The 48045-nt window shown below is 42.3% G+C and carries 46 protein-coding genes and 2 pseudogenes; 31 read left to right on the top strand and 17 right to left on the bottom strand.

Going from position 1 to position 48045, the window contains the following annotated elements; genetic code table 11:
- Positions 1 to 134: 134 nt before the first annotated feature.
- Positions 135 to 413, top strand: a pseudogene (locus B9G53_RS15180) (element excision factor XisI family protein); the annotation flags it as partial.
- A gap of 28 nt (positions 414 to 441) precedes the next feature.
- Here the strand turns inward: B9G53_RS15180 and B9G53_RS29090 are convergent.
- Positions 442 to 516: pseudogene (locus B9G53_RS29090) on the bottom strand (DUF4351 domain-containing protein); the annotation flags it as partial.
- 175 nt (positions 517 to 691) lie between these two features.
- Here B9G53_RS29090 and B9G53_RS15185 point away from each other — a divergent pair.
- The 5 genes from B9G53_RS15185 (at position 692) to B9G53_RS15205 (ending at position 5934) form a co-directional block, all read left to right on the top strand.
- Entirely contained in the window at positions 692 to 1588 is an 897-nt protein-coding gene (locus B9G53_RS15185) for a class II fructose-bisphosphate aldolase (protein WP_094533749.1), read from the top strand.
- A gap of 7 nt (positions 1589 to 1595) precedes the next feature.
- Entirely contained in the window at positions 1596 to 2243 is a 648-nt protein-coding gene (locus B9G53_RS15190) for a hypothetical protein (protein WP_094533751.1), read from the top strand.
- Positions 2244 to 2438: 195 nt separating this feature from the next.
- On the top strand, positions 2439 to 3923 hold the full coding sequence (gene gatB / locus B9G53_RS15195) for an Asp-tRNA(Asn)/Glu-tRNA(Gln) amidotransferase subunit GatB (protein ID WP_094533753.1): 1485 nt from the start codon (positions 2439 to 2441) through the stop codon (positions 3921 to 3923).
- A gap of 278 nt (positions 3924 to 4201) precedes the next feature.
- Complete coding sequence (psbP, locus tag B9G53_RS15200; protein ID WP_094533755.1) at positions 4202 to 4750, top strand: photosystem II reaction center PsbP; 549 nt, start codon at positions 4202 to 4204, stop codon at positions 4748 to 4750.
- A 29-nt stretch (positions 4751 to 4779) separates the two neighbouring features.
- Positions 4780 to 5934 (top strand): PP2C family protein-serine/threonine phosphatase, encoded by a 1155-nt coding sequence (locus B9G53_RS15205; protein WP_094533757.1) that lies wholly within the window; start codon positions 4780 to 4782, stop codon positions 5932 to 5934.
- A gap of 249 nt (positions 5935 to 6183) precedes the next feature.
- Here the strand turns inward: B9G53_RS15205 and B9G53_RS15210 are convergent, their stop codons facing one another.
- Positions 6184 to 6507: an STAS domain-containing protein gene (locus B9G53_RS15210; RefSeq protein WP_094533759.1), complete on the bottom strand. Its 324-nt coding sequence runs from the start codon at positions 6505 to 6507 to the stop codon at positions 6184 to 6186.
- Between the two features lie 378 nt (positions 6508 to 6885).
- Between B9G53_RS15210 and B9G53_RS15215 the strand changes: the two genes are divergently transcribed.
- Positions 6886 to 7965 (top strand): Mrp/NBP35 family ATP-binding protein, encoded by a 1080-nt coding sequence (locus B9G53_RS15215; RefSeq protein WP_094533761.1) that lies wholly within the window; start codon positions 6886 to 6888, stop codon positions 7963 to 7965.
- A 68-nt stretch (positions 7966 to 8033) separates the two neighbouring features.
- Here the strand turns inward: B9G53_RS15215 and purH are convergent, their stop codons facing one another.
- Both purH and B9G53_RS15225 read right to left on the bottom strand, forming a co-directional pair.
- On the bottom strand, positions 8034 to 9593 hold the full coding sequence (purH, locus tag B9G53_RS15220; RefSeq protein ID WP_094533763.1) for a bifunctional phosphoribosylaminoimidazolecarboxamide formyltransferase/IMP cyclohydrolase: 1560 nt from the start codon (positions 9591 to 9593) through the stop codon (positions 8034 to 8036).
- 198 nt (positions 9594 to 9791) lie between these two features.
- Complete coding sequence (locus B9G53_RS15225; RefSeq protein WP_094533765.1) at positions 9792 to 10466, bottom strand: glutathione S-transferase; 675 nt, start codon at positions 10464 to 10466, stop codon at positions 9792 to 9794.
- 341 nt (positions 10467 to 10807) lie between these two features.
- Here B9G53_RS15225 and B9G53_RS15230 point away from each other — a divergent pair, with 341 nt between their 5' ends.
- From B9G53_RS15230 to B9G53_RS15245, 4 genes are all read left to right on the top strand, one after another.
- Positions 10808 to 12082: a BMP family protein gene (locus tag B9G53_RS15230; RefSeq protein WP_094533767.1), complete on the top strand. Its 1275-nt coding sequence runs from the start codon at positions 10808 to 10810 to the stop codon at positions 12080 to 12082.
- A 141-nt stretch (positions 12083 to 12223) separates the two neighbouring features.
- A complete protein-coding gene (locus B9G53_RS15235) occupies positions 12224 to 13759 on the top strand; it encodes an ABC transporter ATP-binding protein (RefSeq protein WP_094533769.1) in 1536 nt (511 codons plus the stop codon).
- Positions 13752 to 14807: an ABC transporter permease gene (locus B9G53_RS15240; RefSeq protein WP_254923670.1), complete on the top strand. Its 1056-nt coding sequence runs from the start codon at positions 13752 to 13754 to the stop codon at positions 14805 to 14807. Before B9G53_RS15235 ends, B9G53_RS15240 begins: the two co-directional genes overlap by 8 nt.
- A gap of 48 nt (positions 14808 to 14855) precedes the next feature.
- Positions 14856 to 15821: an ABC transporter permease gene (locus B9G53_RS15245; RefSeq protein ID WP_094533771.1), complete on the top strand. Its 966-nt coding sequence runs from the start codon at positions 14856 to 14858 to the stop codon at positions 15819 to 15821.
- Here B9G53_RS15245 and B9G53_RS15250 read toward each other — a convergent pair.
- The 3 genes from B9G53_RS15250 to B9G53_RS15260 all read right to left on the bottom strand — a co-directional run bounded on the left by B9G53_RS15250 (position 15818) and on the right by B9G53_RS15260 (position 23125).
- Positions 15818 to 20701: a GAF domain-containing protein gene (locus B9G53_RS15250; RefSeq protein ID WP_094533773.1), complete on the bottom strand. Its 4884-nt coding sequence runs from the start codon at positions 20699 to 20701 to the stop codon at positions 15818 to 15820. The genes B9G53_RS15245 and B9G53_RS15250 overlap by 4 nt on opposite strands.
- 70 nt (positions 20702 to 20771) lie before the next feature.
- Positions 20772 to 21281: a hypothetical protein gene (locus tag B9G53_RS15255; protein WP_254923671.1), complete on the bottom strand. Its 510-nt coding sequence runs from the start codon at positions 21279 to 21281 to the stop codon at positions 20772 to 20774.
- Positions 21282 to 21490: 209 nt separating this feature from the next.
- Entirely contained in the window at positions 21491 to 23125 is a 1635-nt protein-coding gene (locus B9G53_RS15260; RefSeq protein WP_094533777.1) for an Hsp70 family protein, read from the bottom strand.
- Between the two features lie 70 nt (positions 23126 to 23195).
- On the opposite strand from B9G53_RS15260, the gene B9G53_RS15265 reads away from it, so the two are divergent.
- Positions 23196 to 23603, top strand: a complete 408-nt coding sequence (locus tag B9G53_RS15265) for a hypothetical protein (protein WP_094533779.1) — start codon at positions 23196 to 23198, stop codon at positions 23601 to 23603.
- A 69-nt stretch (positions 23604 to 23672) separates the two neighbouring features.
- Here B9G53_RS15265 and B9G53_RS15270 read toward each other — a convergent pair whose 3' ends face one another.
- Both B9G53_RS15270 and B9G53_RS15275 read right to left on the bottom strand, forming a co-directional pair.
- On the bottom strand, positions 23673 to 24431 hold the full coding sequence (locus B9G53_RS15270; RefSeq protein WP_094533781.1) for a peptidylprolyl isomerase: 759 nt from the start codon (positions 24429 to 24431) through the stop codon (positions 23673 to 23675).
- Positions 24432 to 24568: 137 nt separating this feature from the next.
- The gene (locus B9G53_RS15275; protein WP_094533783.1) at positions 24569 to 25126 is read right to left on the bottom strand and encodes a photosystem I assembly protein Ycf4; all 558 of its coding nucleotides are present in this window, start codon (positions 25124 to 25126) and stop codon (positions 24569 to 24571) included.
- Positions 25127 to 25255: 129 nt separating this feature from the next.
- Between B9G53_RS15275 and B9G53_RS26850 the strand changes: the two genes are divergently transcribed.
- Both B9G53_RS26850 and B9G53_RS15285 read left to right on the top strand, forming a co-directional pair.
- Positions 25256 to 25903: a hypothetical protein gene (locus tag B9G53_RS26850; RefSeq protein WP_141211793.1), complete on the top strand. Its 648-nt coding sequence runs from the start codon at positions 25256 to 25258 to the stop codon at positions 25901 to 25903.
- A 60-nt stretch (positions 25904 to 25963) separates the two neighbouring features.
- A complete protein-coding gene (locus tag B9G53_RS15285) occupies positions 25964 to 26767 on the top strand; it encodes a RibD family protein (protein WP_094533785.1) in 804 nt (267 codons plus the stop codon).
- 46 nt (positions 26768 to 26813) lie between these two features.
- On the opposite strand, the gene B9G53_RS15290 is transcribed toward B9G53_RS15285, so the two are convergent.
- The 3 genes from B9G53_RS15290 to B9G53_RS15300 form a co-directional block, all read right to left on the bottom strand.
- Complete coding sequence (locus B9G53_RS15290) at positions 26814 to 27329, bottom strand: molybdenum cofactor biosynthesis protein B (RefSeq protein ID WP_094533787.1); 516 nt, start codon at positions 27327 to 27329, stop codon at positions 26814 to 26816.
- Positions 27330 to 27473: 144 nt separating this feature from the next.
- Complete coding sequence (locus tag B9G53_RS15295) at positions 27474 to 27749, bottom strand: TIGR03643 family protein (protein ID WP_094533789.1); 276 nt, start codon at positions 27747 to 27749, stop codon at positions 27474 to 27476.
- A gap of 54 nt (positions 27750 to 27803) precedes the next feature.
- Complete coding sequence (locus tag B9G53_RS15300; protein WP_094533791.1) at positions 27804 to 28835, bottom strand: DUF2325 domain-containing protein; 1032 nt, start codon at positions 28833 to 28835, stop codon at positions 27804 to 27806.
- 143 nt (positions 28836 to 28978) lie between these two features.
- Here B9G53_RS15300 and deoC point away from each other — a divergent pair, with 143 nt between their 5' ends.
- Entirely contained in the window at positions 28979 to 29635 is a 657-nt protein-coding gene (gene deoC / locus B9G53_RS15305) for a deoxyribose-phosphate aldolase (protein ID WP_094533793.1), read from the top strand.
- Positions 29636 to 30028: 393 nt separating this feature from the next.
- Positions 30029 to 30538 carry a hypothetical protein gene (locus B9G53_RS15310; RefSeq protein WP_094533795.1) on the top strand — a complete coding sequence of 170 codons (510 nt, stop codon included), beginning with the start codon at positions 30029 to 30031 and terminating at the stop codon, positions 30536 to 30538.
- A 33-nt stretch (positions 30539 to 30571) separates the two neighbouring features.
- Here B9G53_RS15310 and B9G53_RS15315 read toward each other — a convergent pair whose 3' ends face one another.
- Complete coding sequence (locus B9G53_RS15315) at positions 30572 to 31678, bottom strand: hypothetical protein (protein WP_094533797.1); 1107 nt, start codon at positions 31676 to 31678, stop codon at positions 30572 to 30574.
- Between the two features lie 721 nt (positions 31679 to 32399).
- On the opposite strand from B9G53_RS15315, the gene gnd reads away from it, so the two are divergent.
- From gnd to B9G53_RS15360, 9 genes are all read left to right on the top strand, one after another.
- On the top strand, positions 32400 to 33824 hold the full coding sequence (gnd, locus tag B9G53_RS15320; protein WP_094533834.1) for a decarboxylating NADP(+)-dependent phosphogluconate dehydrogenase: 1425 nt from the start codon (positions 32400 to 32402) through the stop codon (positions 33822 to 33824).
- A gap of 190 nt (positions 33825 to 34014) precedes the next feature.
- Positions 34015 to 34626: an HNH endonuclease gene (locus B9G53_RS15325; RefSeq protein ID WP_094533799.1), complete on the top strand. Its 612-nt coding sequence runs from the start codon at positions 34015 to 34017 to the stop codon at positions 34624 to 34626.
- 117 nt (positions 34627 to 34743) lie between these two features.
- Positions 34744 to 34959, top strand: a complete 216-nt coding sequence (locus B9G53_RS15330) for a hypothetical protein (protein ID WP_094533801.1) — start codon at positions 34744 to 34746, stop codon at positions 34957 to 34959.
- A gap of 2 nt (positions 34960 to 34961) precedes the next feature.
- A complete protein-coding gene (locus B9G53_RS15335) occupies positions 34962 to 35225 on the top strand; it encodes a type II toxin-antitoxin system RelE/ParE family toxin (RefSeq protein ID WP_094533803.1) in 264 nt (87 codons plus the stop codon).
- 113 nt (positions 35226 to 35338) lie between these two features.
- Positions 35339 to 35716, top strand: coding sequence for a hypothetical protein (locus tag B9G53_RS15340; protein ID WP_094533805.1), 378 nt, complete (start codon positions 35339 to 35341; stop codon positions 35714 to 35716).
- A gap of 12 nt (positions 35717 to 35728) precedes the next feature.
- Positions 35729 to 36370, top strand: a complete 642-nt coding sequence (locus B9G53_RS15345; RefSeq protein ID WP_094533807.1) for a type I restriction enzyme HsdR N-terminal domain-containing protein — start codon at positions 35729 to 35731, stop codon at positions 36368 to 36370.
- 16 nt (positions 36371 to 36386) lie between these two features.
- Positions 36387 to 37523: an anhydro-N-acetylmuramic acid kinase gene (locus tag B9G53_RS15350; RefSeq protein WP_176453230.1), complete on the top strand. Its 1137-nt coding sequence runs from the start codon at positions 36387 to 36389 to the stop codon at positions 37521 to 37523.
- A 36-nt stretch (positions 37524 to 37559) separates the two neighbouring features.
- A complete protein-coding gene (locus B9G53_RS15355) occupies positions 37560 to 37817 on the top strand; it encodes a hypothetical protein (RefSeq protein WP_094533811.1) in 258 nt (85 codons plus the stop codon).
- A complete protein-coding gene (locus B9G53_RS15360; RefSeq protein WP_094533814.1) occupies positions 37804 to 38073 on the top strand; it encodes a type II toxin-antitoxin system mRNA interferase toxin, RelE/StbE family in 270 nt (89 codons plus the stop codon). Before B9G53_RS15355 ends, B9G53_RS15360 begins: the two co-directional genes overlap by 14 nt.
- Before the next feature lie 52 nt (positions 38074 to 38125).
- Here the strand turns inward: B9G53_RS15360 and rpsB are convergent, their stop codons facing one another.
- The 3 genes from rpsB to pcrA all read right to left on the bottom strand — a co-directional run bounded on the left by rpsB (position 38126) and on the right by pcrA (position 42604).
- Positions 38126 to 38905, bottom strand: a complete 780-nt coding sequence (rpsB, locus tag B9G53_RS15365) for a 30S ribosomal protein S2 (protein ID WP_094533816.1) — start codon at positions 38903 to 38905, stop codon at positions 38126 to 38128.
- 223 nt (positions 38906 to 39128) lie between these two features.
- Complete coding sequence (locus B9G53_RS15370) at positions 39129 to 39965, bottom strand: Rpn family recombination-promoting nuclease/putative transposase (protein ID WP_094533818.1); 837 nt, start codon at positions 39963 to 39965, stop codon at positions 39129 to 39131.
- Between the two features lie 263 nt (positions 39966 to 40228).
- The gene (gene pcrA, locus B9G53_RS15375) at positions 40229 to 42604 is read right to left on the bottom strand and encodes a DNA helicase PcrA (protein WP_094533820.1); all 2376 of its coding nucleotides are present in this window, start codon (positions 42602 to 42604) and stop codon (positions 40229 to 40231) included.
- A 137-nt stretch (positions 42605 to 42741) separates the two neighbouring features.
- Between pcrA and B9G53_RS15380 the strand changes: the two genes are divergently transcribed.
- The 6 genes from B9G53_RS15380 to B9G53_RS28080 all read left to right on the top strand — a co-directional run bounded on the left by B9G53_RS15380 (position 42742) and on the right by B9G53_RS28080 (position 47637).
- A complete protein-coding gene (locus B9G53_RS15380; RefSeq protein ID WP_094533822.1) occupies positions 42742 to 44193 on the top strand; it encodes a serine/threonine-protein kinase in 1452 nt (483 codons plus the stop codon).
- 100 nt (positions 44194 to 44293) lie between these two features.
- Complete coding sequence (locus B9G53_RS15385; protein ID WP_094533825.1) at positions 44294 to 44752, top strand: hypothetical protein; 459 nt, start codon at positions 44294 to 44296, stop codon at positions 44750 to 44752.
- A 71-nt stretch (positions 44753 to 44823) separates the two neighbouring features.
- Positions 44824 to 45285, top strand: coding sequence for a Uma2 family endonuclease (locus B9G53_RS15390; protein WP_254923672.1), 462 nt, complete (start codon positions 44824 to 44826; stop codon positions 45283 to 45285).
- A 121-nt stretch (positions 45286 to 45406) separates the two neighbouring features.
- Complete coding sequence (locus tag B9G53_RS15395) at positions 45407 to 45802, top strand: hypothetical protein (protein WP_094533828.1); 396 nt, start codon at positions 45407 to 45409, stop codon at positions 45800 to 45802.
- A gap of 3 nt (positions 45803 to 45805) precedes the next feature.
- Complete coding sequence (locus B9G53_RS15400) at positions 45806 to 46066, top strand: hypothetical protein (protein WP_094533830.1); 261 nt, start codon at positions 45806 to 45808, stop codon at positions 46064 to 46066.
- 32 nt (positions 46067 to 46098) lie between these two features.
- Positions 46099 to 47637, top strand: coding sequence for a GUN4 domain-containing protein (locus B9G53_RS28080; RefSeq protein ID WP_217901596.1), 1539 nt, complete (start codon positions 46099 to 46101; stop codon positions 47635 to 47637).
- A gap of 205 nt (positions 47638 to 47842) precedes the next feature.
- Here B9G53_RS28080 and B9G53_RS28085 read toward each other — a convergent pair.
- The coding region (locus B9G53_RS28085; RefSeq protein WP_217901597.1) for a hypothetical protein at positions 47843 to 48045 on the bottom strand (203 nt) is incomplete at its 5' end.

Consider the following 48045-nt stretch of genomic DNA (forward strand, 5'->3'; position numbering starts at 1 on the left):
AAAAGTATTTGTATCTCTATGTAGCCATGTTTGAGTGGTCATACAATCTACGTTGGATTGATTTTGACTTCCTGCGTCGTCTTCTTTTTCCTCCTTCCACCTATTTCCCTAGATGAGCGGAAACCGTTACTGCTGAATTAGTATTTGATGAAAAACGCGATCGCTATTTGTTAGTTCATGTTGGTTGGCAAGGCGCTCGGCGAATTTACGGCTGTCCTATGCAGATTGACATTATTGATAACAAAGTTTGGCTACAACATAACTGTACTGAAGTATTTGTCGATCAAGAACTCATTGCTAGAGGCATACCCGAAGACGACATGGTGCTAGGAATACAATCACCTCGTATCCGTGAATTAGTAGCTGTCAAAAAACAAAATGCAATAGTTGAGTCAATTCCTTTTAGAAATTAGATCAATTGGATAAGGAATCAATAAGCAACTACTTCTTCTTGCTAAACCAAAGCTCCAAATCAGCAATACTCTCAAAATCCAAAATCGCCTCCGCCAGACTCTCTAAACGCTAACTCTTGAGGTTGTACTTGAATGGAATTGACTTGCCAAATAGTTGCTGCAATTCTAAAAGTGAATTTTTTAAGTTGCATAGATATGCCCAATCGTAAACAAGCCTAAAAAGGATTATGATCAGCAAGCCTCGACTTACTGATCAAACGTTTTAAACCCAAGCCACCATGCTAAGTTCGACTAAAGAACTTCTAGAAACCGCCCGCCGCAACTCCTATGCGATCGGAGCCTTTAACATTTACAACTTAGAAGGCGTAAAAGCCGTAGTCAACGCCGCCGAAATTAGTCGCAGTCCCGCCATGCTGCAACTACACCCTAGCGCCCTCATCTATGGCAAACTTCCCCTAGTCAAATTGTGCATCGAAGCCGCCAAATTTGCCAAAGTACCAATCTCCATTCACCTCGATCACAGCACTTCCGCTGGCGATATTCGCTTGGCGCTAGATGCAGGCGTGCGGTCAATTATGGCGGATGGCTCACCTATGTCCTACAAAGAGAATTTAAAATTTACGAGAGACATGACCGCTCTTTCCCACAAATTCCATGCTGTTGTCGAAGCCGAAATTGGCAGAATTAGTGGAACTGAAGATGGACTGACGATCGCCGAAAAAGAAGCCAAAATGACCGATCCCATCCAAGCCTTGGAATTTGTGCAGCAAACCAAAGTTGATGCGATCGCCGTCACCATCGGAAACGTACATGGCGAATATAAAAGCCCACCCCGTCTTGATTTTGATCGTCTCGAAAAAATCCGTAACCTAGTTGACATTCCCTTAGTTCTGCATGGTGCATCGGGGTTACCTGCGGAAATGATCCAGAGATCGATTCAATTGGGAGTCTGCAAATTTAACGTGAATACAGAAGTCCGCCAAGCCTATATGCAAGCCCTGAAATTAGAAATCTGTGGCGATAGTCCCAAGGACTTGTTAGAGATCGCAGGTGAAGCGATCGCTGCCATGCAAGAAGTGATCACCGAAAAGCTCAGCCTCTTTGGTTCCGTAGGTAAAGCCCATTTACATGACACACCCTACGCCGCAATGTTATCTAGCCAAGCCTATCAATAAAAAAGTCATGAACAGTCAACCAGAAAACCAATTACAATTAGACAAATTTAAAAATATATTGCTCGAATCTCTTCAGATTCCAGTCAAAATTGCTTCTCAATCTATTAACAGTATTATCGTTTTACTGGTTATCAATCTTATTTCTGCGGCTTGGTTAGCTTTCTTTGTTTGGCATAAATTTAATGTAGGTATTGTTTGGACTCTAATCATTACTCTGATTATTTGTTTCCCTTCTTATACCCTCAAAAATCTATACTCAACCTTGAAAGAAGTGATCGGATTACCTGAAAAAATCGTCACTTTCTTTCAAACAGGTAAAGGTAAATTCGCAGAATTCTATGACGCTCATGACAGAGTACTAGCAAATTCTCAGGAGAAGCTAGGACAGGCGGCTGGCAAATCTTCCTTTGGTAAAAGTATCGGCTTCATATTTGCGATCGGTAAAAAATTGCGAGATTGGTTTCTGCTAGCCAAGCAATTAAGAGAGCTAAAGTCTCTGATGAGTGAATCTCAAGAACTTTTAGCTTTGACAGCCCAAGCGATGCTTTTAACCAATCCATTATTCCTATTTGGGGTGACGATCGCGACAGTGCTAGCTTTTGTATGGGCTTTTGTGGCTTTCGTGACTCTCATTATTTATTGTTTTGCAAGGTGATGTCGCCCAAGGCATTCATCCCATAGTGCTAGGATTTATACTAGATCTGCTACCTACAGCAATTGCAATACAAACTAACCATAAAGAAATTTTTGAAAGCGTTGTGAAACAACGCTTTCAAAAATTTCCTTGGTTTGGGTTTAAACGCAAAGCCCTGTAATATCTTCTCCAATACTTCGCCTAAACGCATACGTTATGACTGCAAACGCCCCGACTAAAACCAAGACACAATACGAAGCCGTCATTGGTTTAGAAACCCACTGCCAGTTGACCACAAACTCCAAAATCTTTTGTAACTGCTCAACCCAGTTTGGCTCCACCCCCAATACCAATGTTTGTCCTGTCTGTCTGGGAATGCCGGGGGTACTGCCCGTTCTTAACGAAAAAGTGTTGGAATATGCCGTCAAAGCTGGACTAGCCCTAAATTGCCAAATTGCGCCCCACAGTAAATTCGATCGCAAACAATATTTTTATCCCGATCTTCCCAAAAACTATCAAGTTTCCCAATACGACTTACCGATCGCTGAGCATGGCTGGCTCGAAATTCAATTAGAAGATGGCAGTACTAAGCGCATCGGCATTACCCGTCTGCATATGGAAGAGGATGCAGGTAAATTGGTGCATGGTGGTAGCGATCGCCTCTCAGGTTCTAGCCACTCCTTAGTAGACTATAACCGTACAGGTGTCCCCCTGTGCGAAATTGTATCCGAACCAGATATGCGATCGGGTGCAGAAGCCGCCGCCTATGCTCAAGAACTACGGCGGATTATGCGCTATCTGGGTGTTTGCGATGGCAACATGCAAGAAGGCTCGCTTCGTTGTGATGTAAATATCTCTGTGCGCCCAGTCGGTCAAGAGAAATTTGGCACAAAGGTAGAAATCAAAAACATGAACTCCTTTAATGCCATTCAAAGAGCGATCGATTTTGAAATTAATCGTCAAATAGAAGCTCTTGAAACTGGTAATGAAACCATTAAACAAGAAACTCGCCTTTGGGAAGAAAATTCTCAACGCACAATCAGTATGCGTTCTAAGGAAGGAGCCAGCGATTATCGCTATTTTCCTGAGCCTGATCTCATGGCGATCGAGGTTCCCACGACTACGTTAGCGCGATATCGTTCCGAGCTTCCCACCCTACCAGCGTCTCATCGTCAACGCTATCGAGAAGAGTTTGGACTAACTCCCTATGATGCAGCGCTAATTGCCGACGATCGCAGTATTGCCGAGTTCTTTGATGCGACGATCCTCACAGGTGCAGAACCCAAGCAAGTCTTTAACTGGGTGATGGGCGACATTACCGCCTATCTCAATGAGAACAAGCTCAAGATCGCCGATATTGCCCTTAAGCCTACGATATTAGGCGAAATGATCGGTCTAATTTCCGACGGTACAATCAGCAGCAAAATTGCGAAGGATATCTTACCTGAACTGATTGTCAAAGGTGGCTCAGTCAAAGATCTTGTGGCAGCTAAAGGCTTAACTGTCCTCGCTGGTGCAGAATTGGAGAAAATCATTGATGAGATTATTGCTGCTAATCCCAAGGAAGTAGAACAATACAAAGCTGGAAAAACTAAGCTATTAGGCTTCTTTGTCGGACAAACAATGAAGAAAACCCAAGGACGTGCCGAACCCCAATCAACCAATAAATTGATTGCTGATAAGTTAAGTGCCTCGGCGTAATTACAGCGCAAAGTGATGTCATTTAAACCAAGAGACTTTTTAAAATTGTGGTGAACCACAATTTTAAAAAGTCTCAGAAAATGTTGGGTGAGATGTGGCACACAGCGCCACATCTCATCTTTTTAGGTAATGATTCACTAGAAGGCAAGGTACTGTATTCTGGTATAGGTAAGTCTTGCAAAGTAGCCGTGATTAGGCTGCTCTGACTATTCTTGATAAGATATTCCAATATTTTTTGTTGAATTTTTTGCTATTTATTTTATTTAATCCCTTTAATCATGCTTAAACGCGCTGTTTCTATCTTACTTGTGGTCTTTTCTCTGTTTCTTACCAGTTGTGCTAGTACACCCACCAGTGGACTTGTGCCATTTGCAGATAGTAAAGATGGCTATAGATTTTTATATCCCAATGGCTGGACAGAAACTAAAGGTAATTCGGCGATCGATATTTTGTTTCACGACATTATTGAGCCTTCAGAAAATGTATCGGTTGCGATTAGTAAGCTCGAAACAGTGAAAACCCTTGAAGAGATTGGTGAGCCTGAGGCGATCGGTTTGCGGGTGCAGCAACGTGTCGTTGCGCCAGAAGGTTCTGGTCGTCAGGCAAAGTTGCTTAGTGCGACTCAGAAAGAATCGGGTGATCGCAACTATTACATTTTTGAGTATGCAGTTCAGCGCTTACAAGGCGAACCTCGCCATGATCTTGTAACTGTATCTACAAATCGTGGCAATCTTTATACCCTTAGTATTTCTAGTTCCGAAAGACGTTGGGACAAAGTCAAAGATTTGTTCGCTAGAGTTGCCAAATCTTTCACCATTGACGAATAGCAACACATATCTTTGTAAGCTTGGACAATATGCTTCAAATTCTCGTCATTGATGATGATCCTACGATCAGGATGACTCTTCAGAGGTTTCTCAAGAGTCAAGGCTATGATGTGATTGTTGCTAAGGATGGGCAAGAGGGTTTAGCTAAGGCGAGGGAAATGCATCCATCTTTAATCATTTGCGATTGGATGATGCCGATCATTGATGGTCTAGAGGTATGTCGTCAGGTAAAGAGCAACCCTGACTTAGCTAACATCTATCTAATTTTGCTAACAGCCCGTGACCAAGAAGGTGACTTGGTGCGCGGTTTAGACATGGGTGCAGATGACTTTTTAGGCAAGCCGCCCCGCATTAACGAGTTACGCGCAAGGGTAAGAGCAGGGCTAAGACTTTATCAAGCCACCGAAGAAATCCAAAGGCAAAAGAGATTAATCGAACAAGAGTTAGCTCAAGCTTCGCAATATGTGCGATCGCTTTTGCCTGCACCACTCGAAGGTGATGTGTCGATTCAGTCTAGTTTTTTGCCATCGACACAGCTTGGCGGTGATAGCTTCGACTATTTTTGGCTAGATAGTGACCATCTAGCCCTTTATTTACTAGATGTCTCAGGGCATGGAGTTGGCTCGGCCCTTTTATCAGTATCAGTTTTAAATCTGATGCGTACTCGTAGCTTAAGACGGAGTAGAACATCGCAAGACACAACTAATTTTTATAATCCTAGTGAAGTATTAAGTGATCTCAATAATACTTTTCAGATGGCTGTACATAATGAAATGTACTTTACGATCTGGTATGGCGTATATGATAAGCGCACCCACACATTAGTTTATGCTAGTGGTGGACATCCTCCTGCGGTACTAATTTCTAATCAAGAAATCCCTAAAATCAAGTTACTAAAAACTGCTGGATTACCCATTGGCATGATGCCTGATATTGACTATCAAGAGCAAGTTTGTGAGATTGATACTAGTAGCAGGTTATATCTATTTAGCGATGGGGTTTACGAGATTCCTCAAGAGAATGACAGTATTTGGGGATTTAATGCTTTGATTGATACATTTATCAGGATTCCCAGCGATCGCCATTCGCGCATTGAGCATATATTAACCTGCGTTAAAGCCGCAGCTAATAATCGTCCTTTTGAAGATGATTTATCGCTATTAGAAGTCGAGTTTCACATTTAAGAAAGTAGGTGGGCGCAAAGCGCCCACCTACTTTCTAACCCAATAGGAGAAAGGCGGTGCGAAGCGCCGCCTTTCTCCTATTGGGTTTTGATTACGTCCTAACACAATTGTCGGCTGCTATAGCTATAGCCATTCTTGTTAGGACATAAAACCCAAATAGTGTGAGGCGGCGCTTTGCGCCGCCTCACACTATTTGGGTTTTGATTTGTCCTGATACAGGTGGCTATAGCTATATTGCTATAAATATATTTAATTTAAGGTTGCATTAAATTCGTCAACGGTTGGATAGATTTTAAAAATCTTGGTCATGCTAGTAAGTTCAAATAGCATTTGAACTTGATCGTTAGCACCACAAATCACCATATCCCCATCACTGTTACGGATTGCCTTGAGAGCTGAGACTAATGCACCTAATCCAGAACTATCCATAAAAGTAATCTCTTGTAGATCAACTAATAAATATTTTGGAGGAGTTGGGACTGAGGCAATATCATTAACTTGGCGACGAAAATCAGCCGCAGTTGTGACATCCAACCTTCCTGAAGGCTGTATAACTTTTACTTGATTACTCATTGATTTTTTCTTGGCTTTAAAGATTTAGTTTGAGAATTGCAGAAATAATGATTAGCGATCAAGTCTTATACCAAAACACAGAATGCTACGCGGTTTTGTGTTTTTAAAACCCTTACTGGATTTGATTTTTAATTCACAAAATTGTTGTCAGGGTTCTGCAATTTAATAAACAACCCGATTTGTGATATCGCGGCGAAACTTCGCCATCATAAATCGGTTCCTTATTTTACGGCGAAGCCCTTACACTTTTGTGAATTGGTATTAAAGGGAAGTTTCTTCATAAGCATAAATCTTTATCGATTATTTTTGCTCTTATTTGGGCTTTAATGAAATCTTGGCAGTATTAAGCAATTTTTTAATTTTGAACTCTATAAATCTATGGCTGATTTACCCGATTTGCAAGCGATCCAAAACGTATTAAATCCTATTGTCGATCCTGATCGCCAAAAAAGCATTATCGAACTAAATATGGTGCGCGATATCGCCATTAAGTCCAATGGGGTGGTCAGTTTCACTTTGTTGCTGAACGATCCCAATAGTCCTAAACGCGATCCTTTAATCCAAGAATGTAAAGACGCGATTAAGGCGATCGCCTCTGTCACCGATGTTTGGGTCAAGGTAATTGCCGATAGCCCCGTTGTGGCAACACCTGTACCACCGACAAACGCTTTGCAAGGTATTGAGGGCGTAAAGTATGTCCTTGCGATTTCCAGTGGCAAAGGCGGTGTGGGTAAAACCTCAGTAGCAGTAAATGTTGCTGTGGCTCTGGCGGACATGGGCGCAAAGGTCGGCATTCTCGACGCAGATATCTACGGACCGAATGTACCTGTAATGCTGGGTATGGAGGCTGCTCAAGTCAAAGTAGTAAAAGCGGAAAATGGCGCAGATGTGGTGGAGCCAGCCTTTAACTATGGGGTGAAAATGATCTCAATGGCATTTTTGATTGCCAAGGATCAGCCTGTGGTTTGGCGTGGTCCCATGCTCAATGGTGTGATTCGTCAGTTTCTCTATCAGGCAAACTGGGGCGAACTTGATTATTTAATTGTGGATATGCCCCCTGGGACTGGAGACGCGCAGTTGACGCTCACGCAGTCAGTACCTCTCGCAGGAGCCGTAATCGTAACAACCCCACAGACTGTTTCACTCTTAGACTCGCGCAAAGGTTTAAAAATGTTTCAAAACATGGGTATTCCTGTCTTGGGCATTGTCGAGAATATGAGTTATTTCATCCCGCCCGATCTGCCCGATCGCCAATACGACATTTTTGGCTCTGGGGGCGGCAAAAAAACCTCCGATGAGCTAGGCGTGGATTTACTCGGTTGTGTACCGCTAGAAATTGGTCTGCGCGAAGGTGGCGATCGCGGTGTCCCAATTGTGTTAGGTCATCCTGAGTCTGCCTCGGCTAAAGCTTTAAGGGAGATTGCAAAAGCGATCGCAGCTAAAGTTCAAGCTAATTAAGATAAGTGGCGGCGCTTCGCGCCGCCACTTATCTTAATTAAAATTTGCGACCCCGTGGGGCGCAAGTTTTAATGTAAGAAATGGCGAAGCCCTGTAAATACCATAACTAAGCCAAGCTCATCAGCCGCCTTGATCGAATCGGCATCGCGCATACTTCCTCCTGGTTGGACGATCGCTACAATTCCTGCGGATGCAGCAGTGCGAACAGAGTCATCAAAGGGGAAGAAGCCGTCACTCGCGAGGAATGCTCCCTGCGCTTTGTCTCCTGCTTGCTCTAGTGCAATTTTGGCTGAGCCGATGCGGTTAGTTTGACCAGAACCAATGCCGATGGTAGTGCAGTCTTTGGTAATCGCGATCGCATTGGATTTGACATGACGACTAACTTTCCAAGCAAAAATTAGTTCCTGCAACTGCTCAGGAGTTGGTTGCTTTTGGGTAACCATTTTCCATGAATCAGGATTGACCGCTTCATCGTCGGATCTCTGGACTAACATTCCCCCAGCGATCGTCTTCACGGTTTCATGGGAACCATGCTTCAGATCAGATAGAACCAAAACTCGCAAATTTTGTTTTTTACCCAGAATCGCTGCGACACTGGGAACACAGGCAGGAGCAACCACACATTCTAAAAATGTCTTGTTCAAAAGATTAGCAGTTTCTTCATCAATCGGACGATTGAGGGCGACGATACCACCAAATGCAGAAGTAGCATCTGCTTCAAAGGCTTTTTGATAAGCTTCCGCAATGGTGGAGGCGATCGCTACTCCACAGGGGTTGTTATGCTTAATGATCACCGCACAGGGCAAATCGTCGCTAAATTCAGCGATGATACTGCGGGCTGCTTCGAGATCGAGTAAGTTATTGAAACTGAGTTCTTTGCCTTGCAGTTGTTGGGCGGCTGACCAGCCTTTGGGTGTTGCACCTACTTGATACCATGTCGCAGGTTGATGGGGGTTTTCGCCATAACGTAGGGGCTTAGGATTGTTGCATAGCAAAGTATAGGAAGAAGCGAGCTTATTGATTGGCTCCTGTTCTGCTTTCTGCTCATTTTCTAAATACTCAGCGATCGCTTTGTCGTAGGACTGTGTATGTTGAAAAGCAGCGATCGCCAGTTTCTTGCGAAACTCTAGGGTAGTTTCACCATTGTTGGCTTTTAACTCTGCTAGAAACTCTGCATATTGGCTAGGACTAGACAATACAGCAACGTGATTATAATTCTTTGCCGAGGCGCGAATCAGCGTTGGACCACCAATATCAATATTCTCGATCGCGTCTTCAAGGGTGACATTAGGCTTAGCGATCGTTTCCGTAAATGGATAGAGGTTAACCACCACAATCCGAATCGGTTGAATCTCGTTATCAGCTAAGTCTTGCTGATGTTCTGGTAGATCAAGTCTGGCTAGAATGCCCCCATGAATCCGTGGATGCAAGGTTTTCACTCGTCCACCTAAAATCTCAGGTGCGCCTGTATAGTCAGAAACCTTAGTAACTTCAAGCTCAGCCGCCTTGAGTGCCTTGGCAGTTCCACCACTACTGATTAGTTGGAAATTATAGGTGGTCGATAGTTCGCGGGCAAGGTCGAGTAGTCCTGTTTTGTCAGAAACACTCAAAAGGGCAAGGGGTTTCATACTATTTAGCTCCATATTCATTATGGGAGTTTGGCAAAGCTTTGCCTTGTCAACTTCCTAAGATATTTTATCGCATATTACAGCGCTTTGCGCCCAAATCCAAACCAAGGGAACTTTTGAAAGCGTTGCAAAGCAACGCTTTCAAAAGTTCCCTTATGGCTCGTTTGAATATCAAAGAGACGCGAAGCGTCTCTTTGATTAAGTAATCACGATCGCTGCTTGTTCTGGTGTCCATACTGGAAACTTCTGCATCACCAATTCAAATAGCTCACTAGTTTCATGCCATTTCAGCCATTGCTGCAAATGCAGATAAGAACTTGAGAGAAACCAATCTATATCTACATAGGCAAGCTGCCTCACAAAAGGGAAAATTGCAATATCAGCGAGGGTTTGCCGATCGCTAATCAAAAAACTATGAGTTGCATCAGATGGCGATCGCTTTTGCAATTGAAGTTCTAAAACCTTGAGAAACTCTTCCGCTTGTTGTCGATAATCTTCCTGCGAGCGTTCAGGGAATCGGTTTGGGTACTTATAGCGATCAAGGGCGCGTTTAAATTCATGGTCATTGGTATGGATAAGCTGTTGCGCGATCGCTACAGAATGTTCGGGTAAATCTTGCCAATTGAGAGGATCATGCTGTTGCAGCGCCCAATTCATAATATCGAGACTTTCCTCCAAAACTATAAAATCTTGTCCGCTAAATATTTGCATCACAGGTGTTGTTCCCTTGGGCGAAATATCGAGCATTTCTCTAGGTTTATTCTTTAAAGAGACTTCTCTCAGTTCATAGCTGACATCTGCATAAGCAAGAGCCATTCTTGCGCGAATTGCATAAGGACAACGCCTGAAAGAATAAAGAAGGGGAAGATGCATAACCTACCGAAGAAATAAGATTAGCCTATATTATTATTTATAGGACTGACGCAAAAGAACGAAATGTAGGGGTAATTCATGAATTGCCCCTACGTTGAAATGCTGGTTTCAAGTCGTTTTTGCGTAAGTCTTAATTTACTCTGCATCGCTTTAGCAATCCTACTGTTCTTTTCGACTCAAACCAAACCACAGGCTTTTTGAAAGTGTTGCAAGGCAACACTTTCAAAAAGCCTGTATGGTTCGCGAGAAACTGTGATTTGTAATACCTTTGTCTAATAGGTGATCGCCTTAAATACAGTAGTAAAAAGCCATAAAATATCTAAATATAACTGCATTAATTCATGGGAATAATCACTAATAGAGTTTCTTCTATAGTCTCTGGCAAGAATCTATGGGTCGCAGCATTAGGAGCAATACTTACTGGAGCCTGTAATAGTACGCCAACTACTCCAGCATCAACCTCTCCAGCCTCAACCACAGGTGCAACCACAGCTTCTCCAGAAGCAAAAGAATTTAAAGCAGCAATGATTTTAGTGGGTCCACAAAATGATTCTGGTTGGAACCAAGGTCATTACGAAGCCTCAAAATATGTAATGGAGAAGCAATCAGGTATTCAATTTGACTATGTAGATAAGGTCAATCCAGGCGATCGCCCTAACGTCAAAGCTTCACAAGTAGCTGATGATCTGATTGCCAAAGGTGCTAAATTAGTCATTTTTAATTCCGATGACTTTAAGGATGATGCCCTAGAAACAGCGAAGAAGCATCCTAATGTCTCAATCATTCATGCCAGTGGTGACTATGCATGGAAAGAAGGAAAGAATTTTAAAAATCAGCCAAACATTAGTAATGTCATGCCTCAAATCGAGTATGGGCGCATGATTTCGGGATGTGCGGCGGCGCTCAATTCGGAGACAGGCAAAATCGGTTTTGTGGGGCCATTAATTAATGATGAAACCCGTAGACTCGTTTCGGCAAGTTATTTGGGTGCTAGGTATTGCTGGCAAACCTACCGCAAAAAGAATCCTGAAGATTTGAAGTTTAAGGTGGTCTGGATTGGCTTCTGGTTCAATATTCCTGGGCAGACTCTCGATCCCACTAAAGTCTCTGATGACTTTTATAACAGTGGCTTTGATGTGGTGATGAGTGGCATTGACACACCTGAAGTCGCAGTACAAGGCAAGAAAGCGGCTGAAGCTGGCAAGAAAGTCAAATATCTGCATTATGGACTCAAAACTGGTTGCAATGTTGCTCCAGAAATTTGTATTGGTGTTCCCTATTACAACTGGGGGCCCGCTTATCTTGATCAAACTAAAAAAGCTAAGGAAGGTAAATTTACAGGAGAATTTATTGCTGCTGCGCCTAATTGGAAGGATTTAAATAATCCTGATACTTCCGCAGTAGGATTTGAGAAGGGCAAAGCCTTGACTCCAGAAAGCGATAAGTTCTTGACGGAATTTATTAACGGCTTAGGCGATCGCAGTATCAATCTTTTTAAAGGACCTCTGAACTATCAGGATGGCACTCCTTTTCTTAAGGAAGGCGAAACGGCAACTCCTCAGCAGATTTGGTACTTTACCAGCTTGTTGCAAGGTATTGAAGGCGCAAGTAAATAAATAAATGATCCCCCTCAATCCCCCTTGTAAAGGTGGAAGAATATCTTCTCCCCCCTTTACAAGGGGGGCTGGGGGGGATCTAAACTCTAAAACGCAGATAGAAAGGGGTTATTGGCAAGACCTCGATACCATGAGATAAAAATGAAAGTTGAACTTAGCCATATTTATAAATCATTTGGTAATGTCAAGGCAAATCAAGATATCTCAATGACAGTTGAGGCGGGAAGCGTCTATGGGATCTTGGGCGAAAATGGGGCAGGGAAAAGTACTTTATCTAAAGTTCTCAGTGGCTTTATCACTAAGGATGCTGGCAAGATTTTGTTGGATGGAACTGAAGTTGACATTAAAACTCCTGCCGATGCCATCTGTGCAGGGATTGGCATGTTACATCAAGATCCCTTAGATTTTCCTTCTCTATCTGTTTTAGATAATTTCATGGCAGGGAGAAGCACTTTAAGCAAAAAGATCGGTAGAAAGAGGGTTAACAATAATAATCGTCATGATCTCATTAAAGAACTTCGGCAACTGTCGGCTACTTTTGGCTTTGGTTTACATCCTAGCGATCGCCTATCGAATCTCACTGTAGGAGAGCGCCAACAGCTAGAGATATTGCGGCTTTTGTCCCTTGGTGTCAAGACATTAATTTTAGACGAACCAACCACGGGTATTTCTGCTTCCCAAAAAAAGGCTCTATTTACAGCGGTCAAACAATTGGCATCCGAGGGGAAATCAATTATTTTTGTGTCGCATAAATTAGAAGATGTGGAAGAACTGTGCGATCGCCTGATGGTAATGCGTCAAGGTTCGGTGATTGGGGAAGCGGAAGTGAAGGGACGCGATTCCGCCGAGTTGGCGGCTTCCTTGGTGGAAATGATGTTTGGACATGAGCTAGCCATACCTGCCAAACATGCAACGAGCATAGAGCCGACTGCCCCTGCTTTGGTAATTCAGGATTTACAAATTGATGGCGATCGCTTGAGTTTACAGATTGACAAATTAACTGTGCAGTCTGGTGAGATTATTGGATTAGCAGGGTTAGAAGGCAATGGACAACAGTTATTGCTGCTTGCCTGTGCGGGCTTACTCAAGCCAAAAGCTGGCAAAATTTGCCTCAATGATTTGGATATGACCAATCGCGCCTATCGTAATTTCTTGAAGGCAGGAATTGGCTATTTGCCAGCCGATCGCTTGCAAGATGGTTTGATTCGGGGTCTATCAATCCATGAGCATTTTATGTTGCGCCAATCTAATGCGAAATCTAATCCAAAATCTAAGGCTGGATTTTTGATCAATTGGAGTGATACTCGCAAATATACACATCAGGCGATCGAGACTTTTAATATTCGTGGTAAACCATCGACTAGGGTGGAGAAATTATCGGGAGGTAATCAACAACGCACCCAAATATCACTCTTGCCAGATCAATTGAGTTTACTATTAATGGAACAGCCAACTAGAGGGCTAGACATCGAATCGACTCTCTGGATTTGGAAACAGATGATGGAGCGCTGCGAACAAGGCATGAGTATTTTGTTTATCTCTTCTGATCTTGATGAGATTTTGCAATATAGCGATCGCATTCTCGTATTTTGCGGCGGTAAAGTTTCTCAACCAATCGATGCTAAAACCTTAACAGTTGATAAACTCGGTCAAGCGATCGGAGGGAAGTTTGATTAGTATTGTGAATAATTTGCAGATTCTCAAGAAATTACCCAAGGTCGTCTATTTTCGGATTGGGGCTTTTGTGGTTGCGCTCTTATTTATCGCTGGGGTGATCTTGCTATCTAGTGGCTCACCCTTTCAAGTAGCAGTAGGAATGTGGAATGGAGCTTTTGGTAGCAGCGATCGCTTTGCGAGAGTTATTTCCACCCTCTGCCCTCTATTACTTGCCGCCTGTGGATTGATTTTTACCTTCACCGCAGGTTTGTATAACCTAGGGATCGAAGGTCAAATTACGGCGGGGGCGATCGCTTCTACATTCCTGTTAAGGCTAATTCCTGAAGGGTTTTCACCTGCGATCGCCATTACCTTAGCAATATTATCTGGAATTATCGGTGGCGGTATATGGGGCTTACTGACGGGAATGTTGAATATCTATGGCAAGGTCAGCGAGATTTTTGCAGGTTTAGGTATGAACTTCACGGCTCAAGGATTAGCTTTATATCTAGTCTTTGGTCCTTGGAAGCGATCGGGAGTTGCCTCAATGAGTGGCACAGAGCCATTTAGTGATGCTTTTTCTCTACCAACTGTTGGCAATACTGACTTTAGTCCGATCGCCTTAGCGATCGCCATAATCGCTCTGATTGTAACCGCTGTGATGATTAAGGCGACTTACTTTGGTTTGAAGCTCAAGGCCGTGGGTAATAATCTACGCGCCGCCTATGTGTTGGGCATTCCTGCGATCGCCCAAATGATGAGCAGTTTCGTGATCTGTGGCGCTTTAGCAGGTATCGCTGGATCTTTGCAAGTGGTGGCAGTGTTTCATCGCCTTATCCCCAATATTTCCAGTAATTTAGGATTTTTAGCACTGCTAGTAGTCATGCTGATTAATTACAATCCCTTCTTGATTTTGCCGATCGCTTTTCTATTTAGTTCTCTCAATGTTGGTAGTTTGGAATTACCGCTATCCCTCAGTTTAGATTCTTCACTCTCTGGGATTATTCAGGGCGCATTGCTTTTGTTTGCCATTCTTGGCGAAGGTTTGGCTAAGTTATCCAAAGAATAGAGTAGGTGTGAAGCACCTACTCTATTCAACTAATCAGGACATACAACTATGGACATCATCACAATTCTTGCCACAGCGATCGCCACTTCGACACCTCTGATTTTTGCCAGTATTGGTGAAACGATTACAGAACGCGCAGGTGTCATCAATCTATCCGCCGAAGGCACAATCTTGATGTCAGCGATGACTGGTTTTGCGGTTGCCAAGTTTTCTAATAGCTTGCTTTTAGGATTTGCAGCGGCGGCTCTGGTGGGAGCAGCGATCGCTTTAGTCGTCGCAGTTGGCGCAATTACCCTCAAGCAATCGCAAGTATCAATTGGGTTTGTACTAGCATTAATGTGTAGTGATTTGTCTTCTTTTTTAGGTAATCCTGTTGTGAGAGTCGAGGGAATTACGGTTCCCAGTTTTAGAATTCCTATTTTAGAGAATATTCCCATTTTAGGGAAATTGCTATTTCAGAGTGACTTGTTAGTTTATAGCAGCTATGTTTTAATTCTCGGTTCATGGTTCTATTTCTATCGGACTCAAGGTGGTTTAATCTTGCGAACTGTGGGTGAACAACCCGCGGCAGCCTTTGCGAGAGGCACTAATGTAATCAAAATGCGTTATATCTATACCCTCCTTGGTGGTGCATTAATGGGCATCTCAGGAGCCGCTTTTTCGTTGGATTTTAAAGCAGGATGGAGTCATCGCCACACGGCGGGTTATGGTTGGATTGCTCTAGCGATCGTCATTTTTGGTGGCTGGAACCCTCTGCGGGTTGCCTTAGGAGCTTATCTATTCGGAATTTTGCAATCTTTAGCTAGCGTGGCTCAAAGTGCAATTCCTCAAGTACCGACACAGGTATTTAATACGGCTCCCTTTGTGATGATGATTTTGATGTTGGCGCTGACTTCAGGAAAATGGCTTGATCTTTTAATATCAGCATTGCCGCGATCGCTTAAACAAGGGATATTAAATACAGTCAGAACTACGCCACCTGCATCATTGGGGAAGGTATTTGATCAAGACTAAATCACGGAGCGCACGTTATTTTCTTTAATATATTTTAATAGCGATCGCTCGATCTGTTTGATATTGATAGGCTTACTGATGTAGTCATTCATTCCAGCGTTGATACAAGTATTATAGTCTTCTGGTAAAGCGTCGGCTGTCAGCGCCACAATCCAAGGTCGAGTTTCAGAAGATGAGGCTTGACGAATTATTTTAGTTGCGGTCAGTCCGTCCATGACAGGCATCTGCACATCCATAAATATAAAGTCAAAAGTTAACTTTGATTCTTGATTGCAGAGCATCTCCACGCATTCACTACCATTACTAACAATCTCTGCTTGCAAACCCATTTTTTGGAGCATCAGGAGAACTATTTTTTGATTGAGAATATTATCTTCAACTATCAATATATTGATGGGGAAATGCTCGAAATTCGGTTTCTTCTGATGGGTTAGCAAATAGCCAAGCTGATTAACTGGTTGCTTAGTCTGACTTGCCTCAACTATTGGTAAGATGATCGTGAAGTAGAAAGTTGAACCTTGGGAATTGTCGTCAGAATATTCAGTCACCCAATTTGATGGAGCGTTTCCAGCAACTTTACCTCTGCTTTCTACCCAGATCGTTCCATCCATTAACTCCACAAGTCGCTTAGAGATCGCTAAACCCAAACCCGTGCCACCAAACTGACGATTGATCGAAGCATCAGCTTGAGTAAAGGGTTTAAATAGCTTGTCGATGCGATCGCTATCAATGCCGATACCTGTATCAGCGATTGAGAATCTAAATTCGTAGGTATTAGCTACTATTAACTTATAGCTATAGCCGATAGAAATGTGGCCCTGTTCAGTAAACTTAATCGCATTGCCAACGAGGTTGATCAATATCTGTCGTAGTCTTGCGCTATCACCTAAGACTGTAGTTGGAGCATTGCTGTCAATATTACATTGCAGATTAATATTTTTGTCAAAAGCCTGTTTGCTTAAGAGTTTACAAACATAATTCATCGTGTCTTTAAAGTTAAATTCTTTCTGTTCTAGCTGGAGATTTCCAGATTCAATCTTCGAGAAGTCTAGAATGTCATTAATTACAGTTAACAGCGCATCTCCACTATCCAAAATGATCTGTACAAAATTCTTTTGTTCATCTTTTAAAGGTGTAGCAGATAGCAGTTGAGCCATACCAAGAACCCCATTCATGGGGGTGCGGATTTCATGGCTCATGTTGGCAAGGAATTCACTCTTAGCTTTGCTGGCGGATTCTGCTAGCTCCTTCGCATGGGCTAAGGCAATTTCCGTTTGTTGATGTTCAGTTAGTTCTAGTTGTAGTTGTTGATAGAGGCTTACTTGTTGGATCGCGATCGCTAGTTGATTGGCGATCGTCTGTGCTAGGACAATTTCATCATCCTGCCAAAGATATCCTTTCTGATATTTGCGTAAGCTAAAGCTACCCCATATTTTTTCATTGACAATGATTGGAACCAGTAGCCAAGCCCCAGACTTTTTTTTCGCTAATTCACTATTAACGGGATCTTCGATTGTATCAGTATCATTAATTTGGACAATCTCTTTTTGTTTAAGTCTTTCTGCAAAAGGATTATTTTGATCAGGAATTTCTAAACCAATACTATCGAAAACTTCTGAATTATCTCGAAAGCCAGTAATATATTTCCAAACTCTTTGCTCAGCAATATATTGGACTATACCTGCTTGTTTTAAATTTAATAAATTAGCGATCGCATTAGTTGCCGAATTGAAGACGATATTTAAATCAAGGGAGCTACGAATTGTTTGGATAAATTGGTTAAGCATCTGCTCACGCTGAATACTCTCCTGTAATGATTGTTCAGCAAGTTTGCGTTGGGTAATATCTCGGCAAATATAGAATTGGATCACATCATCATCATATTCAACAGAGTTAGCACTAACTTCCACATTGCAAAACGAGCCATCCTTTTTACGATAGCGAGTTTCAAACATAGATTTTTTACCAGTCTGGAATTCTTGAATGCCCCGCATTAATTCTTCTTTTGACCATCTCACATCAATATCATAAATAGTCAGACTGGCTATTTCTTCCAATGTGCAGCCGATCATTGTCGCGAAGCTTGAGTTGCATTCAATAATATTCCCAAGACCATCTAAGATTAAAATTCCATCAAAAGAATCATCTAAAAGCATTTTATTGCGAATTAATTCTTTCTCTAGAGCAATCTCTATCTGTTTGCGATCGCTAGTGTCAATCATGATGCCAATCATGCGAATAGCTTTCCCCGATGAATCGCAAACCTCTTTTGCCTTAGTCAAAATCCACCGAACATCTCCATCTGGATAAACAATCCGATATTCCATCTCTAAATTTGTGTGATTATTAAGAGACGCTTTAAACGTATCTTCTACCCAATCTAGATCATCTGGATGAACGCGATCGCGCCAAGTCGAATAACTTCCTTCTACTTTATTGGGGTCTAGTCCCAACAACTTAAAGTGATTTTCATTCCATGTAGCTTCACCAGACGCGATGTCAAAATCCCAACAGCCAATGTGATTGAGATCAATTGCTAACCTCCGCTGTTCTTCACTTTTTTGTAAGGCTTCGACCAGTAGACTTTGAGTGATGGCGATCGCCAGTTTGCTTGATAGTTGTTGCAGCAGATCGATCTCAAAATCAGTCCATTGTCTTGGGCGATCGCATTGATCAACAACTAGCAATCCCCATAGCTGATGATCAGACTCAATGATTGGCATAAGTATGTTTGCTTTGACATCGAACTGACGAAAGAAATCCGCATGATCGGTAGGGATATTATCTGCATCAATATTATCAATTTTAAAGAAACTATCTCTGTAGTAGTTCTCAAAATATTCATCATGAAAACAAGGCGGATTGATATGTTTGCCAACTGACTTAAACGGCTCAGTTACGGTTTCCTGTAAAATATTTCCTGCCCCATCAGCTTCAAGTTGAACTATAAATACGCGATTTACTTGGAGAATTCTTTGAATTTCTGTAACCGTTGTTTTGAGAATTTCTTCTATTTGTAATGACTGACGAATTTTGAGCGTGACTTCTGTAAGGATCTCTGTGCGTTGATATTGAAGTTTTAAGTTTTCTTCAGTTTGCTTGCGATCGCTGATATCTGAAACAATCCCGTACCAAGCCGTATCTCCATTTTCACGTCGTTCTGGGCGCAAATTAGATCGTAGCCATTTAATTTTGCCTGACGGGGTAATGATTCTCCATTCATGCTGCAAAATCGATAAATTCTCCATACTAATTCCCACTGCTTCCCACAGATCTGCAATATCATCAGAGTGAGTTTGCTCGAAACAGAGATGAGGATCTTGAAGGACTTGTGAAACGCTTAACTCATTGATTTCTTCAAATCCTGAACTTAAATATTCAAAGTAAGCCGAGCCATCTGCACGCTGCACAAAAATTTGAATTATTCCAGGCGATGATAATGCTATTTTTTGGAATTTCTCCTCACTGGCTTTCAGTGAAGCTTCAGCACGGCGGCGATCGCTAACATCACGGATAACGACCACAGCAGTATCTTCGTGTAAGGGAACTACGCGCACTTCTTCATAGTGTAGCTCGTCATCAACTTCATAGGTCTGTTCAATAGTTTGCATTTCTCCAGTAGAAATGGCTTGTTGAATTGCTTGAAGTTGATTGGTGGCAATTTCTGATTCTGGTGATAAGACTTCTTGAATATTTTTGCCAATAGGATCAATATCAGCAGGGATCAGGTCATGAAAAGTTTGAGGGTGTTTTGATTCTAGATAAACGCCATCTACTGTCACCAAGTTGAGCATGTCTGGAATCGCATTGATAATCGAACTCAACTTATGTTTACTATCTTGAAGTTCAGAGGTTCGTTTTTGAACTTGCTGCTCTAGAGAATTATTAAGATTCTGGAGGTTTTGATGGATTTCCGCCTGTTGAATGGCGATCGCTAATTGTACAGATACTTGCTGAAGTAATTGGATTTCTCCTTCTTCCCAATGACGATTTGCTGAACATTGATGAACAATTAGCAATCCCCAGAGAATTGGTTTATTAGAAGTTGGGTGATTACTCAGAGCCTGAGTTAATACAACTGGTACAATCACATTAGCCCGAACTTGAAACCCCTCCAACATCTGCACATGGCATTCTGCAAGATTAGCTCTTTGTATATCAGGATTGGCAAAAATCTGACCATCTAAATATGCATTCACCTGTTCTTCGGAAGGATGTACGCAACTAGTTTCAGAGACAAAGTTTAAACAAGACTGCCAAGGTGGAACTACTGACTCAGCAATAATTCGCCGCTCCATATTTTCATAAAATTTATAAATAATTGTGCGATCGACTTTGAGAAAATTGCTGACCTCTTGCACTACCGTCTGACAAATCTCTTCTAACTTGAGAAATTGCCGAATATTTAAGGCTATTTGTGAGACTAAGGTTTCTCGTCTGTGAGATTGCTCTAGTTGCTTAATTAAAGTCAACCGTTCTAGTAAACTCCGAATACTCTGTTGCAAAGAAAATTCGTTAATATCATTCTTAACTAGATAGTCATAGGCTCCCAGCCGCATTGCGCTTACCGCATTCCTTGCATCTTCATTCCCAGTCAAAATGATTACTGGTAGTTTGAGATCAAACACCTGCTCATTAGTATTGCCTCGAATATGCTCTCGAATACTTTCTAACAAGACTAGTCCGTTGCCATCAGTCAGATTTAAGTCAACTAATGTAATATCAGGGTTTTGCGATCGCCATAGCTCTAATCCTTGATTAATGGTTTCAGCTTCTAAAATACGATAGTTATTGTTAAGATCACATTCGATATAGTGACGAAACAGTAAGCGATCGCTTTCAAAATCATCCACAATCAGAATAGTTTTAGCATTAGGCATGGCTTGATCAAAACTAACTTTATATAAAACTTTGGTACTGAGTTTTTAACGCAGATTTTTTAATCCAGATTTAGCGCGGCTTTACTGTATAGTCGTCAAGAATTTCTCTTCCTCGCCGAGTGAGGGTTTCAGAGCCTTCTAGCATTAGTAAATATTGACCCCGTTCCAAGCAACTACGACAGGAAATCGACAGGCTGCTTTTAAAAAACCAGCCATATAAAGTACCTATTACCCCTCCAATGACAATACCAATTAGTCCAGACGTTGAGGCAATTGTTAATAAAGCTTGATACCAGTCAAGATTAGGTAGCTTAATGCTGAAGATCAGATACAAGATCATGCCCATTACCGTACTAATTAAGCCTAACCAAAACATTCCCCGTTTGGCATACCGCCATGTCGTGTGGGTAGGATTAAATAAACCCACACTATCAGGGCTGCTATAACCTTTGCCGACTAGGGCGAGATGCTCTGGCGAGATGCCATGACATTGAAGCAAGCGATAGGCTTCAAAAGCTGAAGATTCGTCAGGTAAGACTGCAATCATCAGTCGAGAATGTTTTGAGCGTGTGTGATTCACAAGTGATGCCTGCTATCCACTGAATGGTTGAGACTGGATATAGATCAGGATATAGAAATATATCTCCCTAGATTCTACAAAATTTCAGACGATTAAACCTATTTCTTAAAGTTAAATACATTAATTCTCGTTATAAAAACCGATTTTTTTGATACAAGTGCCTTTAGGGCTTGTATCAAAAAAATCGGTTTCCTAATAATTATGAATGTTCATTCTAATTTGGCGATCGCCTGTTGATCGATCAGCACTTTATCGGTGAGTAAATCCCTAACCGTAGCAATTAAAACGCGCCGATCATCGATTTCAAAATTAACGGTAATGCGATCGCTTCCTAACTGTCCTAAAGGCTCGAGTCGCGCTATGCACACTTGATCGATATCTGATTTTTTACTATTTGCGGCGAGCGATCGAAAATCCGATTGTTTTAGCAATTGACTGCTGGTCATACGTCCAGAGTTGTCATAGGTAACTTCAGCTTGAGAGATATCCGCTACTTCACCAATATCCAGCCAGATTTCAGTTTGTCCTGCGATCGCTGCTTGCAAAATTAATGGCTCAGCACGTTGGCAAGGATATTTTGTCCCTTTCTCAAATAATGTATAGAAAGAATATTGATGCAGATAAGGTTCCCAAAGTCGAATTGCATAGCTATGACGTAAATGATCTTCGATCTTGATCGCTTGTCCTAGGGATAAGGCTCCATGAGCAACGGCTTCAAAGGGTTTGCCAAATTTGACTTTGGATTTGCCGAAATAGGAAATAATCAATTGCTGCACCGCAACAATCTGACAACTACCTCCCACTAACAGAATTTGCTCGATCGCGGCTTTACTAATTCCCCGATTTAGCCCAATAGTTAGCACTTCATCAATAGCTTCGCGCAATTGCTCAAGCATCTGGTTCTGCTCTAGGATTTCCATTAGTTCGTTTTGATTCAGCCTAAGTTCATGGACAACCTCGTTCTGATCAATCCAAACTTCCCTCACTTCCTGAACAAGTGACAACTTGATTTTGATTTGTTCCGCTATTTCTAAAATCTTTTGCCAGTAATGTTCCTCAATCTGCGATCGCTTTGTTCCTAATTGGCGCAAAAAATGCTCAGCAATCCAGCGATCAATGTCAAGCCCACCAATATATGCGTCAGATTTGGCGATCGCTTCAGCCTTGAAAACTTGGTTCTGAAATTTACTGTTATTGGCGATCGGTGCAGTTCTGACTAAGCTCAAATCCAATGTGCCACCACCAAAATCAATCACCAAGACCAGCGCATTGGGTCGAGTAATCGCATAGCCCAAAGCTGCCGCCGTAGATTCATCAATAATTTGGAAGTTAGGAACTTTTAGTTTTTCGGCAAAGTTACCAAACCAATTGAGATAGCTCTCAAATGCACCAACGGGAACTGTAAAAATCACTTGGGCAGGTTGAATCCCTTGCAGTGCGAGACGCTGCCAGAGTTCTGTCAAGAAGATTTCGGCGATCGCCTCGGCATCATAAAGCTTGCCATCAATCTCACGGGCTGGAGATCGAAAACTAGCGACAATATCCCGCTTAAAACCTTGAAATAATCGTTTTGCTTGCTGATTTGATTGATGATTTGACTGGTTTTCTAATTGATACTGCGATCTCGCCTGTTCTCCAAATAGAAATTTATGATCGTCCGTATCAGAATCAATTACATAAACTAAACTTGGCACTAGCCAAGCCTGACCTTCAGCAGTTGCAAAACCATGGGAGATTTCCTCAAAGTAACAAGTTTGGGGAGATCCAAGCTCGCGATCTCCTTCAGTTACAAGTATGGCGATCGCAGTATTACTAGTTCCAAAATCAATGGCAATAACAGTCATGTTTTGCTTGAGCTAAAGTAGAGATAAACGGCTCTATGTTGTGTTCTAAAATTTCAAGGAGCATAAACCAATGAAAGTAATCATGACAGCGATCGCCACACTTGGGGCGATGACGACATTTGTGGGATCGGCATTTGCTGATGTCTCTATTAGCATTAGATTTGGATCGAGTCCATCAGTCAATACCTATCGAACTTACGATTCTTATCGAACTTACGATTCTTATCGTTCTAATGTCCGTCAGCCCGTCTACCACAATCCCTACAACCAAAATTATTACAATCGCGGCTACTATAGGCACAATACTAACTCTAGAGTGATTGTGCGTGAGTTAGTCCCCAACTATGGCAGTTCTTGGAACTATCCGACTGCACCGAGAAACTATCCTAGTAGTACTCAATCAGTCTACAACCCATATAACGTTGACCTTAACGGCAGTCGCTATATCATCGAGAAACGTTATATCCGCGTTCGCTAAAAGTTTTGCTTAGGATATAAAACCCAAATAAAAAAGGCGGCGCGAAGCGCCGCCTTTTTTATTTGGGTTTTATACAGGTTGTTTGAGATTTTCTTCGCCTTGGGTAATCGTGATCGATTCGATGCGATCGCCCATTTGAATTTTTTCGACTAGATCCATTCCCTCAGTTACATAGCCAAATACAGCATAGGAACCATCAAGAAAGTAGATATCGTCAAGGGCAAGATAAAACTGACAGGATGCAGAGTTAGGAAACTGCGATCGCGCCATAGCGATCGCTCCTTTTTTATGCTGTAGCTTAGGCTTTTGAGTTGGTGGTAAAATTTCGCCGTAGACAGGTTTCTTTGCCCCATCGGGCAGAATTTCGAGAGGGATATAACGGGGTTGTGATGTCACGGGATCGGTGAAATTACCAGTACCATTACCAAGGGGATCGCCTCCCTGAGCCACAAAGGGCGTTGGCTCCTTTACCACCCGATGAAAGGTTAAACCGTTATACAGTCCACGTTTGACCAAATCGGCAAAATTCCCTGCGGTAACAGGGGCATTTTCACCATCAAGCTCAATCTTCACCGTGCCAGATTTTAGTTTTAATTCCACCGTGGCTGTACCTTTGAGCTGCACAAATTTGGCAAGCGCGGCTTCGAGAGCGTTCTCAGGACTGGCACTGGGTTTAGGTGATGCTGGGGCAGTAGCCGCTGTAGGCGGTTTGCTGCTAGCAGTAGCTGATGCTGTGGGTGAAGCACTTGCGGAGACGCTACCGCCATTGCTGCAACTTGTGAGTAAAACACTCACCGCTAAAAAACAACTAAGAATCCAACGCAACATGTTTAACTCTTGATAACTTGTACAAATTGTATACAGCGCTTTGTGCTCAAATCCAAACCAAGAAATTTTTTGAAAGTGTTGCTTAGCAACACTTTCAAAAAATTTCTTTTGGTTCGTGTGAAGCGCTGTATTTCTAGTTATAGCCCTTCCAATGGCACTTCCAAAAATTTGGCGATTTCGGCAGCCCGATCTTCGAGTTCGGTTAAACCAATTGGTTGACCAACCTCCGATAGAGGTAGATCACCTTTACCCTTTACTCGCAAATATAAGGCTCTCTTAGGATTTAGCCCATTGCGAATTTCCACACGAACTGCTTGGACATCAGCAATCTTATAAATCAATTCAATATTGTTGCTCTTATTACGACCACGGCGAAAAAGGGTTACCTTGCCAATATTGCGATCGAACTCGTTGTAGCCGCTACCGTAATCGATCGCCATCACATATAGCAGATATAGCTCTAGCAAAGTACCAGCTACTCCATAAAAGGAAAGCGCCAAACCTTGAGGCACAAATTCTAGTTGGAGGGGATCAGCAAATGGTAGCAAATTAATCTTTAAGAAGCTGGATATTCCTGCTAACAAAAAGCCCGACGCACCTATGGCAACAATAACCGCAAAGCCATAGTTACTAAAGCGCCGTGACCCGACAATGTCATATCGCAGAACATTGGATTGAGATTTTGTAGTGACCATCGGTTGAAATAATATGGAAAAATTACTGTGTAAAGGAACAGTATATAGCGGCTTGCAGTCTCATAGTATGTATAAACTACAGGCTGATTATGATTGCGATCAGTTATGCCCCAAAAGATTTGCTAAGAAATGATGCGTAGAGTATCTTGGTTAGACAAGCGACTTCAGACTAATTTCTATCCGTTACTTACCGTCAACTATCTCTCAAAATTAATCGTGAAAAAATCACTCAACTATTCCCTAAAGCAAAGTATCCTCGGCGCGATCGCTGTTAGTTGTGTCGTGGTCATGTCAGCTTGTCAGCAACCACCAGCAGAAACTACAGCAACCGCCTCTCCTACTCCCACCGCAACCGCCTCTCCTACTCCCACCGCATCAGTATCTCCATCTACACAACCTACTGAAACCACTCCAGAGAAAAGTCCCACTAGCACCGCTAGTCTTGAAAAAGTTGCAGGTGAATATACAGTTGTTTTAGATCCTAAAGTTTTAGCGGATGCTGAAAAAGAAGGTGTTAAGTCAGTTACAGGTAAATGGACAATTAAACCTGAAGGTACTTTTGAAGCGACTTTGAAAGCCGTCTCTACTAAGGATGAAGTCCAAGAAATCAAGACTGCTGGCAAAATTACCATCGAAGATGGCAAGGTTGTCTCTCAAGTTGAATCAGTTAATGGGGAAAAACCACCTCAAGCTCCTCCTAAGCAGCCTTATACTTTGTCCGCAGATGGCAAAGAATTGCAAGCTGATGGTCAGCCAGTGAAATTGGTTAAACAATAAAGACCTCAACTTTCAATAGCGCGGCGATGCTGCGCTATTGAGAGCTATGGCTAAGCCCTTATGTATAAAAGTTTGTACTCATCTCACGATCGCATTTACAACTTTGAAGAATTAAACTTTCCCACTGAAGGCGTAGAGTTTAAGCTAAATAAATTAGGCGATGACTTAGGCGATCACCTTGCTAGAAGACCATACATAGCTTTCAATATGGTTTCTAGTGTTGATGGCAAAGCGACAACCTATGAGGGGAAGCTGACTGGGCTGGGATCGCGCCCCGATCGCCTGTTAATGAAACGTTTGCGATCGCAATTTGATGCGGTACTGGCTGGCGGTACGACGCTGCGCCAAGATGCCTTTATCCCCACCGTACCTCCCGAACTATTGGCAGAACGCCAAAAAAACTTTTCACAGCCTCAGCCCCTAGGTATTGTGATTAGTAACTCAGGGAAATTGCCAAGCGAGCATCGGTTTTGGAATGCTGGTAAAGATTTGCGCGTCGTCTTGGTTGGAGAAGATACTGTGGTCGAGTCATGGTTAGAGGAGAAAGCCCAAATTTTTCGATTCCCAACCAAGGATCACCAAATTGATTTAGGACAAGTATTAGCCATGCTATTTGAGAAGCTAGGGATCAAGCGTCTGTTAGTCGAAGGGGGGCCAGCGTTGAATTATTCACTCATCTCTCAAGGCTTAGCTGATGAATTATTTTTGACTGTATCTCCCCATATAGTCGGCGGTGTCGATAATATGACCGTTATTGGTGGCTCTGGCTATGGCTTGGGTGGCAATGATTTACCTAGTCTTCAATTGCGATCGCTATACCAGCATGAATCGGAGTTATTTTTACGCTATCAATTTCAAAGGTAGCCGCACCACCATTAGATCAAAAGTCTGCCAAAGGCAGACTTTTGATCTAATGCAATCCCTTTAACTGGCGGACAAGATGAATAATTTCTGGCAAGATTAGCTTCTCGATCGCCAATTTCACCGCATTACTTGATCCTGGAAGCGAAAAAACCAACTTACCTTGATAAATGCCTGCCTCCGATCTCGAAGCGATTGCCCTTGAGCCAACCTCTTGCCAACTCAGATAACGAAACATCTCGCCAAATCCGGGCAGTGTTTTTTCCAGTAAAGCGGCGATCTCATCATAGGTAGTATCTCTTGGCGCAATCCCCGTTCCACCATTAAGGATAATCGCGTCAAGATCAGCGATCGCTGCTAACTTATACATTTGGGCGCGGATCTCGTCAGGCTCATCCTTGACTAAGGTGTAGTAATCTAGCAAATGCCCTGCATTGGTCATCGACTGTTTAATAAAGTGACCACTTTTATCATTTTCTGGGGTACGGGTATCGCTGACAGTAATCACCGCAAAATGTACTTGGTAGGACGGTGGATCGGGACAAGGATTTTGAGATTTAGTCATAAATTTTGTTTGAGGATCGCAAATTAAATATATAGATCAGGATCTGGTTTAGTTGATAATTTGACCACTTCATAAAGAACCAATTTTTGATGGTGCGGCTTTGCCGCGCCATCAAAAATTGGTTCTTTATCTTACGGCGAAGCCCTAACTATTTTTAGATTTAGGCTTTTCTTGTTGACTACAACGAAATCTTTGGGACTCAGAGGTGATGGCATGTTTAGTTTTGCGACCGTTTACCCTTTCTCGCCACATCAGGAAAGATGAACGTTTCATGGATTTACGCATGATTTTAATTACTTCAGTCTCGGAAATGCCAAATTGCTCGTGAATAGTATCAAAGGTGGTGCGGTCTTCCCATGCCATTTCCACAATGCGATCAATATCAACCGTAGTGAGTGTTTTTAAAATCAGTTTATCCATATTAATCATCAATCTATTTATGAGATCATTGCCGCGCTTTGCGCGGCAATGATTTTAGTTTTGCTTCCAATGACGTGCTAATTGTTTTGCTTTCAGTCCCGATTCGATTACTTCTAGTAGTCTGGTCATACCTGTAGTATTCACAATTTCATAGGTTTTATTAGCCCGACGACAAGCCTCGATCGCTCTTTCGGTGAGTGAGTGGCTCGCATAACCTGTCACGATAATAATTAAATCACCACCAGAGATTTGGCTCTCTCCTTGTGCTGCAAGTTGTAAGCCATCCTGCTCGGTGTACCACATTAAATTAATTGCCGAATCACGCAACCGATTTTTTACAGCCGTTTGCAAGCGATCGTGTCCACCAAATACTAATACTTTGCCACTGAGGTCAGTGTACAAAGCAGGGCGCTTTTCTGACTTGCGATGTCTTGTTGTTGGTTGAACATCAGGGGCGCGATCAACACGGGAGCGATTTTCTAGAGCTTTGTTGTAAATAAAGGTGAGCGTTTGTTCATGGCTACCACGCAAACGAGCGACGGGGCCTTCTTCACTGTGGGAATTTATTTGATTGATCAGCGCCTCGACGACTTCTTCGAGTGCGCCGATCGCTTTTAAGTCATTGGCATATCCACGAACAGCGATCGAAGCATCGGTAGCACTAAAGAAATCACGTTGTTCTTCGATCATTTCTAATAGATCAGCCTTTAATTCCAGTCGCCATTGAGCCGTTTGTTCCGTTATTCGTTCATCTAGTAGTCTTTCTTCGCTCAAAATCAATTGGCGATCGGCAAGTTGAGCCGCTAGGGTAGGCGCTTCCGCAATTTCCTGTCGGATATCGGCAGCCTTTTTTTCTAGCCTTTGCTTAGTCTCGCTGTCTTGATGTGTGCCTTCGCGGCTATACTCTTGCAGCATCTGCTCAACTTTTGCCAGCAAAGGTTTCAATCTTGCTTCAATTTGGGCTACTGCTTCTTGAATTTGGCGATCGCGTTGCTGTTGTAGCCGATTTTGTTCTAACTCCACCTTTGCCATCGTCAGCAAATCGCTAACCGAAGCTTCCAGTTCATCTAATTCAGAAATATGCATATTTACTTAATATCTGCCTATATTTGCTTAATTTTAATAAGTCGAGAATAAGTCGTGAGAAATGACGTGAATAAGTAATTATAAGAAGTTATCGTCACTAATCTCCAATGTAACCTCTTGCTTGCCTAAGTGTGTATAGTTTTATGCTTCAAACCGATATCAATCCTGCCCCATATATTGATTACGCCCTATTAGATCCCGCTGCTAGTGATGAGCATGTGGATCGTGCTTGTGAAGAAGCTGATCGCTTTGGTTTTGCTAGCGTCTGTGTTTATCCTTGCAACGTCAAGCGCGTGACGGAAAGACTGCTCAAAACCAAGGTAGAAATTTGTACGGTGATTGGCTTTCCAAGTGGCGCAACCACGTCAAACGTTAAGCTTTATGAAGCAATGGAAGCGGTGGAAAATGGCGCAACGGAATTAGATGTTGTCATTAATTTTGGCTGGTTGAAAACTGGACAGACTAATTTGTTACATCAAGACATTGCTCAAATCTGTGAAGAATCGGGCAAACCTGTCAAGGCAATTTTAGAATTGAGCTTACTCACTCCCGATGAGCAGGAACTCGCTGCCGAAGTTTGTATGGATGCAGGAGTCGCCTTTTTAAAAACAGGCACAGGCTGGGCGGGGGCTGCCACGATTGAAATGGTGAAATTTCTCAAGGATATTTCACGCGGCAAGGTTGGGATTAAGGCTTCAGGGGGAATTCGTACCAGAGAGCAGGCGATCGCCTTAATTGATGCAGGTGCAACTCGGATCGGCACATCTCATGGTGTAGCGATCGCCCGTGAAAAAATTTAATTAATAAAAAGCCAAGCTCTGTTTGGCTTCTTATAGCAATATAGCTATAGACATTCTTGTTAGGACATAAAACCCAAATAGTGTGAGGCGGCGCGAAGCGCCGCCTCACACTATTTGGGTTTTGATTTGTTCTGATACAGGTGGCTATAGCTATACAAAAGATAGTTACAGCCTATTGAGGCTTTGAGTAGTACAGATAAATTTTTGGAAGCGGTGCGGAGCGCCGCTTCCAAAAATTTATCTGGGGTTTAATTAAGCACAAAGCGCTGTAGGACATAAAAACTTACACTGCAATATTCTGAAGTTATAACAATCCGAAAAAATTTAGGTGTAAATTTTACCTTGTTAATATGGGAGGCATAAAATAAAAATATAAACATCAAAATCTAAGCTGTGATACCAACTCTTGATGTCAAATATGCTTATTCAATGGGTCTGGGAATAATCATTGCCCTGACAGGTGTATCCCTATGGCAACGTTTGACAACACATCCACCCCGTGATATCCCCGAAAATACTGAAGCCGTCAAGGTAATCATTCCCCCTTTACCTGCTACTTTTACGCGCCCAAACCTCAATGATGGTGAAAATATCGGCAGTCTCCGCGTTGGCAATCGTACCGATCGCTCCGTGCGGATTGTTCTATTTTCGCGAGTTACCTCCCAAAATGTGTGGCAAGCAATCGAGCCTCTGAATTGGGACTTTGCCCCCAATGAAGGTGGTAAAGAGGGTTTATTGCTATCTTTGCCAAATTATAAAATTGCGATCGGTAAAGGCGATGTAATTTTTGCCTTTGCCACCGATGGCTCCCGCACTTACTGGGGACCCAATATTGTTGGTGAAACCGATGCTCCGTTTTGGGATAGCCAAAACAAAGAATGGAGCATGGTATTGCAACCATAAAAAATAACCTCTCGCGTTGCGAGAGGTTATTTTTTAGCTATCAGTAGGCTCTTTGCGCTTAATCAATGGCTTCGGCACAGGTGGACGATCTTCCGAAGAAAATCTGGGCCGTGGCGGATAAAAAGTACCATCACCACCATCACCTGTATAGGATGGCTTAAATGGGCGATCACTATAGGGGCGATCGTTGTACTTCCTCGGCGCAAACTTGCCACCACCGCTAGGACGACCCTTAAATTGCGATCCACGCTTACCCTTATAAGGAATAATCCCAATAAATTCACCATCAATAATCGTCAAAACATCCCCTTGACGTTGCACATTCACACTCCAGAACTGACCAACGGCATCAGTTGGTAGCAACCCTGTAAGACGAACCTTGAACTTGCTATATTCTTTAGTGACTTTATCTTTTTGCTTGTCAAACTTCTGCTCAGTGCGGCGTACCTTAACAATTACTGAATTATCTTCAGTAGACTGACTAGAGATCTCGCCCCGTACCGAGAAATAACCATCCTCAACGTTAGGATCAATGGGTATATCAGTTTTTCCAAGTTCAACAGGAGCCCACACGCCAGATATCTGAACATGTAATTTGCCTGCCTTGTCATTGGTGCGCGGATAGACTACCCATAAATATTCGCGATCGCTTTCTAGACGCTTTTTAACAATCGAAATAATCTTGCCAAGTAGTACGGCATCAACTTGAGAACCATCGGTTGTGAGGATATGCCCTTTGGCAAAGTTATCTTCATTAGCAACATATTTCCCATAGATTACGCCGATCGCTCGGTACTGAAATGGCTCTGTTGCGGCTGGAATTGGCTGTAAACAGACTTTATTTTCTTTAAAATCTTCAGATTGATTATCTATAGATGCTTGACTATCACCAGTACGAATTAAGTTAGGATTTTTAACTTTTAAAGCAGCAGGAATAATCTTGGGAACAGGTTTAACTGTATCCTCGTTTTGTTGCGATGACTTTTGCTCTTCAGCCTGAGTAGACTCTGGAGACTTGGGAGCGATAACTTTGACAACTTCTAGTTTAGGCAAATCTTTAATCGGAGGTTTAGGTGTAACAGATCTTGGTAGTTTACTATTTGAGTCATCGGATTGGCTGGACTTATTGATTTTACTCATCTGAACCTCCAGAAAAATAAGTTGTCTAATGCGGACTAGACCTTACTAAGCAATTGCTAGAAAAATATGTTAATCAATATTGAATTTACTCTTAAATACAGCCTGTATAAAAAAGAGTTCTAATTGAAATATACCTCAGTTAAACCTGAGATAAACCCACATTTAAAACCTACCTAAACTAAGTTCCGCAAAAAAATGAAATATCTAGGTAGTCTAACTTATCCCCTTGCTAATTAGCTTTGTGGCTTTAGTTTGGTTAGCAATATTGCTAAATTTAGCTTTAGTTAAAGATATAGATTTAGACATCTTAACTAAACTAAGCATACACCGTTATAAGTCAGACCTGTGAATAGTTCCCTGAATGCTTCACAGAATTTCATGGTAATCATACATAAACTGTCTTACTGACAGCGCTTTGCCCTCAAAACCACCCCAAGGAATTTCTTGAAAGTATTGTTTCGCAATACTTTCAAGAAATTCCTTGGGGTTTATATAGCAATTATCGATCAATTAAAGCGCCACAACTTTTTGGGGCTTTATATTCAATTTCGTCTAGCTACTTAGCACTTTTGAGGCTGATGGTATTAAGGATTTACAAAGGATTTGCGATCCCCGCTAAATCAGCGCTTACGATACCTTTGTCCTTAAGTTCAGTAAAAACTGACTTTACTTTGGGAATGCATCATATTGTTCATGGACGTTCATGAATAGAGAGGATTTTATGGCATCTGACAAGCAAAATTTTGGATTGATTGGTTTGGCGGTGATGGGTGAAAACCTTGCTCTAAACATTGAGCGCAATGGGTTTTCGATGAGTGTTTATAACCGTAGTCGCGACAAAACCGATAAGTTTTTAGCAACCCGCGCTGCTGGTAAAAATTTCAAAGGTACATTTACGATCGCTGATTTTGTTGCATCCCTAGAGCGTCCCCGCAAAATGTTGATCATGGTTAAGGCGGGAGCGCCAGTTGATGCAGTTATCAAAGAGCTAATTCCCTTTTTGGATGAAGGTGACATTATCATTGATGGCGGTAACTCGCTCTATGACGACACCGATCGCCGCACCGTGGAGCTTGAGGCAATTAATCTCAAATTCATTGGCATGGGCGTAAGTGGAGGTGAAGAAGGCGCGCTTAATGGTCCCAGCATGATGCCTGGTGGGCAAAAGTCAGCCTATGCTGAGATTGAGCCAATCGTGACTAAGATCGCGGCTCAAGTCGATGATGGCGCTTGTGTAACCTACATCGGTAAGGGTAGTGCGGGGCATTACGTCAAAATGGTGCATAACGGCATTGAGTATGGCGATATGCAGTTGATTGCTGAAGCTTATGATTTGCTCAGTACTGGTTTGGGCTTGACGGCGAGTGAGCTGCATGAAACCTTTACCGCTTGGAAAAGCTCAGAGCTTGATTCTTATCTAATCGATATCACGACGGATATTTTTACGAAGATTGACGATCTCACTGGAGATGCGTTGGTCAATAAAATTCTTGATGCGGCTGGGCAAAAGGGGACAGGTAAATGGACGGTACAGAGTGCCTTTGATTTGGGTGTACCGATCCCCACGATGATCGCGGCGGTGACTGCAAGGGTGATGTCTTCTTACAAAGAAGAGCGGGTTGCAGCCTCGAAGGTGTTAATCAGTTCGACTTCTGGTAAGTATGAAGGCGATCGCCAAGAATTTATTGATGCGGTACGTGATGCGCTGTACTGTTCCAAAATTTGTTCTTATGCTCAAGGTATGGCTCTACTTGGTGCGGCTTCCCGTGACTTTGGTTATGACTTGAATCTAGGTGAAATTGCCCGTATTTGGAAAGGTGGTTGCATTATCCGTGCGGCTTTCCTTGACAAGATCAAGCTTGCATTTCAGCGCAATGCTCAACTACCTAACCTGTTAGTTGATCCCGATTTCAAGCAGACGATTTTGACTAAAGAAGCAGCATGGCGCAAGGTGGTTATGGCGGCAGCGCAGTTGGGTATTCCGATCCCTGCGTTTAGTGCGTCTCTTGATTACTTCGATAGTTATCGTCGCGATCGCCTACCTCAAAACTTGACTCAGGCTCAGCGCGATTACTTCGGCGCTCACACCTATGAGCGCACTGATAAGCCCAGAGGCGAATTCTTCCACACTGAGTGGATGAAGTAATCTGTACTTAATCATTTTAGTTAAGACAAATAATCTAATTAATCGGGGTGATTTATTCAATTGTCCCGATCTTTAAAACTGCCACAAAAAATCTCGACACATCTAAAATTTTTAGATGTGTCGAGATTTCTTTCTATAGAACGAAAGCAACCACCTATCAAAAACTGATCTAAAGTCCAGAGAACTAACCGTGAATCGTAAAAAAGCGGACGAGTTAAGTAAAGTATTTAGCCTAGATGTTGTTCAATCCCGATACAGTGATTGGGGCAATTTTTATGGTTTAGTTCAATTTTATCCTTGCGCCCTATGGGATCGTTCGGGATATATTGTCTTCGCTAATGAGCATGAACTTAAAATACCTGAAATTTCTGTTTCAAAAAGAATCAACATACCTAAAGGGATATCCTCTCTCAAGAACTACAAACGAGTTTTCTCTGATACTCAGATTCCAGAAGAGTTGCCTGATGTGGTTGAATATAGAGAAGGTGCAGTGCAAAGCATCAGGGTTAATAAATACGAAAGAGATAAAAAAGCGAGAGATGCTTGCCTGTCACATTATGGATATGTTTGCCAAATTTGTCGTGTAAAGCTTAGTGATATATATGGCGATGTCGCAAACGAACTCATTCATGTACACCACATTAAGCCAATAAGTGAAATCGGCGAGTCCTATAAAGTAAATCCCGTATCTGATTTAATTCCTATTTGTCCAAATTGTCATGCAGTTATTCATCTGAAGATACCGCCCTACTTACCTTCTGAATTAATTGCCATGCTTCAGGGCGCTACTCCCACAGAATAGCTAATGTTAGTTATTCATCCTAAATTAAATTGTGTAATTTACTTGAGATAAGGACACGGTGAACGCCTTGCAAATTAGTAAAATAGTTAACACGCTTAAAATCTAAAGGTGTAAATTATGACCCAAGCATTACACTCTGCCATTGAGTCAATCAATGCTCTGAGCTTAGAAGAAAAACATCAACTCTGGCTAATTCTGGATGAAGCGATCGCGGAAGCAGAAGAAAATGACTGGCTAGAAGATGATAAGACTGCTTCAGAAATTCAAAAGGTACGTGAAGAGTATAAAAGTGGTGAATACATTGCATTTAGCGAGTATCTTGCACAAAAATAGCTATGACCTATGCAATTATCGTCACTAAATCTATCCAAAAAGATTTAGACAATTTACCTAATGAGATTCAAGATAGAGTTTACGCTAAAATTTCTCAACTCTCTGATAATCCACGTCCTGATGGAGTAACAAAGCTTAAAGGCTATGAAAATGAATATCGTGTGAGAATAGGAGACTACCGCGTTCGATACGAAATTCTTGACGAAAATAAAACCGTCTTACTATTGCAATGCAAACATAGACGAGAGGTATATAGGAATAGCTAAATATTGATTTACATTCTAATCCCACGCCAAATAGAGATAGATACGGTTGTGAGTGTTCAGATCTGAATCACATAAACTTAACATAAAATGAAAGTAAACAAGATCGTAAAACAATGTCTGAAAGATGGACAGATGAAAGATTAGACCGATTTGCCGACAAAGTAGATCGGATCGCTGACAAGATAGACCAGAAAGGCGAACAAATAGGTAGACTAATAGAAGCTTTTTACCTCGAACTGCCAACAGTTAAAGCTGAGATCAACAGCGTCAAAGAAGAGACAAGGGAGCATCGTGAAATTCTCCATGCCGAACTTGTTGAAATAAAGGAGATTATTAAACAGCAAGCCACTACATCACAAGCTCAAAGCGAATCTCTTCACAACGAATTGTTGGAAATCAAAGAAATCACCAGACAGCAAGCCATTGTTGCTCAGACTCAAGCCGAAAGCATCAGACTGATGATTGAAATGCTAAATCGAAAACAAGCTTAGCAAGACAAAAAAATGCCTCAAACTGCTATCACACAGATTATCAAAACTTTAAACCATGTCCATCAAAAGCTGGGTCTACAGAGAGCCACTGATAGCCAATTTTTTACAGAGTGGTTTGAGGGATTACCACAACTAACAGCTTTAGAACAAGAAACTTTAGATTTAATGCGACAACGCTTTCGATACCATCGTGAAGAAGGACAAGTTACTGAAGGTGCAGTCAATGCGATCGTCGTATCGCGATTAATGGAATTAGCTGGTTTCTACGATCCACCATTTCGCTTGCGATCGGAATTACCTGTCGAGATTACAACCACAGTTGAGAATGAAACCTTAAGGGGACGCATCGATTTTTTGGTCGTACAGGAACGGTTTTGGCGCGTAATTATTGAATCCAAAGAAACTGAATTTGATATTGAAGTTGGCATTCCCCAAACACTTGCCTATGCGATCGCCTCTTTAGCAGAAGCATCACCATTATTTGGCATGGTTACAAATGGTAATAATTTCATATTTATCAAGATTGATCCCCCGCATAAACTGTATGACTTTTCGGAAACCTATTCGATGCTGTCGCGAACCAATCATCTTTATGATGTACTGCAAATATTAAAAGCGATCGCCACTATCTTTTTAGCTACAACTCATGATTAATGCACCAACGGACAAAATATTAGCGATCGGCTTAATCAGTGGCACATCGGTGGATGGCATCGATGCAGCTCTGGTGGAAATTATCGATCGCAACGGCAAACTCGAAACTAATTTAATCGCAGGATATACCTATCCATATTCAGATGATCTGCGTACTGAGATCTTGGCTGTCTGTGCAGGTGCGCCGCGATCGCTACAGCAAATATGTGAACTCGACGATCTCATAGCCGAGAGTTTTGCCCAAGCCGCGATCACGATTATGGAGAAAGGCGATCGCCTACCAGATTTGATTGCCTCTCACGGTCAAACAGTATTCCATCGCCCGCCAGTCACTCCACAAGATGGCAAAACTGGACTCGGCTATTCGGTGCAATTGGGGCGCGGTGCGGTGATTGCCGAATTAACAGGAATTAAAACCGTCAGTGATTTTCGAGTTGCCGATATTGAAGCAGGTGGACATGCGGCTCCCCTAGTGCCAATGCTAGATATTTTGTTGCTATCTCATCCTACGAAATATCGCGTCTGTCAGAATATTGGTGGCATTAGTAATTTGACCTACTTACCGCCAAAGGCTCTAGAACATCCAGAACAAGTTTTTGGTTTTGATAATGGTGCTGGTAATGTCCTGATCGATATGACTGCTCAAAAACTATTTGGGGTTTCGTTTGACGCGGATGGCGCGATCGCTCGTCAAGGTCAGCCCGATTTGCTATTGATTGATAAATGGTTAAAACAAGAGTTTTTTGTCACAGCACCACCAAAATCCACAGGTCGCGAGTTATTCAGTCCAGAGTATCTAGATAAGTGTCTGGCTGAATGTGGAGGACTTAGCGATCGCGATATTATGGCAACACTTACAGAATTTACGGCAAGGGCGATCGCTAAAAGTTATCGTGACTTCTTGCCCGTATTTCCCGATGAAGTTTTAATCGGTGGTGGTGGTGGTCATAATGGCTATTTGATGGAGCGCTTACAGGATTTAGTTAAACCTGCGATCGTGATGCGTACTAATGATTGTGGCATTGATAGCGATAGTAAAGAGGCGATCGCCTTTGCCTTGTTGGGATATTTGCGCTTAAAAGAACGCTATGGCAATTTACCTAGTGTCACAGGTGCTAAGCGATCAGTTTTATTAGGTAAAATTTATCAATAGCAATATTTTAAACACTACTTTTACAGGTATCGAGCAATGTCAAATAAAGATGCCATCATTAATGAGTTGCAATATATTCCCGAATCTAAACTATCTGCTCTATATGATCTGATTCACTATTTTCGCTTGGGAATTAATAGCGAGATAGAGCAAGAATCTGATAAAGATCTCGCAATAGATCAACATCAATGCTTAAAAACCATACAAAAAATTAAACAGGAAGGTTTATCGGGCTTTACCGAGATTAGTGATGTAAAAACTTATATTCAAGATTTAAAACATGAAATTAGTTAAAGATGATGACTATAAACGTAAAGAACGCAAATTCTTTAAAAAATGTCCTCACTTAATTGACAAGTATGGAGAAGTTTTAGAAAAGCTTAAAACTAATCCATTTGATCTATCACTAAAAACACATAAATTAAAAGGCGATCTTAGCGAATTTTATGCCTGTAGTCTGACCTATGAATACCGCATTATTTGTGTTTTTCTAGTCCAAAATGAGACGATAGTTTTAGTCGATATTGGTAGTCACGATGAAGTTTATTAATGCCAATAAAAAAGGGGGCGCGAAGCGCCCCCTTTTTTATTGTTGAGAAGCTTTATGCTACTTCTTCTTCGTCGCCTGTGATGATCGCTTCATCTTCGACATAAGCTTCAGCATCTTCGGCAGAAACTTCGTACTCGATATCTTCGATATCGCCATGACGACCTTCGTAGATGGCATCTGCAAGTTTGCCAACGATCAACTTGATCGAGCGAATTGCGTCATCGTTTGCAGGAATCCCAATGTCAACGCTATCGGGATCGCAGTTGGTGTCAAGTAAAGACACAATGGGAATCTTCAACTTTTGACATTCTTGGACAGCATTGTACTCACGCTTGTGGTCAACTACGATTACGATGTCGGGTGGCTTACGCATAAGCTTGATCCCGCCAAGGTACTTACGTAGCTTTTCCATTTCGCGGCGAAGTGTGGATGCTTCCTTCTTAGGAAGGCGATCAAGTGCGCCACTTTCATCGCGACGTTCAAGATCCTTGAGGCGATCAACACGGGTTTTGATCGTTGTCCAGTTGGTGAGCATTCCACCTAACCAGCGTTGGTTGATGTAGTAGCTGCCGCAACGGGCTGCTTCTTGAGCAATCAGACCAGCGGCTTGACGCTTGGTGCCAACGAACAATACTTTTTTGCCTTGCTCGGAAGCTTGACGCAAATAGGCATAAGCTTCTTCGAGGTATTGTGCGGTTTGCACAAGGTCAATAATATGAACGCCATTACGCTCGGTGAAGATGTAAGGCTCCATCTTGGGGTTCCAACGACGGGTTTGATGCCCGAAGTGAACGCCCGACTCTAGCAATTGGGCTAGGGTTACGACTCCCATTTAAGTTTTCTCCTGTGTTCGGGTTTATCCTTGCGCCTGAGATGGAATCTAGTAGTTACAAGTAACTCTAAACACCCGAAACCTCAAGCGTGTGTTTTTTACAGCCTATCTAGGATAGCGCATGATGGATCTAATAGCAAAAGGCGATCGCCAATTTCTCTATCCCAAATTAAAACAGGCGATTATTCAGTACCATCTCATATTATTTATAGCTATTGTTAACTTAAATTCTTTTAATAGCTTCATATGATAAACCAGTCGATTCCACAATAATTTCTATAGCTATATTTTGCTCTTTCAATGCTTTGGCAACTTTCTCAATGCCCTTTTCAATGCCGACCTTTTCACCTTCTTCAAAGGCAGTATCAAATACATTTTTTACTTCTAGATACTGAACTAAACTCTTTTTATATTGTTCGTACTGCTCTACATTCAAGTGGGATATCTCTGCTATTTCAAATCCTTTCTGAAATATCGGTTCATTCAATATTGCGGGTATGTGATTAAAACTTTCTAGATTCTTTAAAAAATATAGCCATTTATCGAAATGCGTTACCAATTCATCTTCTTGTTTATTGAATAATGGCATTTGTAAAAATTTAAAATTTAATTTATCGAAGAAAATATCTCCGTCTTGGTCTTTGAGGCATACGTCGCGCCTAAATTTAGATGTTGTATTTTCGTCATACTCGAAATCTAATATGGCAATAAAATAGATAGGCAATAAATGAAAGTCCCAATCACCTTTTTCAGATTGTTCTCTAATAGGAAATGTGGAATAAAACAATGCTCTATCTTTGAAATGCTTGATTTTCGCTTTTTGCATTTCAACAATAAATTTATCACCAGTTTTGCTTTCGCAGTAAATATCAAAAATGGCTTTACGTTCTGTAACTGTGTCGGCTAGATTTTCAGGATTTTTAAATGTTAACTGTTGGATTTGATGATGTATTGGTAAAAGTTGATTGAGAAAATCGATGAGTAAGTCCTTGCTGCCTTCTTCACCAAATAGTTTTTTAAATCCGAAATCAGTGTAAGGATTAAAGTATTTCGCAACCATAATTATTTCACCAAAATTATTTTAATAAAATATTCACTTAATAACTATGTGTTTAAATGTGAAAATTCTTTCTAATATTTCCTGTATAGCATAAAAAAAACGTATCTACGTCAAAGTCAAAACAAGCGATCACCTTTCATGTCAAATAAATACATTGATCGCCCATTTCTCTATCCAAAATTAAAACAGGCGATCGCCTTGTTGATTAACTCTCTTTCAAAATTGGATAACTCTTAGAGGTTGAATAGCAAAGGTTTGTCAACTTAAATCTTCTGAATTGGCGCAATTTTAGGATCGATGATCTTTTTGCCTTGACCTGCGAAAGCAACTGCTAGATACATCTTGTCACCAGTGCCAAGCAAATTTGAGACTTGACCTTCGCCAAACTTATCATGTACCACGCGATCGCCTACTTGCCAATCAATACGGGGTTTTGGTTTGACAGCATTTACCTTTACAGGGGGCGCAGATCTGAGCGAACCTTTAACGCTGGTGGCTTCAGCGCGTTGACTTGCCTTACTGATAAATTTATCAATGCCATGTCCTGTAAGATATTCCTTCGGTAATTCGGCTAGGAATTGGGAAGGAATTGCATATTCACGATTACCGTAGAGACGACGGGCTTGGGCATGGCTGAGGAATAACTTCTCTTGGGCGCGAGTGATGCCCACATACATCAGGCGGCGTTCTTCTTCCAAAGCCATCGGATCGTTAATCGAACGGAAGCTAGGGAATAAGCCTTGCTCTAAACCAACAAGAAAGACAACAGGGAATTCTAAACCCTTGGCGGCATGGAGCGTCATTAGGGTGACTTTCTCGGCATTCTCACTGCTGTCATCAAGGCTAGAAGCTAGGGCAGCATTGGCTAAGAATGCATCAAGGGAAGCATCTTCATTCTCTTCTGCAAATTGCACCGCTGCGTTATACAGTTCTTGTAAGTTGGCTATGCGATCATTGGCTTCATCATTGCTCTGGGCTTTCAGTTCATCGACATAGCCCGATTCTTGAAGAATCCCTTGAATGATGTCTGCTGCTGGCGTAACTGCTACTTTCGCTTGCCATTTTTGCATCAGTTCTACAAAGGAGAGAACGCCTCTAGCTGATCGCCCTGCTAATGTTTTAACTGTGGTTTCATCACTGATGATTTCCCAGATCGGGACGCTGAGTTCTTGGGCGGCTTGTTGGAGTTTGTCGAGGGTTGCCTTGCCGATGCTGCGTTTGGGGACATTGATGATTCGCATCAAGCCGAGGGTATCAGAGGGATTGGAAAGCAATCGCAAATAGGAGAGAACATCTTTGATTTCTTTGCGATCGTAAAATCGTAGACCACCCACGACTTTGTACGGAATATTCCATCGCACCAGCATTTCTTCAAAGGGTCGAGATTGAGCGTTGGTGCGATAGAGAATGGCAAAATGTCCGAGATTAGCGCTAGGAGTCTTTGCCTTAACGCGGCGAATCTGCTCGATTACAAACTGAGCTTCATCCACTTCATCATCGGCACGGAATAACTCAATCAAATCGCCATCGGGTCGGGTTGCTTTGAGGACTTTATCGATACGCTGCGAGTTATGGTCGATCAGTTGATTGGCGATTTCGAGAATGTTAGCGACAGAGCGATAGTTCTCCTCTAACTTGATCATTGTGCCTGTATGGGCATCGGGCAAGCGATCGCCAAAAGCTTCTTGAAACTCCATCAAGATAGTGAAGTCGGCGGAACGGAAACTATAAATCGATTGATCCGCGTCACCAACCACAAAAATAGAGCGATTTTCCCAAGCTGGTTTATTGTCATTGGTGGCAAGCAATCGAATCAAATCGTACTGGGTGCGATTGGTATCTTGATATTCATCAACGAGAATATGTTTAAAGCGATCGTGCCAATAGTTGAGAACTTCAGGATTTTGTTGGAATAGACGCACTGGCAAAAAGATTAAATCATCAAAATCAAGTGCATTATTGGTAGCTAGTTGATTTTGATAGAGATTGTAGACTTGGGCGATCGCGCGTTTGCGATAGGGAGAATCATCGCTCTGTTTTTCGTATTCCTCTGGAGTCCAGCCTTTGTTTTTGGCATTGCCGATCGCAAAGCGTACCGACTTTGGCTCAAACTTCTTTTCATCTAAATTTAGTTGATTAATGACAATATCTTTGACTAAGGATTGTGCGTCAGAGTCATCGAAAATCGAGAAATTTTTTGCCCAGCTTCTACCATTTTGATCTTTATACTTATCAATATCAAGGCGTAAAATTCGACAGCACATACTATGGAAAGTCCCCATCCATAGCCCATCTTGAGCAAAGCTATTAATATATTGCTTATAAACTTTTTTACGGAGCTTATCCTGTTCCCAATCACTAATTTCACTTAAAGCCTTACCTAATTCTCTTTGGGCGACTTCTTGGGTTAACAAAGATTGAATTCGCTCATTCATTTCTTTGCCAGCCTTATTTGTAAAGGTCACTGCAAGGATTTGCTCAGGCGCAACACCGTGATTGAGCATTAAGTTGGCGATGCGGTAGGTCAATGTGCGTGTTTTCCCTGAGCCTGCGCCTGCGACTACGAGCATTGGACCATGCAGATGGCTTGCTGCTTTTTGTTGGGCAGGGTTGAGATGATGCAAAAAATTGGAACTCATGGGCGCAGGAGGGAGAAACTTAGGTAGACTCTAATACAGTATGCCAAAAATGTTTACTTGTGATCTTTTGAGATGCTTGGCGCTTAGCGCCGACCATCTTAAAAGATCTGTCAATCTCTAAACTTAATGATTAGCCAGTGGATATTTACTGCACACGCCCCAATTGTACCAAGCCATTAAATTCTTTTGCCGATCTTGATAGTGGCAATACGATCAAAACGATCGCCCAGAAATTCTGTACGGCTTGCGGGATGCCCTTGCTGTTAGGGGGACGCTATATCGTCGAACGTCCGATCGCTCAAGGTGGTTTTGGGGCGACCTTCTTGGCTCGCGATCGCTATACACCAGCGATGAAACGCTGCGTGGTGAAGCTGTTGCAACCAGTAGGGTTAACCAGTTCGCAAATGGTGATCGCTAAGCAAATGTTTGAGCGCGAGGCAACGGTTTTAGAAGATTTGGGTACACATCCGCAAATTCCTGATCTGCTTGCCTATTTTGAGGTGCAGTCAGGACAGGATGAATTTTTTTATTTAGTGCAGGAATTTGTCGATGGCTTTACGTTAGAGCAAATTGTCGAGCAGCATGGGGCGATCGCGGAGGCGGATGTCTTAGAAATTATGCAAAGCCTTTTGCCTGTCTTGACATTTATTCATGACAAAGGTTCGATTCATCGCGATATCAAACCTGCGAATATCATGGTACGCAAGCTCGATCAAACTTATTTTTTATTAGATTTTGGTGCAGTTAAGCAGGTAGCTGGAGCCGCCCAAGGTCAAAAATCCACAGGTATCTTTACCCCCGGATATGGCGCACCTGAGCAAATGCGCGGCGATACGGTGTTTCCTGCGACGGATCTCTACGCCTTTGCCGTGACTTGTCTCTTTTTGCTCACGGGCAAAGAGCCAGACGAATTATTTGATGTGAGCTACAACAAATGGCAATGGGATCGCTTTGTGAAGCTCAGTCTTAACTTTGATCAAGTTTTACATAAAATGTTAGAGACGGCTCCTAGCGATCGCTTTAACTCTGCGGCGAGTGTAATCCAAGCCCTCAATTCTAAAATAGCGGTGACAGCACCAACACCTCCGCCAACACCAGTAAAGCCCACCCACCAAACGAGTATCCAAGTTCCTGTGCCGATCGCTTCGCCCAATGCGATTAATGCGCCATCAGTCCCTAAAGTTCCGCGATCGCAAAAAACACCTTGGTTGCTATCTGCGCCGATTCCTACACAATTCATCGCCGCTTTTTTGTTGGGCGTTGAGGCGATGTTGCTATGGCAAGTAAGTACAACCGTTGGCATTACGGCGATCGGTTCTCCTGCAAATTTAGTTGTTTTTGCTGCATTCTTACTGGGTGTTATTCTGCTGAGGATTAGTTCTGTTCTTGATAATAAGGATCTATTTGTATTCGTAAACTTACTCAGCTTCGCCGCAGTCTGGGCAGGGCAAGTCTTTGCAAAAACTATTTTTCAGAACTTGCCACAATGGATAGATATTATTCAATATTGTGGAGTTGCTGGTTTTAGTGCGATCGCTTTGATGGCAGCCTTTCGCCTCATCTTCCAATTACTCTACTCATTGCTGTGAGCCGCCTATAATCGATTTCCCCGATGGGCAGTTTAGGGCTTTGAGAAAATCTAGACATGCTATAGTATCGAGAACGTTGAAAAAATTGGGGATGAAAAGAATGTTGACAAAATTGAAAACTAACAAAGGCTCTGTAAGGATTTTCGGTCTATTTGTTTTCAGTACTCTTGCTGCTACAGCCTGTAGTTTTAACGTGTCTACAGCGACGCTAGAGAATATCAAAATGTGTGTTGAAAAGCCAGAAAATCAGACATGCGCCAGTGATACCGCGCAATTTGACACAACTACACCCAAAATATTTGCCACCGCCGATCTGAAATCTGCACCTGAAGGAACAAAGGTGAAAATTGATTGGAAATATTTAGGAGGGGATACGGCTAAAGCAACTGATATCGCTAGTATAGATTTGGTAACAGAATCTGATACGAATTTGGTTTCTTCCAATCTAAATGCTCCTTCGAATGGATTTCCTGAGGGTAATTACGAGGTTGTGATTTCCTTAGGTACAGACAATTCAAAGCCAATCAGCAAAAAATTTTCCATCTCCAAGTCTCAGTAATTGACTGGGAGCAATCTGGCTTGCTGTAAATCCCAAAAGATGTATGTGGCGATCTCACTGTTCAGGGAGATATTACAATTATGGCTCTAGAAGGCGGTGAGACAGGGATGCGTAGTGCCAGCATTACAATTGATCTAGGGATTTGGAATCGGAGAACTAAGTTAGGCTTTACCTTTGGCTCATCCACAGGTTTTAAACTTCCTAATGGTAGCGATCGCTTGACCGATGCTTCATGGATATTAAAAGAATGTTGGGAAGCTTTAACTCCCGAACAACAGTCAAAATTTGCTCCCATTTGTCCAGATTTTGTAATTGAGTTGATGTCTCCTAGTGATAACTTGAAGGTCACGCAAGCGAAGATGCAGGAATATCAAGATAATGGCGCAAGGCTAGGCTGGCTGATTAATCGCAAAGATCGAGAAGTGGAAGTTTATCGCATTGGCAAGCCTAAAGAAGTCTTACAAAATCCGAGTTCTCTCTCTGGGGAAGATGTTTTACCTGAGTTTGTTTTGAGTCTTGCGGAAATTTGGTGATGACAGACAGTAGCTGCACGCGCAGCGTGCGCTACTGTCTATCGGTATAAGCTGCATGGGTACTTATCAAATGTGAGAAAATAATGCATAATTGCTAGAAATATGAAGTCTAGAGGCAAAAATGCAGGAACAAGATTGGGGTGATGAGGAACTGTGGATCGTGACTGCTAGCGATCGCCAAGAAGCAGAGCCAACTGGTCAAAAAAGCCCACCTCACAATTTGAATCCCTATAACAATCCTTCTAAGGCGACGGTATCGGGTGAGGAAGTCCAAGCTAGTCGTGTCAAGGCAGAGACTTTGGCAGTACAAATGTCTCAGTTTGTCAGGATTATTGGTCGAGTTTTTGCGACGGCTCAACAACAAATCGATCCACTAGCGGGGTTGCAACTGGACGAGATTAAGCTTGCTGTGGAGATTTCGGGTAAGGGTGAAATTAAGCTCTTGGGTACTGGTATCGAAACCTCTGGCAAAGGGGCAATCGAGTTAAAATTTAAGCGTGTCGAGCCATCTAAATAAATAATGGGTGAGAAAAATCATGAAAAATCGATTAACCCAGAGACGATCGCAAATTCAACTCTTAATACTTTGATTGCTGAGTTAGGGGTTGAATGTCAGAGGGTGATCATGCTGGTGCATCAACTGCAATTACCGAATATTAGCGATCGTCAAAAGGTTGATGTATTGGCAGAGTTAAATGCTTCTATAATTCATTTGCAGTCTCATTGTGACGACGATTTACAGGATCTGATTGCGGATGAGTTGGAAAGTATTATTCCTTGAATCACATTTTTAGAAAGAGTTTGTAGTCAGCTATGGCGAGAAATTGTGCGGTAATTGTCGGAATCAATGATTATGATGAGATTTCGCCTCTGAAGTATGCCAAAAGCGATGCTGAGAGGATGCGTGATTTTTTCATGCGGGATTTGGGCGTTGGTCATGACGATCTGTACTTTTTTACCGATGATTCGCCGCGCAATGCTCAGGGGCGCAAGACCCAGCCGACCTATGGCACGCTCAAGTCTTTTTTAGGCGATCGCTTTGCTAACTCATTTCTATCGGCAGGGGATACGCTGTGGTTTTACTTTAGCGGTCATGGGATGCCCTGTGAGGGACGCGATTATCTGTTGCCTAGTGATGGCAATCCGCGTTCTATTCCTGATCTGGCGATTCCGATTGGTTATGTGACGGAACGTTTGCGGCGAAGTGGGGCGGATAATGTGGTGATGTTGATCGATGCTTGTCGTAGTGATGGCGCGAGGAATGCGGGGATGGGCATCGGTGAGGAGAAGCAGCAGGGTGTAATTACGTTCTTTTCTTGCAGTCCGTCGCAGGTTTCCTATGAGATTGATGAGATTGGGCAAGGGGCGTTTACGAATGTGTTGTTGGAGGCGTTGCGGATTCAGGGTGAGGGAAACTGTGCGACTGTAGAGCGCTTTTATCAATATCTGCGCGATCGCGTACCAAATCTGACTCAATATTACAAAAATGGCTATCGGCAAACGCCTTACGCTGTCATCGAACCCGCGACAAAGTTGCATTATATTTTGTTGCCTAAGTTTGCCAATCTTTCGGATATTGCGACATTGCGAGAAGATGCGCTTCATGCCGAAATTGAAGAAGATTTTACTCTAGCTTTTCAGTTATGGATGCGGGTAAATGTGGCTTCTGGTGGAACGGATATGAAGGCAATTAATGCTTTGATTAGGGTGGTTAACAAGCGAGCTTCACCAAGTTCACAACCGACTGTAAAGATTAGCGATCGGGATAGTAAATCTCCATCAGCACCGACTGTTGCGTCTCCAGTGCCAGAGGTTAAAAAAAATCCTGTGGAATTGGTTAGCGCTAGGGGGATCGACTATCGCGAGTTGGAGAAATTGCTGAAGGCTAGGGAATGGCGCAAAGCCGATGAACTGACGGGGAAACTGATGTGTCGGGTTGCCTATCGAGAAAGTCAAGGTTATAAAGATTATCTAGATGAAGCTTCAATCAAGATTTTTCCTTGTGAGGATTTGCGAACGATTGATCAGTTGTGGATGCATTACAGTAATAGCAAGTTTGGCTTTAGCATTCAGAAGAAGCTCTGGTTAGAGTGCGGTGGGGAGATTGGTAAATATGATTATGAGGTGTGGAAAAAATTTGCGGCAAAAGTGGGTTGGTATTATCCAAAGATTTTTTTGGGTGATGGACGGTGGAGAACGTATACTGAATTTATGAATGGCACACAAAATGCCCAAAGTGCTCTTCCTGCAAGCCTCCCAAAGATTAACATGGGGTATGATGGTGGGCGGAAGCGTTGGGGATTGAGCGAACGGACGTATCTCTTCTCGCGCGCAGAGACCTGTGAAGTATAAACTATAAAGCTTTCACACTTCTATTAAGACTTGTAAACCGCCAATTTCCTACAGCATAATCAGCATCCTAGCGTTTCGTTACCTGTCATATCAAGGAAAAGGGAAAAAGGAAAAAGGAAAAATTTTTTTGACAATTAGATGTAGGGGTAAAGCATTTGCGAGACTATCTTGCAACTCTTCACCACAATCTTCATCCGCAAATGCTCTACCCTCTTCGCTGTGACTGAACATTAGAGATTTTGGGCGGTTTGAGAATTTCGGTGAATGTTGAAGGTTCAGGGCAGTGCATTCCCGATTGAGACGGATCTAAAAATTCATAAATTGCGGCGGGAATGCACTGCCCCTTGTATCTAGGAAGAAAAGTAAAGGATAAAATCTTTACTACAATCCGAAAAAGCAAAAGCAGAG

Origin of the sequence: Pseudanabaena sp. SR411 (assembly GCF_002251945.1) — a bacterium.
In the GTDB taxonomy this organism is placed as follows: domain Bacteria; phylum Cyanobacteriota; class Cyanobacteriia; order Pseudanabaenales; family Pseudanabaenaceae; genus Pseudanabaena.

What these genes read in the sequence shown, in the direction of transcription:
- B9G53_RS15275 (WP_094533783.1), bottom strand. Translation starts at nt 25,126, where the DNA reads ATGGTCACTACAAAATCTCAATCCAATGTTCTGCGATATGACATTGTC.
- B9G53_RS15260 (WP_094533777.1), bottom strand. Translation starts at nt 23,125, where the DNA reads ATGACTGTTATTGCCATTGATTTTGGAACTAGTAATACTGCGATCGCC.
- B9G53_RS15205 (WP_094533757.1), top strand. Translation starts at nt 4,780, where the DNA reads ATGCTTCAAATTCTCGTCATTGATGATGATCCTACGATCAGGATGACT.
- B9G53_RS15345 (WP_094533807.1), top strand. Translation starts at nt 35,729, where the DNA reads ATGCCTCAAACTGCTATCACACAGATTATCAAAACTTTAAACCATGTC.
- purH (WP_094533763.1), bottom strand. Translation starts at nt 9,593, where the DNA reads ATGAAACCCCTTGCCCTTTTGAGTGTTTCTGACAAAACAGGACTACTC.
- B9G53_RS15295 (WP_094533789.1), bottom strand. Translation starts at nt 27,749, where the DNA reads ATGGATAAACTGATTTTAAAAACACTCACTACGGTTGATATTGATCGC.
- B9G53_RS15185 (WP_094533749.1), top strand. Translation starts at nt 692, where the DNA reads ATGCTAAGTTCGACTAAAGAACTTCTAGAAACCGCCCGCCGCAACTCC.
- B9G53_RS15210 (WP_094533759.1), bottom strand. Translation starts at nt 6,507, where the DNA reads ATGAGTAATCAAGTAAAAGTTATACAGCCTTCAGGAAGGTTGGATGTC.
- B9G53_RS15315 (WP_094533797.1), bottom strand. Translation starts at nt 31,678, where the DNA reads ATGAGTAAAATCAATAAGTCCAGCCAATCCGATGACTCAAATAGTAAA.
- B9G53_RS15285 (WP_094533785.1), top strand. Translation starts at nt 25,964, where the DNA reads ATGTATAAAAGTTTGTACTCATCTCACGATCGCATTTACAACTTTGAA.
- B9G53_RS28080 (WP_217901596.1), top strand. Translation starts at nt 46,099, where the DNA reads ATGGCGAGAAATTGTGCGGTAATTGTCGGAATCAATGATTATGATGAG.
- B9G53_RS15395 (WP_094533828.1), top strand. Translation starts at nt 45,407, where the DNA reads ATGCAGGAACAAGATTGGGGTGATGAGGAACTGTGGATCGTGACTGCT.
- B9G53_RS15270 (WP_094533781.1), bottom strand. Translation starts at nt 24,431, where the DNA reads ATGTTGCGTTGGATTCTTAGTTGTTTTTTAGCGGTGAGTGTTTTACTC.
- B9G53_RS15370 (WP_094533818.1), bottom strand. Translation starts at nt 39,965, where the DNA reads ATGGTTGCGAAATACTTTAATCCTTACACTGATTTCGGATTTAAAAAA.
- B9G53_RS15400 (WP_094533830.1), top strand. Translation starts at nt 45,806, where the DNA reads ATGGGTGAGAAAAATCATGAAAAATCGATTAACCCAGAGACGATCGCA.
- B9G53_RS15340 (WP_094533805.1), top strand. Translation starts at nt 35,339, where the DNA reads ATGTCTGAAAGATGGACAGATGAAAGATTAGACCGATTTGCCGACAAA.
- B9G53_RS15300 (WP_094533791.1), bottom strand. Translation starts at nt 28,835, where the DNA reads ATGCATATTTCTGAATTAGATGAACTGGAAGCTTCGGTTAGCGATTTG.
- B9G53_RS15330 (WP_094533801.1), top strand. Translation starts at nt 34,744, where the DNA reads ATGACCCAAGCATTACACTCTGCCATTGAGTCAATCAATGCTCTGAGC.
- B9G53_RS15385 (WP_094533825.1), top strand. Translation starts at nt 44,294, where the DNA reads ATGTTGACAAAATTGAAAACTAACAAAGGCTCTGTAAGGATTTTCGGT.
- B9G53_RS15235 (WP_094533769.1), top strand. Translation starts at nt 12,224, where the DNA reads ATGAAAGTTGAACTTAGCCATATTTATAAATCATTTGGTAATGTCAAG.
- deoC (WP_094533793.1), top strand. Translation starts at nt 28,979, where the DNA reads ATGCTTCAAACCGATATCAATCCTGCCCCATATATTGATTACGCCCTA.
- B9G53_RS15265 (WP_094533779.1), top strand. Translation starts at nt 23,196, where the DNA reads ATGAAAGTAATCATGACAGCGATCGCCACACTTGGGGCGATGACGACA.
- B9G53_RS15190 (WP_094533751.1), top strand. Translation starts at nt 1,596, where the DNA reads ATGAACAGTCAACCAGAAAACCAATTACAATTAGACAAATTTAAAAAT.
- B9G53_RS15225 (WP_094533765.1), bottom strand. Translation starts at nt 10,466, where the DNA reads ATGCATCTTCCCCTTCTTTATTCTTTCAGGCGTTGTCCTTATGCAATT.
- B9G53_RS26850 (WP_141211793.1), top strand. Translation starts at nt 25,256, where the DNA reads ATGATGCGTAGAGTATCTTGGTTAGACAAGCGACTTCAGACTAATTTC.
- psbP (WP_094533755.1), top strand. Translation starts at nt 4,202, where the DNA reads ATGCTTAAACGCGCTGTTTCTATCTTACTTGTGGTCTTTTCTCTGTTT.
- B9G53_RS15245 (WP_094533771.1), top strand. Translation starts at nt 14,856, where the DNA reads ATGGACATCATCACAATTCTTGCCACAGCGATCGCCACTTCGACACCT.
- B9G53_RS15215 (WP_094533761.1), top strand. Translation starts at nt 6,886, where the DNA reads ATGGCTGATTTACCCGATTTGCAAGCGATCCAAAACGTATTAAATCCT.
- B9G53_RS15250 (WP_094533773.1), bottom strand. Translation starts at nt 20,701, where the DNA reads ATGCCTAATGCTAAAACTATTCTGATTGTGGATGATTTTGAAAGCGAT.
- B9G53_RS15360 (WP_094533814.1), top strand. Translation starts at nt 37,804, where the DNA reads ATGAAATTAGTTAAAGATGATGACTATAAACGTAAAGAACGCAAATTC.
- B9G53_RS15230 (WP_094533767.1), top strand. Translation starts at nt 10,808, where the DNA reads ATGGGAATAATCACTAATAGAGTTTCTTCTATAGTCTCTGGCAAGAAT.
- pcrA (WP_094533820.1), bottom strand. Translation starts at nt 42,604, where the DNA reads ATGAGTTCCAATTTTTTGCATCATCTCAACCCTGCCCAACAAAAAGCA.
- B9G53_RS15290 (WP_094533787.1), bottom strand. Translation starts at nt 27,329, where the DNA reads ATGACTAAATCTCAAAATCCTTGTCCCGATCCACCGTCCTACCAAGTA.
- rpsB (WP_094533816.1), bottom strand. Translation starts at nt 38,905, where the DNA reads ATGGGAGTCGTAACCCTAGCCCAATTGCTAGAGTCGGGCGTTCACTTC.
- gnd (WP_094533834.1), top strand. Translation starts at nt 32,400, where the DNA reads ATGGCATCTGACAAGCAAAATTTTGGATTGATTGGTTTGGCGGTGATG.
- B9G53_RS15335 (WP_094533803.1), top strand. Translation starts at nt 34,962, where the DNA reads ATGACCTATGCAATTATCGTCACTAAATCTATCCAAAAAGATTTAGAC.
- gatB (WP_094533753.1), top strand. Translation starts at nt 2,439, where the DNA reads ATGACTGCAAACGCCCCGACTAAAACCAAGACACAATACGAAGCCGTC.
- B9G53_RS15355 (WP_094533811.1), top strand. Translation starts at nt 37,560, where the DNA reads ATGTCAAATAAAGATGCCATCATTAATGAGTTGCAATATATTCCCGAA.